The 56,983-nt window shown below is 69.9% G+C and carries 50 protein-coding genes and 5 tRNA genes (1 of these 55 running past the window's edge); 15 read left to right on the top strand and 40 right to left on the bottom strand.

All coding sequences use genetic code 11. The features are described from left to right. Positions 1 to 183: 183 nt before the first annotated feature. Positions 184 to 780: a hypothetical protein gene (locus tag KCH48_RS27220; protein WP_210577449.1), complete on the bottom strand. Its 597-nt coding sequence runs from the start codon at positions 778 to 780 to the stop codon at positions 184 to 186. A 251-nt stretch (positions 781 to 1,031) separates the two neighbouring features. Beyond that, entirely contained in the window at positions 1,032 to 2,447 is a 1,416-nt protein-coding gene (proS, locus tag KCH48_RS27215; RefSeq protein ID WP_210577447.1) for a proline--tRNA ligase, read from the bottom strand. Positions 2,448 to 2,647: 200 nt separating this feature from the next. Here proS and KCH48_RS27210 point away from each other — a divergent pair, with 200 nt between their 5' ends. After that, on the top strand, positions 2,648 to 3,505 hold the full coding sequence (locus KCH48_RS27210) for an SAM-dependent methyltransferase (RefSeq protein WP_210577446.1): 858 nt from the start codon (positions 2,648 to 2,650) through the stop codon (positions 3,503 to 3,505). On the opposite strand, the gene ftsH is transcribed toward KCH48_RS27210, so the two are convergent. From ftsH to KCH48_RS27185, 5 genes are all read right to left on the bottom strand, one after another. After that, positions 3,502 to 5,433: an ATP-dependent zinc metalloprotease FtsH gene (gene ftsH, locus KCH48_RS27205; RefSeq protein WP_210577444.1), complete on the bottom strand. Its 1,932-nt coding sequence runs from the start codon at positions 5,431 to 5,433 to the stop codon at positions 3,502 to 3,504. The two genes, KCH48_RS27210 and ftsH, sit on opposite strands and share 4 nt — an antisense overlap. 104 nt (positions 5,434 to 5,537) lie before the next feature. Further along, complete coding sequence (gene ffh / locus KCH48_RS27200; protein WP_210577442.1) at positions 5,538 to 7,088, bottom strand: signal recognition particle protein; 1,551 nt, start codon at positions 7,086 to 7,088, stop codon at positions 5,538 to 5,540. A gap of 219 nt (positions 7,089 to 7,307) precedes the next feature. Further along, the gene (locus tag KCH48_RS27195) at positions 7,308 to 9,758 is read right to left on the bottom strand and encodes a [protein-PII] uridylyltransferase (RefSeq protein ID WP_210577441.1); all 2,451 of its coding nucleotides are present in this window, start codon (positions 9,756 to 9,758) and stop codon (positions 7,308 to 7,310) included. A 24-nt stretch (positions 9,759 to 9,782) separates the two neighbouring features. After that, entirely contained in the window at positions 9,783 to 10,121 is a 339-nt protein-coding gene (locus tag KCH48_RS27190) for a P-II family nitrogen regulator (RefSeq protein WP_003997576.1), read from the bottom strand. Next, positions 10,118 to 11,392, bottom strand: a complete 1,275-nt coding sequence (locus KCH48_RS27185) for an ammonium transporter (RefSeq protein WP_246885956.1) — start codon at positions 11,390 to 11,392, stop codon at positions 10,118 to 10,120. The genes KCH48_RS27190 and KCH48_RS27185 overlap by 4 nt, the downstream gene beginning before the upstream one ends. Here KCH48_RS27185 and KCH48_RS42390 point away from each other — a divergent pair. Then, entirely contained in the window at positions 11,361 to 11,522 is a 162-nt protein-coding gene (locus KCH48_RS42390; RefSeq protein WP_246885969.1) for a hypothetical protein, read from the top strand. The two genes, KCH48_RS27185 and KCH48_RS42390, sit on opposite strands and share 32 nt — an antisense overlap. Before the next feature lie 242 nt (positions 11,523 to 11,764). Here KCH48_RS42390 and KCH48_RS27180 read toward each other — a convergent pair whose 3' ends face one another. Further along, a complete protein-coding gene (locus tag KCH48_RS27180; protein WP_210577437.1) occupies positions 11,765 to 13,240 on the bottom strand; it encodes a hypothetical protein in 1,476 nt (491 codons plus the stop codon). 436 nt (positions 13,241 to 13,676) lie between these two features. Here KCH48_RS27180 and KCH48_RS27175 point away from each other — a divergent pair, with 436 nt between their 5' ends. Beyond that, entirely contained in the window at positions 13,677 to 14,342 is a 666-nt protein-coding gene (locus KCH48_RS27175; protein WP_210577435.1) for a bifunctional DNA primase/polymerase, read from the top strand. A gap of 81 nt (positions 14,343 to 14,423) precedes the next feature. Here the strand turns inward: KCH48_RS27175 and ftsY are convergent, their stop codons facing one another. Next, positions 14,424 to 15,635, bottom strand: coding sequence for a signal recognition particle-docking protein FtsY (gene ftsY / locus KCH48_RS27170; protein ID WP_210577433.1), 1,212 nt, complete (start codon positions 15,633 to 15,635; stop codon positions 14,424 to 14,426). 173 nt (positions 15,636 to 15,808) lie between these two features. Here ftsY and KCH48_RS27165 point away from each other — a divergent pair, with 173 nt between their 5' ends. Then, on the top strand, positions 15,809 to 16,789 hold the full coding sequence (locus KCH48_RS27165) for an LLM class flavin-dependent oxidoreductase (protein WP_210577431.1): 981 nt from the start codon (positions 15,809 to 15,811) through the stop codon (positions 16,787 to 16,789). 27 nt (positions 16,790 to 16,816) lie between these two features. Here the strand turns inward: KCH48_RS27165 and KCH48_RS27160 are convergent, their stop codons facing one another. The 4 genes from KCH48_RS27160 to KCH48_RS27145 form a co-directional block, all read right to left on the bottom strand. Further along, positions 16,817 to 18,235: a sugar porter family MFS transporter gene (locus KCH48_RS27160; RefSeq protein ID WP_210577429.1), complete on the bottom strand. Its 1,419-nt coding sequence runs from the start codon at positions 18,233 to 18,235 to the stop codon at positions 16,817 to 16,819. Positions 18,236 to 18,461: 226 nt separating this feature from the next. After that, the gene (smc, locus tag KCH48_RS27155; protein WP_210577427.1) at positions 18,462 to 22,046 is read right to left on the bottom strand and encodes a chromosome segregation protein SMC; all 3,585 of its coding nucleotides are present in this window, start codon (positions 22,044 to 22,046) and stop codon (positions 18,462 to 18,464) included. A 229-nt stretch (positions 22,047 to 22,275) separates the two neighbouring features. Then, positions 22,276 to 22,509 carry a hypothetical protein gene (locus KCH48_RS27150; RefSeq protein ID WP_210577425.1) on the bottom strand — a complete coding sequence of 78 codons (234 nt, stop codon included), beginning with the start codon at positions 22,507 to 22,509 and terminating at the stop codon, positions 22,276 to 22,278. Positions 22,510 to 22,889: 380 nt separating this feature from the next. Next, a complete protein-coding gene (locus KCH48_RS27145) occupies positions 22,890 to 23,171 on the bottom strand; it encodes an acylphosphatase (protein ID WP_210577423.1) in 282 nt (93 codons plus the stop codon). A gap of 161 nt (positions 23,172 to 23,332) precedes the next feature. Between KCH48_RS27145 and KCH48_RS27140 the strand changes: the two genes are divergently transcribed. Together KCH48_RS27140 and KCH48_RS27135 are read left to right on the top strand one after the other, a co-directional pair. Continuing rightward, positions 23,333 to 24,457, top strand: coding sequence for a CAP domain-containing protein (locus KCH48_RS27140; protein WP_210577422.1), 1,125 nt, complete (start codon positions 23,333 to 23,335; stop codon positions 24,455 to 24,457). A gap of 49 nt (positions 24,458 to 24,506) precedes the next feature. Further along, positions 24,507 to 24,908, top strand: a complete 402-nt coding sequence (locus KCH48_RS27135; RefSeq protein ID WP_210577420.1) for a helix-turn-helix domain-containing protein — start codon at positions 24,507 to 24,509, stop codon at positions 24,906 to 24,908. Here KCH48_RS27135 and mutM read toward each other — a convergent pair. The 8 genes from mutM to recG all read right to left on the bottom strand — a co-directional run bounded on the left by mutM (position 24,881) and on the right by recG (position 32,266). After that, positions 24,881 to 25,741 carry a bifunctional DNA-formamidopyrimidine glycosylase/DNA-(apurinic or apyrimidinic site) lyase gene (gene mutM, locus KCH48_RS27130; protein WP_210577413.1) on the bottom strand — a complete coding sequence of 287 codons (861 nt, stop codon included), beginning with the start codon at positions 25,739 to 25,741 and terminating at the stop codon, positions 24,881 to 24,883. The genes KCH48_RS27135 and mutM overlap by 28 nt on opposite strands. A gap of 80 nt (positions 25,742 to 25,821) precedes the next feature. Then, a complete protein-coding gene (gene rnc, locus KCH48_RS27125; RefSeq protein WP_210577558.1) occupies positions 25,822 to 26,676 on the bottom strand; it encodes a ribonuclease III in 855 nt (284 codons plus the stop codon). Positions 26,677 to 26,695: 19 nt separating this feature from the next. Beyond that, positions 26,696 to 26,869, bottom strand: a complete 174-nt coding sequence (gene rpmF / locus KCH48_RS27120; RefSeq protein WP_073491177.1) for a 50S ribosomal protein L32 — start codon at positions 26,867 to 26,869, stop codon at positions 26,696 to 26,698. A gap of 2 nt (positions 26,870 to 26,871) precedes the next feature. After that, positions 26,872 to 27,519 carry a DUF177 domain-containing protein gene (locus tag KCH48_RS27115; protein WP_210577557.1) on the bottom strand — a complete coding sequence of 216 codons (648 nt, stop codon included), beginning with the start codon at positions 27,517 to 27,519 and terminating at the stop codon, positions 26,872 to 26,874. Positions 27,520 to 27,663: 144 nt separating this feature from the next. Beyond that, positions 27,664 to 28,737 (bottom strand): ATP synthase F0 subunit B, encoded by a 1,074-nt coding sequence (locus KCH48_RS27110; protein ID WP_210577411.1) that lies wholly within the window; start codon positions 28,735 to 28,737, stop codon positions 27,664 to 27,666. Positions 28,738 to 28,894: 157 nt separating this feature from the next. After that, positions 28,895 to 29,374 (bottom strand): pantetheine-phosphate adenylyltransferase, encoded by a 480-nt coding sequence (gene coaD, locus KCH48_RS27105; protein ID WP_307840961.1) that lies wholly within the window; start codon positions 29,372 to 29,374, stop codon positions 28,895 to 28,897. 26 nt (positions 29,375 to 29,400) lie between these two features. Further along, on the bottom strand, positions 29,401 to 29,988 hold the full coding sequence (gene rsmD, locus KCH48_RS27100; RefSeq protein WP_210577402.1) for a 16S rRNA (guanine(966)-N(2))-methyltransferase RsmD: 588 nt from the start codon (positions 29,986 to 29,988) through the stop codon (positions 29,401 to 29,403). Between the two features lie 79 nt (positions 29,989 to 30,067). Further along, positions 30,068 to 32,266 (bottom strand): ATP-dependent DNA helicase RecG, encoded by a 2,199-nt coding sequence (gene recG, locus KCH48_RS27095; protein WP_210577393.1) that lies wholly within the window; start codon positions 32,264 to 32,266, stop codon positions 30,068 to 30,070. A 167-nt stretch (positions 32,267 to 32,433) separates the two neighbouring features. Here recG and KCH48_RS27090 point away from each other — a divergent pair, with 167 nt between their 5' ends. After that, a complete protein-coding gene (locus KCH48_RS27090) occupies positions 32,434 to 34,263 on the top strand; it encodes an HSP90 family protein (protein ID WP_210577555.1) in 1,830 nt (609 codons plus the stop codon). Beyond that, positions 34,260 to 37,547, top strand: a complete 3,288-nt coding sequence (locus KCH48_RS27085) for a tetratricopeptide repeat protein (protein WP_210577391.1) — start codon at positions 34,260 to 34,262, stop codon at positions 37,545 to 37,547. The genes KCH48_RS27090 and KCH48_RS27085 overlap by 4 nt, the downstream gene beginning before the upstream one ends. A gap of 20 nt (positions 37,548 to 37,567) precedes the next feature. Here KCH48_RS27085 and KCH48_RS27080 read toward each other — a convergent pair whose 3' ends face one another. Then, positions 37,568 to 39,316 (bottom strand): DAK2 domain-containing protein, encoded by a 1,749-nt coding sequence (locus KCH48_RS27080; RefSeq protein WP_210577553.1) that lies wholly within the window; start codon positions 39,314 to 39,316, stop codon positions 37,568 to 37,570. A 254-nt stretch (positions 39,317 to 39,570) separates the two neighbouring features. Between KCH48_RS27080 and rpmB the strand changes: the two genes are divergently transcribed. Then, a complete protein-coding gene (rpmB, locus tag KCH48_RS27075; protein WP_003993230.1) occupies positions 39,571 to 39,756 on the top strand; it encodes a 50S ribosomal protein L28 in 186 nt (61 codons plus the stop codon). 94 nt (positions 39,757 to 39,850) lie between these two features. Here the strand turns inward: rpmB and thiD are convergent, their stop codons facing one another. Beyond that, complete coding sequence (gene thiD / locus KCH48_RS27070; protein WP_210577390.1) at positions 39,851 to 40,648, bottom strand: bifunctional hydroxymethylpyrimidine kinase/phosphomethylpyrimidine kinase; 798 nt, start codon at positions 40,646 to 40,648, stop codon at positions 39,851 to 39,853. Then, positions 40,645 to 41,610 (bottom strand): thiamine-phosphate kinase, encoded by a 966-nt coding sequence (locus KCH48_RS27065; protein WP_210577387.1) that lies wholly within the window; start codon positions 41,608 to 41,610, stop codon positions 40,645 to 40,647. The genes thiD and KCH48_RS27065 overlap by 4 nt, the downstream gene beginning before the upstream one ends. Before the next feature lie 206 nt (positions 41,611 to 41,816). Here KCH48_RS27065 and KCH48_RS27060 point away from each other — a divergent pair, with 206 nt between their 5' ends. Then, positions 41,817 to 42,050, top strand: a complete 234-nt coding sequence (locus KCH48_RS27060) for an Lrp/AsnC family transcriptional regulator (protein WP_003997603.1) — start codon at positions 41,817 to 41,819, stop codon at positions 42,048 to 42,050. A gap of 20 nt (positions 42,051 to 42,070) precedes the next feature. Next, entirely contained in the window at positions 42,071 to 42,553 is a 483-nt protein-coding gene (locus KCH48_RS27055; protein ID WP_210577385.1) for a DUF3515 domain-containing protein, read from the top strand. An 18-nt stretch (positions 42,554 to 42,571) separates the two neighbouring features. Here KCH48_RS27055 and KCH48_RS27050 read toward each other — a convergent pair whose 3' ends face one another. From KCH48_RS27050 to KCH48_RS27040, 3 genes are all read right to left on the bottom strand, one after another. Continuing rightward, positions 42,572 to 43,726 carry a D-alanine--D-alanine ligase family protein gene (locus KCH48_RS27050; RefSeq protein ID WP_210577384.1) on the bottom strand — a complete coding sequence of 385 codons (1,155 nt, stop codon included), beginning with the start codon at positions 43,724 to 43,726 and terminating at the stop codon, positions 42,572 to 42,574. A gap of 70 nt (positions 43,727 to 43,796) precedes the next feature. Continuing rightward, on the bottom strand, positions 43,797 to 44,807 hold the full coding sequence (locus KCH48_RS27045; RefSeq protein ID WP_210577382.1) for an NAD(P)H-dependent glycerol-3-phosphate dehydrogenase: 1,011 nt from the start codon (positions 44,805 to 44,807) through the stop codon (positions 43,797 to 43,799). Beyond that, positions 44,804 to 45,580, bottom strand: coding sequence for a 1-acyl-sn-glycerol-3-phosphate acyltransferase (locus KCH48_RS27040; RefSeq protein WP_210577371.1), 777 nt, complete (start codon positions 45,578 to 45,580; stop codon positions 44,804 to 44,806). Before KCH48_RS27040 ends, KCH48_RS27045 begins: the two co-directional genes overlap by 4 nt. 141 nt (positions 45,581 to 45,721) lie before the next feature. On the opposite strand from KCH48_RS27040, the gene cofC reads away from it, so the two are divergent. Together cofC and KCH48_RS27030 are read left to right on the top strand one after the other, a co-directional pair. Next, the gene (cofC, locus tag KCH48_RS27035; RefSeq protein WP_210577369.1) at positions 45,722 to 46,360 is read left to right on the top strand and encodes a 2-phospho-L-lactate guanylyltransferase; all 639 of its coding nucleotides are present in this window, start codon (positions 45,722 to 45,724) and stop codon (positions 46,358 to 46,360) included. A 91-nt stretch (positions 46,361 to 46,451) separates the two neighbouring features. Next, positions 46,452 to 46,655 (top strand): hypothetical protein, encoded by a 204-nt coding sequence (locus KCH48_RS27030; protein ID WP_210577364.1) that lies wholly within the window; start codon positions 46,452 to 46,454, stop codon positions 46,653 to 46,655. A gap of 89 nt (positions 46,656 to 46,744) precedes the next feature. Here KCH48_RS27030 and KCH48_RS27025 read toward each other — a convergent pair whose 3' ends face one another. The 4 genes from KCH48_RS27025 to leuC form a co-directional block, all read right to left on the bottom strand. Next, positions 46,745 to 47,383 carry an HU family DNA-binding protein gene (locus KCH48_RS27025; RefSeq protein ID WP_210577362.1) on the bottom strand — a complete coding sequence of 213 codons (639 nt, stop codon included), beginning with the start codon at positions 47,381 to 47,383 and terminating at the stop codon, positions 46,745 to 46,747. Between the two features lie 138 nt (positions 47,384 to 47,521). Next, a complete protein-coding gene (locus KCH48_RS27020; protein WP_210577360.1) occupies positions 47,522 to 47,752 on the bottom strand; it encodes a hypothetical protein in 231 nt (76 codons plus the stop codon). Positions 47,753 to 48,040: 288 nt separating this feature from the next. Beyond that, on the bottom strand, positions 48,041 to 48,634 hold the full coding sequence (gene leuD / locus KCH48_RS27015; RefSeq protein WP_210577551.1) for a 3-isopropylmalate dehydratase small subunit: 594 nt from the start codon (positions 48,632 to 48,634) through the stop codon (positions 48,041 to 48,043). A gap of 11 nt (positions 48,635 to 48,645) precedes the next feature. Next, the gene (gene leuC / locus KCH48_RS27010; protein WP_210577358.1) at positions 48,646 to 50,079 is read right to left on the bottom strand and encodes a 3-isopropylmalate dehydratase large subunit; all 1,434 of its coding nucleotides are present in this window, start codon (positions 50,077 to 50,079) and stop codon (positions 48,646 to 48,648) included. Between the two features lie 221 nt (positions 50,080 to 50,300). On the opposite strand from leuC, the gene ndgR reads away from it, so the two are divergent. After that, a complete protein-coding gene (gene ndgR, locus KCH48_RS27005; RefSeq protein ID WP_007384919.1) occupies positions 50,301 to 51,017 on the top strand; it encodes an IclR family transcriptional regulator NdgR in 717 nt (238 codons plus the stop codon). Positions 51,018 to 51,167: 150 nt separating this feature from the next. Here ndgR and KCH48_RS27000 read toward each other — a convergent pair. The 9 genes from KCH48_RS27000 to KCH48_RS26960 form a co-directional block, all read right to left on the bottom strand. Beyond that, positions 51,168 to 51,240, bottom strand: a tRNA-Glu gene (locus tag KCH48_RS27000). Positions 51,241 to 51,283: 43 nt separating this feature from the next. Then, a tRNA-Gln gene (locus tag KCH48_RS26995) sits at positions 51,284 to 51,355 on the bottom strand. A gap of 20 nt (positions 51,356 to 51,375) precedes the next feature. Continuing rightward, a tRNA-Glu gene (locus KCH48_RS26990) sits at positions 51,376 to 51,448 on the bottom strand. 29 nt (positions 51,449 to 51,477) lie between these two features. After that, a tRNA-Glu gene (locus tag KCH48_RS26985) sits at positions 51,478 to 51,550 on the bottom strand. Between the two features lie 21 nt (positions 51,551 to 51,571). Continuing rightward, positions 51,572 to 51,643, bottom strand: a tRNA-Gln gene (locus KCH48_RS26980). 91 nt (positions 51,644 to 51,734) lie between these two features. Further along, the gene (locus KCH48_RS26975) at positions 51,735 to 52,466 is read right to left on the bottom strand and encodes an HAD family hydrolase (RefSeq protein WP_210577356.1); all 732 of its coding nucleotides are present in this window, start codon (positions 52,464 to 52,466) and stop codon (positions 51,735 to 51,737) included. A gap of 207 nt (positions 52,467 to 52,673) precedes the next feature. Further along, positions 52,674 to 54,167 (bottom strand): glutamate--tRNA ligase, encoded by a 1,494-nt coding sequence (gltX, locus tag KCH48_RS26970; protein ID WP_210577354.1) that lies wholly within the window; start codon positions 54,165 to 54,167, stop codon positions 52,674 to 52,676. After that, positions 54,160 to 54,936: a fumarylacetoacetate hydrolase family protein gene (locus tag KCH48_RS26965; protein WP_210577348.1), complete on the bottom strand. Its 777-nt coding sequence runs from the start codon at positions 54,934 to 54,936 to the stop codon at positions 54,160 to 54,162. Before KCH48_RS26965 ends, gltX begins: the two co-directional genes overlap by 8 nt. A gap of 124 nt (positions 54,937 to 55,060) precedes the next feature. After that, positions 55,061 to 55,249: a hypothetical protein gene (locus KCH48_RS26960; protein ID WP_210577346.1), complete on the bottom strand. Its 189-nt coding sequence runs from the start codon at positions 55,247 to 55,249 to the stop codon at positions 55,061 to 55,063. A gap of 547 nt (positions 55,250 to 55,796) precedes the next feature. Here KCH48_RS26960 and KCH48_RS26955 point away from each other — a divergent pair. Further along, positions 55,797 to 56,983: the beginning of a nitrate- and nitrite sensing domain-containing protein gene (locus KCH48_RS26955; protein WP_210577344.1), read on the top strand. Its footprint extends 2,554 nt past the window's final position; the window shows 1,187 of its 3,741 coding nt (coding positions 1–1,187); its start codon is at positions 55,797 to 55,799; its stop codon lies off the right edge, out of view.

Genomic DNA, 56,983 nt, shown 5'->3' with positions numbered 1-56,983 from the left:
ATGCCTGAGGGGCACCCGGCGTCTGGGGTGCCCTTGGGGTGGGTCGCGCAGCCCGGCGCTTACGGGGTGCCGCCTGCGCCCACGCGTGCCGCCCCAGGCGGCACGCATGCCCGCAGACAAGTCACCCCGTCACCACGTGTTCCGACCGGCAGCCACGAGATGCCGGTGCTGGAGTCGTCGTGGTTACGCCACGCCCACGACCTCCGGGATGCGGAACGGCTTGCCGCAGCCGCCGCAGACGATCGGGGCCTGGGCCAGGACCGACGGGACGACGCGGACGTTGCGCCCGCAGTCACAGACGGCCTTGACGCGGACGCCGCCGCCGGAGGAGCCATGGCGGGCCGCCGGGCCGCGGAAGGTGCGGGATGTGTCGGCGGAGGTCGCCGCGGTGTGGGCCTTGAGGGCCCGCTGGAGCCGCTCCATGGTCGGGCGGTAGCGCCTCTTCGCCTCGGGGTTGAGCGTGACCAGCGAGAAGCCGCTGCTCGGATGCGGCTCCTCCGGGTGGTCCAGGCCCAGCTCCTCGGCGATCGCGAGGAATCTGCGGTTGTGGTAGCGGCCGGCGCGCGAGGTGTCGCGGATTCCTCGGGCGGCGGCGATGCCATGGACTGCCTCATGGAGCAGTCGCTCGAAGGAGAGCGCGTGCCCGCAGGCGGACGACGACTCCCCGATCAGTGACTCGGGCGCGGCAAGATCCGGCAGCTCGGGGTGGTACCGCTGAATGTCGGCCCACGCCTGCGCCAGCTCTGCGGCGAGAACAGGTGGTGTCTGTGTCGTGCTCACGTAATGACAACGAGCCAGGGTGCCGCTGTGTTCCTATTCCGGGGCATCCCAAATAATTTGCACGTACCCGTCAGTTGCCGCTGATGCGTCCGGACGAGGGCGGGTGCGCTGATCTGCGGAGAAGCCTCACAGCTCATACCAAGCCGGTACGTAGGCTGACGTACGACCCGGCGCGTAGCGCCCGTCCGCACGCCGGGGCACCTGCGTTCGCGCGATGCGCAAGAGGCGTTTCGGTCGGCTCCGCCCATGGCTCAGTAGGCTCGCGCGACGATCGCGACGTTACCGGGTGCGTCATCGGCGTCCGGCACCGACCCGTCCTCGGCGACCAGACACCGTACGGTCACCGCGTGCTCACCCAGCTTGGCCTCGCCTTCTTCGCCGAGGGCCGCCCACGGGACGCGGGCCCAGCCGCCGGCGGTCGTCGCGTCGACGGCCTCCTCGATGCTCGACACGTCGGACGTACGGGACTCACGGCGCTCGCGGGACTGGGTCAGCAACAGCGCCTGATCCTCTTCGAGGATCGTGGGGAGCAGTCGTACGAGCGAGTCGATCGCCACCGGCTCCTTGCCGCCGGGGATCCGGCGGGCCAGCATCGCGGTGCCGTTCTCCAGGTCACGGGGGCCGACCTCGATGCGGACCGGCACGCCCTTCAGCTCCCAGTCGACGGCCCGGCGCCCGAAGGGGGTGTCCGTGCGGTCGTCGACGTGGACGCGGATGCCCGCGGCCTTCAGCCGGTCCCCGATCTCGCGGACCTTGGCCAGAACCGCGTCATCGCCCTTGATCGCGAGGACGACGGCCTGCACCGAGGCGAGGCGCGGCGGGACCCGCAGGCCGTTGTCATCTCCGTGAGTCATCACCAGGGCGCCGATCATGCGGGTGGTGGACCCCCAGGACGTCTGCCAGACCAACTCCTGTCTGCCGTCCTTGGACAGGTACCGGGTGTTGAAGGCCTTGGCGAAGTTCTGGCCCAGCTCATGGCTGGTGGCCAGCTGGAGGGCCTTGCCGTCGCCCATCATCGCCTCGAGGGTGAGGGTGTTGAGGGCGCCCGCGAAGCGCTCCTTGACGGTCTTGCGGCCGGGGACGGAGTCCATGGCGAGGACGTTCACCATGAAGTCCTCGTAGACCTCGCGGTGGATGTGCGCGGCGAAGTCGCGGGCGTCCTCGTAGGTGGCGTGCGCGGTGTGGCCTTCCTGCCACAGGAATTCGGTCGTACGGAGGAAGAGGCGGGGCCGCAGTTCCCAACGGACCACGTTCGCCCACTGGTTGATCAGCAGCGGCAGGTCGCGGTAGCTCTGCACCCACTTCGAGAAGTAGTCGTTGATGATCATCTCGGAGGTGGGGCGGACCACGGCCGGCTCTTCGAGCTCCTTGCCGCCGCCGTGCGTGACCACGGCGAGTTCGGGCGCGAAGCCCTCGACGTGCTCGGCCTCCTTGGCGAAGTACGACTGCGGGATCAGCAGCGGGAAGTACGCGTTCTGGGTACCCGTCTCCTTGATGCGGGCGTCCATCTCAGCCTGCATCCGCTCCCACAGCCCGTACCCGTACGGTCGGATCACCATGGTGCCGCGCACCGGACCGTTGTCGGCCAGTTCGGCCTTGGTGATCAGATCCTGGTACCAGCGCGGGAAGTCGTCCGCCCGCGGGGTGAGTACGGGTGCCTTTGCCATGGCGAGATGGTACGGGCCCACGTTGCCGGAATGTGAAATCTCGCCACTCGTACAACGAACCCACAAGCCGGGCGGCACAACCCTCTGGACGAGGGCGCGGACGGGGAGTTTCCTGGCATACGGGGGGCGCAGCGAGCGCACGTCACGGGGTCTACGGAATCGGGCACAGCGGCAACTCTCGTCGGATTGGGGCGCTTTACATGACACCTACGCTCGTGCGGCAGCACCTGTCTCCTGCGGGCCACGGGCCACGCGTGGATCTGTGTGCACGCGCGCGTGACTGGTCCGAGATCCAGGAGCGGATGCTGGTCCCGCTCTTCGAGGCCGTCTACGAGCGACTGCAAGTCGGCGTCGGCACACGGCTCCTCGGCCTCGGCTGCGGATCCGGGCTGGCCCTGCTGATGGCAGCCTCCAGAGGCGCCGCCGTCACCGGTGTCGAACCCTCCTCCCCGCAGCGGCTCGCCCTCGCGCGGGAGCGGCTGCGGCCCGAGGCGTGGGGCACGCGCGCGCGTGCGAACACCCGGCTCGTCGACGGCTCACCGCGGGACGCGGCCGGCGCGGCGACACCCGCGTACAGCCTGGTGACCGCTTTCGAGCCCATCGGGTGTCTCGCGGGCGACTCGGAGGGACTCCGCGAGCTGCTCGAGGCAGCGGCACCGCTCGCCGAGCGGGGGGCGCCCGTGGTGCTGGCCGGCTGGGGTCCGCCGGAACGTTGCACCACGTCGTCCGTGCTGCGAGTGGCCGCCAAGCTGGCGGATCCGCTGCGCAGCGCGGGCAGTTGGCGCCCCGCCCTCCGCGACGACCTGGAGGAGGTCGCCCAGCGAGCCGGCCTCAAGCCCGACGGTTCGGGCCGGGTGGCGTGCCCCTTCGGCTACGCCGACATGGACAGCGCGCTGCGCGGACTGCTGTCCACGGGGCTCTTCGACGCGGCGATCACCGCGACGGACCAGGCCCAGGTCGACAAGGAGCTGACGGAAGCCCTGCATCCGTATCTGCGGCGGGACGGGACGGTATGGATGCCGAACGTGTTCCGCTACCTGATCGCCCGCACGCCCTAGGTATCCACGTCCTTCGCCAGGCGTGTGATCCCCGCGATCCGGTACGCGTCCGCCTCCTCCAGCGTCTCGTTCTCCAGGAGCGCCTGGGCGAGGGCGTCCAACTGGCCGCGGTGGTCCCGGAGTTTACGGAGGGCCTCCTCGTAGCACTCGTCGACGATGCGGCGCATCTCGTGGTCGATGACGTCGAGGGTGTGCGGGGCGGCCGCGAGCCCGTACGCCTGCTGGGCGTCGCTCGGCAGGGCGGAGAGCCGGCCGACGCGCTCGCTCATGCCCCAGCGGGCCACCATCGCGCGCGCGATGGTGGTGACCTGTTCGAGGTCGTTCTCCGCGCCCGTGGTGACGACGCCGTAGACCACCTCTTCCGCCACCATGCCGCCCAGTGCGCCGATGATGCGGCCGCGCAGGTACTCCTCGGAGTGCGCGTACCGCTCCACCTCGGGCGTGGACATCGTCACCCCGAGCGCCCGGCCACGCGGCACGATGGTGATCTTGCGGACGGGGTCGGCGCCGGGCTGCAGCATGCCGAGGAGTGCGTGCCCGCTCTCGTGATAGGCCGTGCGCCGGCGGTCCTCCTCGGGCATCACAAGGGTGCGCTCGGCGCCCAGTTGCACCTTCTCCAGGGCCTCGGACAGGTCCGAGGCGGTCACCTGCTCCTGCTTGCGCTTGACCGCGAGCAGAGCCGCCTCGTTGGCGAGGTTGGCCAGATCCGCACCCGTCATCCCCGGGGTCGTACGGGCGAGCCGGGTCAGATCCACGTCCTCCGCGAGCGGTATCCCGCGGGTGTGGATCCGCAGGATTGCCTCGCGTCCGCCGCGGTCCGGCGGGGAGACGTTGACCACCCGGTCGAAGCGGCCGGGCCGGGTGAGCGCCGGGTCCAGGATGTCGGCGCGGTTCGTCGCCGCTATGACGACCACACCCTCCGAGCCGGAGAAGCCGTCCATCTCCGTGAGGATCTGGTTCAGCGTCTGCTCGCGCTCGTCGTGACCACTCACCGACGCGCCGCCGCCGCGTACCCGTCCGATGGTGTCGATCTCGTCGATGAAGATGATCGACGGCGCCACCTTGCGCGCCTCGGCGAACAGTTCCCGGACTCGGGACGCGCCGACGCCGACGATCATCTCGATGAACTCGGACGCGGATGCGGAGAAGAAGGGCACCCCCGCCTCGCCCGCCACCGCCCGCGCCAGCAGGGTCTTGCCGGTGCCGGGGGACCCCGCGAGCAGCACGCCGCGCGGCATCTTCGCGCCCATCCTGCGATAGGCGTCGGGGTGCTCGAGGAAGTCGACGACATCGTCCAGCTCGCCCTTGACCTCGTCGATGCCGGCCACGTCGGCGAACGTCGTTCGCTGGGTCCCCGGTCGGAGCTCGACCGGCTTGGGCGGCGCCCTGCGGCCGAGCATGCGCCCCGCACCGCCCCCGGCCATCCTCCGGGCGACGAGGATCCACGCCACGACGAGGATCACGATCGGCACCAGGGAGATCAGCACGTTGGACAGGAGGCTGCGCTCCTGCACGACCGGCCGCGCGGTCACGGTGACGTCGTGACTGCTCAGGTTCTGCCAGAGGTCATCGTCCGCGAAGGCCGGGCGCTGTGTCCTGAACTTCGTGTAGTCGCCGCTGCCCTCGGGGTTGTCCCGGGCGTTCTTGAGCTGGCCCTGGATCGCGTCGCCCTTGGAGTAGATCTTGGAGACGTTGTCGCCGTCGACCTGCTTGCTGAACTCGGTGTACGAGATCGTCGGCTCGTCGCCCGCGCCGAGGTACGTCAGCCCCACGTAGGCCAGCAGGAACACGATCGCCGCGGTAAGGAGCAGACCCCACCAGCGCGGGCGTACGCGTCGGCCACCGGACCGTCCGGTCGGCTCGTCCGGCGTGCCCTCGGTGCGCCACGGCTGGTCAGGTGCCTTGCGTGGTGGCGCGGCATTGCTCATATCTGGACGTTAAATCACATGTCCAGCCATGGCACGCGCTGAGGGCACCTCCACGGAGAGAGGCGCCCCCAGCGTCGTACGAACCAATCCACACGGACCGATCGTCAGCCCATGAACTTCTTGAACTCGTCCGGCAGCTCGAAGTCCTGCGGGCCTTGCTGCGGCACGCCGAACGCGTTGCCGCCCTGAGCGGCGGCGGCGCGGCGGGCGGCCTCCTCCTGCTCCTGCTGCTTGCGCTTCATCGGGTTGCCCGAGCGCTGCTTGCCCTTGGCCTTCTTGGGCTGCTTCTTCGACCGGCCGGGGCCGCCGCCCATGCCCGGGACGCCCGGCATCCCGGGCATGCCGCCGCCCTGGGCCATGCGGGACATCATCTTGCGGGCCTCGAAGAACCGCTCGACCAGGCCCTTGACCGCGCTGACGTCGACGCCGGAACCCTTGGCGATACGGGCGCGCCGCGAGCCGTTGATGATCGTCGGCTCCTGGCGCTCGGCCGGGGTCATCGACTTGATGATCGCGGCCGTGCGGTCGACGTCCCGCTCGTCGAGGTTGTTGATCTGGTCCTTGATCTGGCCCATGCCGGGCAGCATGCCGAGCAGCTTGGAGATGGAGCCCATCTTCCTGACCTGCTCCATCTGGGCCAGGAAGTCGTCCAGGGTGAAGTCCTGGCCCTTCTTGGACGCCAGCTTGGAGGCCATTTTCTCGGCCTCTTCCTGGCTGAACGTCTTCTCCGCCTGCTCGATCAGGGTGAGCAGGTCACCCATGTCGAGGATGCGGGAGGCCATCCGGTCAGGGTGGAAGGCGTCGAAGTCGTCGAGCTTCTCGCCGTTCGACGCGAACATGATCGGCTTGCCGGTGACCTGGCGGATCGACAGGGCCGCACCACCGCGGGCGTCACCGTCGAGCTTGGAGAGCACCACGCCGTCGAAGCCGACGCCGTCGCGGAAGGCCTCGGCGGTGTTGACCGCGTCCTGGCCGATCATCGCGTCGACGACGAAGAGGATCTCGTCGGGCGAGACCGCGTCCCGGATGTCCGCGGCCTGCTGCATCATCTCCTGGTCGATGCCCAGGCGGCCGGCGGTGTCGACGATCACGATGTCGTGGACCCGGGTCTTCGCGAACTCGATGGAGTCCTTGGCGACCTTCACCGGGTCACCGACGCCGTTGCCCGGCTCCGGCGCGAAGACCGCGACGCCGGCGCGCTCGGCGACGACGCTGAGCTGGTTCACGGCGTTCGGGCGCTGGAGGTCGGCGGCGACGAGCAGCGGCGAGTGGCCCTGCTCCTTCAGCCAGTGACCGAGCTTGCCCGCGAGGGTCGTCTTACCGGCACCCTGCAGACCCGCCAGCATGATCACGGTGGGCGGCTGCTTGGCGAAGCGCAGACGACGGGTCTCGCCGCCGAGGATGGTGACCAGTTCCTCGTTGACGATCTTGAGGACCTGCTGGGCCGGGTTCAGCGCACGGGAGACATCGGCGCCGAGGGCACGCTCCTTGACGTTCTTGATGAACGTGCGTACGACGGGCAAGGCGACGTCCGCTTCGAGGAGCGCGATGCGGATCTCGCGGGCCGTGGCGTCGATGTCCGCCTCGGACAACCTGCCCTTGCCGCGGAGGTTCTTGAAAGTCGCGCTGAGGCGGTCGGAGAGGGTATCGAACACGGTGGCGTCGGTCCTCGGAGTCGGGAATGGAACGGGCTGCACTCCAGAGTATCCGGCCGTACAAGACACTCGTCCCCGCCAGCCGCATTCAGCGGGCGGGGACGAAACCCCCGCGTCGACGGGGAGCAGTTGGAAACCCTCTCCGATCGGCTTTCCGCGACCGGACCACCCCCGCGCAGCGGGGAACACATCCGCTCAACGCGTAACGCGACCGCGAGGTCACGCCCGCAGCGTCTCCTCCAGCTTCCGTGCCACCGCTCCCGCTTCCTCGGTCGGCAGCGGTGCGCCCTTCGCACCGGTGACGTAGAAGGCGTCCACCGCGTTCGCGCCCAGCGTCGACACATGCGCGCTGCGGACCCGTACGCCCGCGTCCTCCAGCGCGCGTCCGATCCGGTGCAGGAGTCCAGGCGCGTCGTGGGCGCGCACCTCGATGACCGTCGCGAGCCGCGATGCCGCCCCCGCTGCGACCGTCACCCGGGGTGGCGGTGCCACGACGCCCCGGCGCCGGGGATAGGCCGCGTCGCGCTCGGCTAGGCGGCCCGCGATGTCGAGGGAACCGTCCAGGGCGCGTACGAGATCGGCGCGCAGCCGGGCGGCCTGGGGCAGGGAGCCGTACTCGGCGGCGACCCGCCAGTCGAGGAGCAGGACGGACCCCTCGACGCCGTCCGGCAGGTCCAGGGCCCGCAGTTCCGCGGTCCGTACCGTCAGCCGGTGCATCGCCAGCACACCGGCCACGGCGGGCAGCACGCCCTTCTGGTCCGGTACGGCGATGAGGAGCTCGACGCCGAGCGGTTCGGGCTCGCCGGTCGGCTGGTCCTCCGTCGGCGGCTCGGTCTGCGCGCGCAGCGACAGCACGGGGCTGCCGGTCGCGACCGCCTCGATGGCGAGCCGTTCCTGCTCGGCGGTGGGCGCGGCGGCCTCCGGTTCCTCCGGCACGTCCCCGGCGAGCACCGCCGAGACCCGCTTCACCAGGTCGGCGACGAGGGATCCGCGCCAGGACGACCAGGCGGCCGGGCCGGTGGCCAGCGCGTCCGCCTCGGTCAGCGCGTGCAGCAGCTCCAGCGTGCCCTGCGTGCCGACCGCCTCGGCGACCGCGCGCACGGTGGCCGGGTCCTCCAGGTCACGCCGGGTGGCCGTCTCGACGAGCAGCAGGTGATGCCGTACGAGCGTGGCGAGCACGGCGACGTCCTCGCGGTCGAAGCCGATCCGGGCCGCCACGTCGCGGGCGATGATCTCGCCGGCCACCGAGTGGTCGCCGGGCCAGCCCTTGCCGATGTCGTGCAGCAGCGCGGAGACCAGGAGCAGGTCGGGGCGGCTGACCCGGCGGGCGAAGTCGGAGGCGCGGACGGCGGTCTCGATGAGATGCCGGTCGACGGTCCAGATGTGCACGGCGTTGCGCTGCGGGCGGCAGCGGACCCGCTCCCAGTCGGGGAGCATGCGGGTGATCAGGCCCTCGGCCTCCAGCGCCTCCCACACCTCGATAGTGGGACGGCCGGAGCCCAGCAGGGTGACCAGCTGCTCGCGTGCCTCGGCGGGCCAGGGCGTGGGCAGGGGGCGTGTGGTGGCCGCCATGCGCCGTACGGCGTGCAGGGAGAGCGGCAGGCCGGCTTCCGCAGCGGCGGCAGCGGCGCGCAGGGGCAGCACGGGGTCGCGTTCGGGGCGCGCGGCGCGGGCGAGCACCACCTCGCCGTCCTGTTCCACCACGCCCTCGGCCAGCGGGGACCGCTCGGCGACCGGCTTCCCGCCGCCCAGCATGGCGCGCAGCCGCGGCCGCACGGCTCGCGACCGCAGCACGCGCCCCACTTCACGCCAGGTGACATCGCTCGCATACGACACGACGCGCGCCGCCTCGTACACCTGCCGCAGCAGGGTGTCGGCGTCGAGGAGTCCCAGCTCGGCGGCGACCTGGTCCTGCTCCTGGAGGGACAGCCGGTCGGTGGCCCGGCCCGTCGCCAGATGCAGGGCGTCGCGTACGTCGAGCAGTCGGCGCCGGGCGTCGTCGAGGCCCTCGCGCGGGGCGTCGGCCAGCCAGGAAGCGGCGACGGCGCGCAGGGCGGTGGCGTCACGGAGGCCGCCGCGGGCCTCCTTCAGGTCCGGCTCCAGCAGGTACTGCAGCTCACCCTGGCGCTCGGCGCGCTCGGCGCACAGCTCCTGGAGCTCGGGGAGACGTTTCGGCGCCTGGTTGCGCCAGTCGGCGAGGACAGCCGTGCGCAGTCCCGCCGTCAGGCCGAGGTCGCCCGCGATGTGCCGGGCGTCCAGGAGACCGAGTTGGACTTTCAAATCCTCGGCGGCGGTCTTGCGGGCCTCGGCCGGTGTCCGCACCGAGTGGTCGAGGGCCAGGCCCAGGTCCCACACCGGATACCAGATGCGGTCGGCCAGCGCAGCGACCGCGTCCGAGTCGGTGCCGTCGTGCAGCAGGAGCAGATCGAGGTCGCTGCGCGGGGACAGCTCGCCGCGGCCGTAGCCGCCGACCGCGATCAGGGAGGCGCCCTTGAGCCCGTCGGCGCCCGCCCCGAACAGCCCCGACAGCCAGTCGTCGGTCAGTTCGGCGAGGGCTGTACGGCGCGGCGGCCCGGACCGCGCCCCCTCTTGGAGGAGGCGCAGCCGGGCCGCCGCGTAGCCGCTGGGTCCCGAGTCCTCTGCTTCCGTACGTACGCCCGTACTCGTCACCCAGCGACTCCTGTTCTTCTTCTCTTACAGCGCGTCGGGTCCGCGCTCGCCGGTCCGGACCCGTACGGCCGTCTCGACCGGGAGGGACCAGACCTTTCCGTCACCGATCTTGCCGGTACGGGCGGCCTTGACGATGACGTCGATCAGCTGCTCGGCGTCGTCGTCCTCGGCGAGGACCTCGATACGGATCTTGGGGACCAGGTCGACCGTGTACTCGGCGCCCCGGTAGACCTCGGTGTGGCCCCGCTGACGACCGTAGCCGCTCGCCTCGGTGACCGTCAGTCCGTGGACCCCGAAGGCCTGGAGGGCTTCCTTGATCTCGTCGAGCCGGTGTGGCTTGACGACGGCGGTGATGAGCTTCATGCGTCCACCTTCTTGGACTCAGACGCGGGCGGGGCCGGGACGGCACCGCGGTCGTAGCCACCGCCGGCGCCGCTGAAGTCGTATGCGGTCTCGGCGTGCTCGGCCTGGTCGATACCGGCGACCTCCACGTCCTCGGGAACCCGCATGCCGATGGTCTTGTCGAGGATGAAGGCGAGGACCGCGGAGACGATCAGGGAGTAGGCGAGGACGGCGAAGACACCGGCGCACTGCTTCCAGAACTGGTCCAGGCCGCCGCCGTAGAAGAGACCCTCGACCTCGGACTGGCCCTTGCCGCTGGCCAGCAGGCCGACGAGCAGGGAGCCGACGACACCGCCGACGAGGTGGACGCCGACGACGTCGAGCGAGTCGTCGTAACCGAGCTTGTACTTCAGGCCGACGGCCATGGCGCACAGCAGACCGGCGACGACACCGACGACGATCGCGCCGATCGGGGAGACCGCGCCACCGGACGGGGTGATCGCGACCAGACCGGCGACCGCGCCGGAGGCGGCGCCCAGCGTGGTGAACGCGCCGTGGCGGATCTTCTCGTAGACCAGCCAGGCCAGCATGGCGGCGGCGGTGGCGACCTGCGTGTTGACGAACATCAGCGCGCCGACGCCGTCGTCGTTGCCGAGCCACGAGCCGGCGTTGAAGCCGAACCAGCCGAACCACAGCAGACCGGCGCCGAGCATGACCAGCGGCAGGCTGTGCGGGCGCATCGGGTCCTTTTTGAAGCCGACGCGCTTGCCGATGACCAGGATCACGCCGAGCGCGGCGGCACCGGCGTTGATGTGGACCGCCGTACCACCGGCGAAGTCGATCACTCCGAGCTCGAAGGCCCAGCCGCCGGTGCCCCAGACCCAGTGGGCGACCGGGAAGTACACGATCGTGGCCCACAGGGCGACGAACAGCGCCCAGGCGGTGAACTTCACGCGGTCCGCGAGAGCACCGCTTATCAGGGCGGGCGTGATGATCGCGAACATCAGCTGGAAGACCATGAAGGCGAGGACCGGGATGGTGTAGCCGGACCACAGGTCACCGGTCTCGATGCCGCTGAGTCCGACGTAGTCCGAGGTCCAGCCGATGATGCTGCCGTTGTCAGACCCGAAGGCCATGGAGAAGCCGTACAACACCCACAGCATGGTGACGATGCCGATGCTGATGAAGCTCATCATCAACATGTTCAGGGTGCTCTTGACCCGGACCATGCCGCCGTAGAAGAAGGCGAGACCGGGGGTCATGAGCAACACCAGCGCCGAACAGATCAGCATGAACCCGGTGTTTGCGGCAGACAGCGTGGGAGCGTCTGCGGCTAGCGTGATGGCGGCTGATGCCATCGGCGTCTCCTCGTCGTTGGTACGGCCCCGTGCGGGCGAAGCCTTGAGCGGATTTGAGGCGTGAGCCGGTTTATGCGCCCTGAGATTGGCGCAGCGCCGTTTCGATGGAAGCCCCTCGTTGTTTCGCCGACGTGACGAAGGCGCCCTGCGTGTTACGCATCGATGAACTGCCGGATGTCGGGTCGCGCGATCGTTATCGTGGCGCAACCTTCCGGGTCCGGCCACGGCCGGCCTTCCGAATGACCTGGCATGGGGGAGCCGAGTCGGGCAGTCGGGAGGGCCGGCCGCGGCCGGGGTTCTGAGGTGTCAGACCGCTTCGGCGGTCTCGGGCAGCTCGATGGCGAGCCGGTCCGTGAGGTCCACGACCTCGGCGAGATCACCGAAGTCGCGTACGGCCGTGTCGACCGTCTTTCGGATACGAGTGTTCACCCGCTCGGAGCGGACCTTCTTGGCGATCTCCATGGCCTCGACGGCGAGGACGGAGGCCTGCTCGGGCTCCCGTCGCAGCAGATACACGGTGGCCATCCCGATCGCGTTCAGCGCATACGACCGCTGATGCTCGGTGTCCTTGGCGAAGAGGTCGACGGCCCGCTGCATCAGGGGCTCGGCGAGGGACGCGTAGGCGGGGCTGCGGCCCGCCACATAGGCGAGGTCGCGGAAGGAGTGGGAGTTCTCGCCGTACAGCTCGGCCTCGGAGAAGAAGCGGATCCAGTCGGGGTCGGGCTCGTCCCACTCGCCGGCCTCGCCGAAGGTGTCCTCGGCCATCCGCACCGCCCGCTTACACTTGCCGGGCTGGCCCATATTGGCGTAGGCCCGGGCCTCCATCGCATACAGCATCGACTGGGTGCGGGGGCTCGCGCAGTCCCGGCTGCCGTACTGCGCGAGGTGGATCAGCTCCAGCGCGTCATCGGGCCGCCCGAGGTGGATCATCTGGCGGCTCATGCTGGACAGGATGTACGAGCCGAGCGGCTTGTCGCCCGCTTCCTTCGCGGCATGCAGGGCGAGGACGAAGTACTTCTGCGCGGTGGGCTGGAGTCCGATGTCGTACGACATCCAGCCGGCCAGCTCGGCCAGCTCGGCGGCGACCTTGAACAGCGTGCGGGTGGTGGACTCGGGCTGGGGCTCCTGAAGGAGGTCGGTCACCTCGTGCAGCTGGCCGACGACGGCCTTGCGGCGCAGGCCGCCGCCGCACTGGGCGTCCCACTGGCGGAACATCACCGTCGTGGACTCGAGGAGCTCCAGCTCGGGCTTGGACAACCGGCCGCGCGCGCGTGAGGACGGGACGGACCCGGGCTCCGGCTGCGGGGCCTGCGGCGCCGGCACCAGCCAGCGCTGCATCGGCTCGATGAGGGACGGGCCCGCGGAGAGGGCCAGCGAGGTTCCGAGGAAGCCGCGCCGCGCCAGCATCAGGTCGCTGCGCGAGAACTCGCTGAGCAGGGCCACGGTCTGCGGGCCCGTCCAGGGGAGGTCGACTCCGGTCGCGGACGGTGACTGGCGGGCGGCGCGCAGTCCCAGGTCCTCGACGGAGACGACACATCCGAACCGCTCGGAGAACAGCTCGGACAGGATCCGGGGGATCGGCTCGCGCGGATTCTCGCCGTCCAGCCAGCGACGCACCCGCGAGGTGTCGGTGGAGATGTGGTTGGCCCCCAACTGGCGTGCCCTGCGGTTCACTTGCCGCGCGAGCTCGCCCTTGGACCAGCCGCTGCGCACGAACCACGAGCCGAGCAGCTCATTGGGGCGCTTGTCAGCGTTCGTCCCGCTTCCGCCGTTGCCGCCCACTGGAACGCCCCCATCCCTGAGACCACTTGTCGCCGAGTGCGCCAAGCCCTATCAGAATGCCGGTAAATAGGGCCGCCCGTCCGGTAGTTGTCACCCTTCGAACGGAAACCCGAGTTGCCTCCGGCATACCCACGAGTGCATGTGCCCCCAGGACTCGTGCACTCACAGTAATCCTACGATCACGCCTCCAGCCATGGCGATCCCGGAAACGCCACCATTCGCCACCCCTTCGAATGAACTCACGGTGGCTGGTACGCGATTCACTTGACATAGGACGGCCAGGAGTGGGCGGAACGGTGCACTCAGGGGCGCACGCAGCCGGGCGCACCACCCCGGGCCGCTCGAAGGCGCCGCTCGGCACGGAGGCGAGGACACGGTCAGTCACATTCCGGGTCGGTCTCGTAACCACCGGTGCGTCGGACCCGTTGGAGGGGGCATGGGCTTCACGATCGGCAGCAGTCGGGGCATCCGCGACATCCGGTCCGGCTCGCGCCGCCGCGGCCGCACATCGGAGTGCACCGCCGTGGCCGAGTTCACCGGGCTCTGGGGCTGGGACGTGGTGCCGGGCGCGCGGGCCGCGGCGGGCGCCTGCTCCTGCGGCCACTCCGACTGCCGCGCGCCGGGCGCACATCCGCTGGACTTCGCGCCGGAGCTACCCGCCGGCGCGACCCTCGACCAAGTGACCGAGTCCTGGGGCGAGTTCCCCGGCGCCTCGGCGATGCTGCCGGTCGGCCGGACGTTCGACGTCATCGAGGTCGCCGAGCCCGCCGGACGCCACGCCCTGGCCCGGCTGGAACGCATGGGCCTGCCCGTCGGCCCGGTCACCGCGACCCCCGAGGGCCGCGCCCACTTCTTCGTCGCCCCCGGCGCCGCCACCGAGCTCCCCGAGCTGCTCTACCGCATGGGCTGGGACGACCCGACCTCCCTCGACCTGCACGGCCTCGGCCCGGGTACGTACATCACCGCCCCGCCGTCCGACCGGGCCGGCCTGGGCCCGGTGCGCTGGCTGCGCTCCCCCGAGCTGGACTCGGCGACCCGCCCGCCGGAGGCCCGGCTGCTGCTGGGCACGCTGGCGTACGTGGCGCACAGGTCCCGGGCGTAGGCGTACACAGCGAAGCGCCCGACCCCCAACTGCACCTTGGGAGGCGGGCGCTTCTGCACATACCAACTTTGGTAGGTGGGGTCACTCTCCGATAAGGGCGTCAATGAACGCCTCCGGCTCGAACGGCGCCAGATCATCCGCACCCTCGCCGAGGCCGACCAGCTTGACCGGCACGCCCAGCTCGCGCTGCACGGCGATCACGATGCCACCCTTGGCCGTGCCGTCCAGCTTGGTCAGGACGATGCCGGTGATGTCGACGACCTCGGCGAAGACGCGGGCCTGCACCAGACCGTTCTGGCCGGTGGTGGCGTCCAGCACGAGCAGCACCTCGTCCAGCGGAGCGTGCTTCTCCACGACGCGCTTGACCTTGCCGAGCTCATCCATGAGGCCGGTCTTGGTGTGCAGGCGCCCGGCGGTGTCGATGAGGACGACGTCGGAGCCCATCTCCTTGCCCTCCTTGACCGCGTCGAAGGCGACGGAGGCGGGGTCGCCGCCCTCGGGCCCGCGGACGGTGTACGCGCCGACCCGCTCACCCCAGGTCTGCAGCTGATCGGCGGCGGCGGCACGGAAGGTGTCGGCGGCACCCAGGACGACGCTGTTGCCGTCGGCGACCAGTACCCGGGCGAGCTTGCCGGTGGTGGTGGTCTTGCCGGTGCCGTTGACGCCGACGACCATCACGATGCCGGGCTTGCGGTCCTCCGGCTCGGTCTTCACGACGCGGTCCAAGTCGGTGCCGACCAGCTTGAGCAGCTCCTCGCGCAGCAGGCCGCGCAGTTCCCCGGGCGTCCGGGTCCCGAGCACCTTGACGCGCTCACGCAGCGCGTCGACCAGCTCCTGGGTGGGCTGCACACCGACGTCGGCGGTGAGCAGGATGTCCTCGATCTCCTCCCAGGTGTCCTCGTCGAGGTGCTCGCGCGACAGCAGCGTGAGCAGCCCCTTGCCGAGGGCGTTCTGGGAGCGGGAGAGCCGGGCGCGCAGGCGCACCAGACGCCCCGCGGTGGGTTCCGGGACCTCGATCTCGGTCGGCGGAAGCTCTTCGACGACGGGCGGTTCCTGGACGGCGGCCGGGGCCGAGCCGTCGGGAAGGTCCACCTCCTCTATCGTGCGGCGCGGTTCCTCGCGCGGCGTTTCGGCCTCGTCGCCGACGTGCGGCTCGGCCGGAGGGGCGGTGATGTCGGGCGCGGCGGGGGGCGGCGGGGGCAGCGGCTTCTTGCGCCGGGTGCCGACGATGAGCCCACCGAGCGCAGCGAGCACGACCACGGCGATGACTACAGCAAGGATGACGGTTTCCATAACGCGTCCAGTATCAGCCATCGGGCTCCGCGGGACCCAGCTTGTAGTTTCCTCCAAGGAGCGGAGTCGCCCTCCTGCCGCTGCTCGCGGACCGGGGAACCCGCACCCCTGGATGTCTGACGCCCCGTCAGCTACCGTCCCCCTTCGCATCCACCGCCGAAGGGGGACTTCCCATGCCCGTCACGGTCGTACGTTTCAACCTCGTCGAGCCCGGCGCGACCCCCGCCTCGCTCAGCGCCCGCTACAAGGCGGCGCTGGAGATGGCCGCGTACGCCGACGATCACGGCATCACCACCGTGCAGACCGAGGAGCACCACGGCGCCGCGAACAACTGGCTGCCGTCGCCCTTCGCCTTCGCGGGAGCCGTCTTCGGCGCCACCCGGAAGATCGCGGTGACGGTCTCGGCGATCATCGGACCGCTGCACGACCCGCTGCGGCTGGCCGAGGACATCGCCGTACTGGATCTGCTGAGTGGCGGACGGCTGGTGACCGTCGCCGGGATCGGCTACCGGCCCGAGGAATACGCCCTGTTCGACGTGGAGTGGAAGCGGCGGGGGCGGCTCCAGGACGAACTCCTCGAGACCCTCCTCAAGGCCTGGACCGGCGAGGAGTTCGAGTACCGGGGCCGTACGGTACGGGTCACCCCGCGCCCGTTCACCGAGCCGCACCCCCTCCTCCTGGTCGGCGGCTCCTCGCAGGCCGCCGCCCGCCGGGCCGCCCGGCTCGGCCTGCCGTTCTTCCCCAGCGCCCATCTGCCGGAGCTGGAGACGTACTACAAGGAACGGCTCGTCGAGTACGGCACCGAGGGCTGGACCATGATGCCCGCGACCGAGCAGCCGCTGCTGCACATCGCCGAGGACCCGGACCGGGCATGGAGCGAGTACGGCGACCACTTCCTGCACGAGGCGCGGACGTACGCCTCCTGGCAGTCCGGCGGTATACGGTCCGCGGTCAAGTCGGGGGCCACCACCGTGGACGAATTGCGCGCCGAGGGCGTCTACCGGATCCTCACGCCGGACGAGTGCGTGGCGCAGGGGCTCGACAACTATGTGCTGCATCCGCTGTCGGGCGGGATGCCGGTGGAGGAGGGGTGGCGCAGCCTGCGGCTGTTCTGCGACAACGTACTGCCCCGGCTCAATGACCTCGAAGGCTGAGCCGGGGCGGTACGTCTCTTACGAGGCTCAGCCCATCTCCTCCAGTGCCTTGCCCTTCGTCTCCTTCACGTACTTGAGGACGAACGGGATGGAGAGCGCGGCGAAGGCCGTGTAGATCATGTAGGTGACGGAGAGGTTCCAGTCGGCCAGCGACGGGAAGCTCGCGGTGATGGCCCAGTTGGCGATCCACTGTGCGGCGGCGGCCACGCCCAGGGCGGCGGCGCGGATCTTGTTCGGGAACATCTCGCCGAGGAAGACCCAGACGACCACACCCCAGGACAGGGCGAAGAAGAGGACGAAGATGTGGGCGGCGATCAGGGCGATCCAGCCCTGCGTGGCCGGCAGCTTGCCGTCGACGAGGTGGAAGGAGAACGCCCAGGCCTCCAGCGCGAGGCCGATCACCATGCCGACGGAGCCGATGAGGGCCAGCGGCTTACGGCCGATGCGGTCCACCAGGAGCATCGCGATCACGGTGCCGACGATGTTGATGATCGACGTCGTGAAGGAGTAGAAGAACGAGTCCGTCGGGTCGACGCCGACCGACTGCCACAGGGTCGAGGAGTAGTAGAACGCGACGTTGATGCCGACGAACTGCTGGAAGACCGACAGGCCGATACCGATCCAGACGATCGGCTTGAAGAAGAAGGAGCCGCCGAGCAGGTCCTTGAAGCTCGACTTGTGCTCGCTGTTCATGCCGTGCTCGATCTCGGCGATCCGGGCGTCGAAGTCGACGTCCTTGCCCTCGACCTCGGCGAGGATCCCGCGGGCCTGCTCGTGCTTGCCGACGGAGATCAGATAACGCGGGGACTCGGGGATGGCGAAGGACAGCAGGCCGTAGATGACGGCCGGGATCACCATGACGCCGAGCATGACCTGCCAGGCCTCCAGGCCCAGGATCTTGCCGCGCTGGTCGCCGTCGGCTGCGTTGAGCAGAGCCCAGTTGACCAGCTGCGAGACGGCGATGCCGATGACGATCGCGGCCTGCTGGAAGGAGCCGAGCCGTCCGCGGTACTCGGCCGGGGCGACCTCGGCGATGTAGGCGGGGCCGATCACGGAGGCCATGCCGATGGCGAAGCCGCCGACGACCCGCCAGAAGGCGAGGTCGTACAGGGCGAAGGGCAGCGCCGAACCCACGGCGCTGACGGTGAACAGCACGGCGGAGATCTGCATGCACCGGATACGTCCGATGCGGTCGGCGATCCGGCCGGCGGTGGCGGCGCCGATGGCACAGCCGATCAGGGCGATGGCGATGACCTGCGCCAGCGCCGCGGAGCCGATGTCGTAGCGGTCGCGAATGGCCTCGACGGCGCCGTTGATCACGGAGCTGTCGTAGCCGAAGAGGAAGCCGCCCATCGCGGCCGCCGCGGCGATGAAGACGACGCGCCCGAGATGTTCGGGATGAGCCTTGGCGGCTCCTGACTTGGGTGCCTGCGCTGTGCTGGTCACGTGTACTCCTCGGGCCACCGGCAACGCTGCCGGTTGGGGTCAGCCCTTCGAGGTCCATCAGAAGGTACCTGAAGGTAAAAGCAACGTTGCTCAGGCTATGCCTTCAAGTTTCGAAGTCAATATGACCTTGTTAAGAGAATGCACCGCAGGTGTGAGGGGCTTGAGTTCAAGAGTTGAAGGGATGATCCCCAAATCGCTGGTCAGAACCGGTGTAGGCGGCACGTATTTAGCGCAGCCGCTGAGAGATGACCTTCGACACACCGTCGCCCTGCATGGAGACGCCGTACAGCGCGTCGGCGACCTCCATCGTCCGCTTCTGGTGGGTGATCACGATCAGCTGCGAGGCTTCCTGCAGCTCCTGCATGATGCGGATCAGCCGCTGCAGGTTGGTGTCATCGAGCGCGGCCTCGACCTCGTCCATCACATAGAACGGGCTGGGGCGGGCCTTGAAGATCGACACGAGCATCGCGACGGCGGTCAGTGAGCGCTCGCCACCGGAGAGCAGGCTGAGCCGCTTGACCTTCTTACCCGGAGGACGTGCCTCGACATCGACGCCCGTGGTGAGCATGTTGTCGGGATCGGTGAGGATCAGCCGCCCGTCGCCACCCGGGAAGAGCCGGCTGAAGACGCCCTCGAACTCGCGGGCCGTGTCCCGGAAGGCCTCGGTGAAGACCTGCTCGACGCGCTCGTCGACCTCCTTGACGACCTGGAGCAGGTCGGCACGGGTCTTCTTCAGGTCCTCCAGCTGCTCGCTGAGGAACTGGTGCCGCTCCTCCAGCGCCGCGAACTCCTCCAGCGCCAGCGGGTTGACCTTGCCGAGCTGCTGATAGGCCCGCTCGGCGGACTTGAGCCGCTTCTCCTGCTCGGCCCGGACGAACGGCTTGGGCTGGTTGCGGGGGTGCTCGGGGTCCTCCGGCAGCTGCTCCCCCTCCGCCGGGAGCGAGGGCGGGACGAGCTGATGCGGGCCGAACTCGTCGACGAGCCCGGCCGGCTCGACCCCCAGCTCCTCCAGCGCCTTGGTCTCCAGCTGCTCGATCCGCATCCGCTTCTCAGCGCCGAGCACTTCGCCGCGGTGGACGGAGTCGGTCAGCTTGTCCAGCTCGGACTTGAGGTCGCGCCCCGCGTTACGGGCGACGGTCAGCTCCTGCTCACGCCGCGCCTTGGCGGTCTCGGCGGCGGTGCGTTCCGCGTCGGCACGGGTGAGGGAGACCTCGACGTGCGCGAGCAGCTGCCGCGCACCGGAGGCGACGGCTTCCGCGACGGCCGCCTCGTGCCGCATCCGCGCCCGCCGCTGCTCGGCACGCGCGCGTGCGTCGCGCTCCGCCCGGGCGGCGCGGTCGAGGGAGTCGGCGCGGCCGGCCAGCCCCTTGACCCGCTCCTCGTGCGTACGGACCTGGAGGCGGGCCTCCATCTCGGTCTGGCGTGCGTTGGCGCCGTCGGCGGCGAGCCGATCCCGTACGGAGGTGTCGGGCTCCTCCTCGACCGGCATCTCCTCGGCGACGGCGAGCCGTTCGGCCAGCTCCTCGGCTTCTTCCACGGCCTTGTCGAGCGCCTCCTGCGCACGCGCCGCCGCCGCGGCGGACCGCTCGGCCTCCCCTGCGGCGCCGCGCGCCTGACCGGCGAGCCGTCCGAGCTGCTGCGCCACGGCCGACTTCTCCCGGTCGGCGGCCCTGCGCCGCTCCCCCACGGCTTCGACGAGTGCGGCGCACTCCTTACGGCGCTCGGTCGCCGCGTGCTGCGCCTCGGTGAGTTCCTCGCACCGCACGGCCAGCTCTTCCAGCTCGGCGGCGGCCTCGTCCACGGAGGCCTGCACTTCGAGGAGGCTGGGCGCTCCGGCGGAGCCGCCGTGCGCGAAGTGGGCGCCCAGGAGGTCGCCTTCGGCGGTTACGGCGGTGAGGTCGGGGTGGGCGTAGACGAGCTCTTCGGCGTCTTCGAGGGTGCTTACGACGACGATGCGGTGCAGTAGCCGTCTCACGGCCGGCATGAGGTCGGACGGGCCGCGGACCAGCTCGGCAGCGTGCTGTAGTCGGGCGTCTGCAGGCTCGTTGTGGCTGGTCGCGCCGTTCCCCGCGCCCCTTTGGGGCGCGTCTGGTTCACCGGCGAGCAGGAGCGCCGCCCTTCCGCCGTCCTGTTTGCGCAATAGGCGGATTGCGTCGGCCGCGGCGGACGGGGACGTCACCGCGATCGCGTCCGCCGCCGCTCCGAACGCGGCTGCCAGCGCGACCTCGTATCCCGGCGTCACCGTGAGCAGCTCCGCGGCCGGACCGAGCAGACCCGTGAGCCGGTCCTTCGCTCCCAGCAGCGCACCTGTTCCGTCCTTGCGTCGCAGGCCCATCGCCAGCGCCTCGTGGCGGGCCCGGGTGGCGGCGCGTTTGCGTTCCGCTGCTGTGGCCGCCTCGCGGGCCGCCGTCAGCGCGGCTTCCGCCTCGGTCAGTGCTGTCTTGGCCGCTTCGTGCTGCTCGCCGAGTTCCGCGTCGTCCGCGTCCAGGCCGTCGACCTCGGCCTTCAGGGTCTCGTACTCCTCCTGGGCGGCGACGGCGCGTTCCTGGGCCTCGTCGCGGGCGGCGGCGAGGCGGTCGATCTCGGCCTGGGCGGAGGCGGCACGCGAACGGGCCGCGTTGACCTGGCCGTTCAGCCGGGCGAGGCTCTCACGGCGGTCGGCGATGGAGCGGGCGACGTCCTTCAGCCGCCGTTCCTCCATGGCCAGCTCGCGCTCCAGGTCGGCGCGGTGCGCGACCGTGTCGTCCAGCGCCCGCTCGGCCGCCTCCAGGGCCGCTTCGAGCTCGGCCTCCTGCTCACGGATCCGGTTGGCCTCGCGCTCCATGTCCTCGGGGTCACGGCCCCGGCGCTCGTCCGGCGGCGCGGAAGTGGCGCTCTTCACCCGGGCGTCGGCCAGCGAGATCGTGCCGCGGACGCGTTCGGCGAGCTGGGAGAGTTCGTACCAAGTCTGCTGGGCGCGCTGGAGTCGCGGAGTGAGCTGCCGTACCTCGTCCTCCAGGAGCGCCTCCCGCTGGAGCGCCTTCTTCAGCTCCAGTTCGGCGGCTTCCTTACGTTCCTTCAGCGCGGCCTCGTCGGCGACCTCGGCGTTGAGCGCCTCTCGGAGTCGTACGAGATCGTCGGCGAGCAGGCGGAGGCGGGCGTCGCGGAGGTCGGCCTGGATGACGGCGGCCCTGCGCGCGACCGCCGCCTGGCGGCCCAGGGGCTTCAGCTGTCTGCGCAACTCGTCCGTCAGGTCCTGTACGCGCGCGAGGTTGGCCTGCATCGCGTCCAGCTTCCGGAGGGCCTTCTCCTTGCGCTTGCGGTGTTTCAGCACACCGGCGGCCTCTTCGATGAAGGCCCTGCGCCCCATCGGGTCCGCGTGCAGTACGGAGTCGAGCTGGCCCTGGCCGACGATGACGTGCATCTCGCGGCCGATGCCGGAGTCGGAGAGGAGTTCCTGGATGTCGAGCAGGCGGCAGGTGTCGCCGTTGATCTGGTACTCGCTGCCGCCGTTGCGGAACATGATCCGCGTGATGGTGACCTCGGCGTACTCGATGGGCAGCGCGCCGTCGGAGTTGTCGATGGTGAGGGACACCTCGGCGCGGCCGAGCGGCGGGCGGCCGGTGGTGCCGGCGAAGATGACGTCCTCCATCTTGCCGCCGCGCAGCGACTTGGCGCCCTGTTCACCCATGACCCAGCTGAGCGCGTCCACCACATTGGACTTGCCCGAGCCGTTCGGTCCTACGACACACGTGATCCCCGGCTCGAACCGGAGCGTGGTCGCCGAGGCGAACGACTTGAACCCACGGAGGGTCAGGGCCTTGAGGTGCACGCCGCTGGACTCTACCTCCCGCCGGTATCTCGGACCCCGAACCCTGGGGCACCCCCGCGGTTTCACCCATGAACGTGCAGGGCACACCAGACGTTAAAGAGGGTGAAAGGATGCGCGGGAGCAAGAAAGAAGGGACGCCGAAGCGTCCCTTGCAAACTCTGACAACTCAGCGGTTGATACGGGCAGCCCAACCACTGCTGTCGTTGTGTGGTGCTGTGTGATGCAGTGATCAGGTGAGCGCAGGCTCCGCCTGGTGTGCGTCAATGCTCTCCATGACCCTGTCGTGAGAGTCCATGCTCTCCATGATCCTGTCGTGAGAAGCGGCAGCCGTCAGCGAGTCGTTCTCCGCCTGGATTCGTCCGAGCTCGGATTCCAGGTCCTGGACACGCTGCTGGAGCCGTCGCATCTCGGCGAGGAGTCGAGGGTCGGAGCCGCCGACGTAACCGAGAAGCGCCTTTGCCATGATGGATGGTCCTCCACAATGAGTGACCGACCGATGCGGTGTGGGTCGTGAGGGATTCGCACCCGCGGTGCTTGGCACTGTTGAGTTGTGCTGCCGTTCTTCATGCCAAACAGCTAAGGTGCGCGGGGCTTTCAGCGTCTCACCAAAAAGTTTGACGGTCAACACGATCACGCCCTGCTTTGGCGGGCATCCCGGGGGCGCGCGGCCGTGAAATCGGCGGCGCTGCTGCTCCTGCGGGCCCCTCAGGGCGTGACGATCATCCTTGCGTGCGGAGCCTGCCATGGCAACCGGTTCTTGGCAACCACCAGGCTCTTTCTGCTCGGGGCAGCTGCCGGTGGCATGTACCTCCGCTTCCACCTGGGCCGCTTTACAGAAATCACTCAGCGGATCGAGAAGCCGTCGTAGCCGCCGCGGGGTGTGTCCCAGATCTCGGTGACTCCGTCGACGCGGCCGGGCGTGTCGGCGCCCCCGAGCCAGTCGAGGAGCCGTTGGCACGCTCCGCGCGGGCCCTCCGCGACCACCTGGACCCGTCCGTCCTCCAAATTGAGAGCAAAACCACTCAGGCCGCCGATCTCGAGCGCCTTGGCCCGGGTGAACCAGCGAAAACCCACACCTTGGACGCGTCCACGCACCCAGGCGACCAACCGCACATCCTCGCTCATGAGGGCAACCTAACGGGCCAATGTCTCTCACGACACTTCCTCACCCTGCGCCATGCGGTACCGTCCAGCCCCAATGAATCTCATATGAAACTCACTCGATCGAGTGAGGTTGCGTTGACCGCACGGGCGAGTCGACCGCACAGGACGAGGAAGGCAAGGACATGGGACGCCACCGACGCTCAGCCGCCGGCCGCGCCGCCACGGGCCGCGCCACGGGGGTCACAGAAACGTACCGTTCCCGCACAGGGAGCCACGGCCCGCAGGACTCGTACGACGCATACGACGCGTACGCGGCAGACCGTTCCACCCCGGGCAGGGCGCCCTACCTGAACACTGAGGCGCCCTACCTCGGCACCGAGGCGTATGCCGAGACCACCGCGCGCAGCGAGCGCTACCTCTTCGCCTCGGACGAGGACTACCGCGTCGTCTTCCCCGACGCCGCACCCGGCGGGGGTGGCCGGCGAGGCGCTGGGCACCGCCGCAAGAAGAAGTCGGTGCGTCCGGTGCGTGCCGGACTGCTCGGCGTCTCCGCCGCGGTCGCCATCGGCACGGTCGCGGTGGCCACGGGTGTGGTGCCCGGCGTGGAGAACTACCAGCTCGGTGGCGGCAGCGACAGCAGCGACAACGTGCAGGCCGTGGACACGCCCTCGAACAGCGCGACCGAGCAGGGCGGCACGTCCGGCGCCGCCGAGGGCCGCGAGACCGACGAGTCGGCGAGCCGGGACAACGAGCGTGCGGCCTCGCCGGCGCCCTCCGGCTCGGCGTCCACGGCGCCGACCGAGACTCCGTCCGAGAAGCCGAAGGCCCCGCCGGCCAAGACCAAGAAGCCGAAGCCCACCCCCACCCCCTCGCGCCCGGCCACCAAGGCGCCGGAGAAGGACACCGGCGCCCCGGTGACGGTGTCCGCCGAGGCCAGGGCCGAGGCCGAGGTGCTCAAGCTCGTGAACCAGGAGCGGGCGAAGGTGGGCTGCAGCCCGGTCTCCGCGAACAGCGCGCTGGCCCAGCTGGCCCGGGGCTTCAGCGACGCCATGGCCGACCTGGGCTTCTTCGACCACACCGACCCGGGCGGAGCCACTCCGTGGGACCGGGCCGAAGCAGCCGGGATAGCCGACCTCGGCGGCGAGAACATAGCCCGCGGCCAGGTGGACGCGGCCGCCGTCATGGAGGCCTGGATGAACAGCCCCGGTCACAAGGCCAACATCCTGAACTGCGACTTCAAGACGCTGGGCGTGGGTGTCCACCTCGGGTCCGGTGGGCCGTGGTGGACACAGAACTTCGGGTACTGAGACGTAGCACTAACTTCTGGTTAGCGCTGCACCCGAGTACGCTTGAGGCATGGACATCACGCAGGAGCGGACGGCCGAGCAGGAGCTGCCGTTCAACGTGTTCGCGAAGGCCTGCCCCTCGCGCGGCACGCTGGAGCACATCACGGGCCGCTGGGGCGGACTGACGCTCGGCGCGCTGTACGAGGGGTCGCTGCGCTTCAACGAGCTGCGCCGCCGCGTGGACGGTGTGAGCGAGAAGATGCTGTCCCAGACGCTGCACGCACTGGAGCGCGACGGCCTGGTGCACCGCGAGGCCCAGCCGACCAACCCGCCCCGCGTGGACTACGAACTGACCCCGCTCGGCCGCGAGGTCGCCGAGCGCCTGCTGGCCCTCATCCATTTCGTGGAGGGCCGCATGGACGACGTGCTCACCGCACGGACGCGCTACGACGAGACGCGCGGCGCCCGCTGACACGTCGGGCAGAAGTAGCTCGACCGGTTCATCCAGGCGCGGCGGCGCATCGGCGTACCGCACCTCTTGCAGGGCAGTCCCTCACGGCCGTACGCGTCGAGTGATCGGTCGAAGTAGCCCGACTCCCCGTTGACGTTGACGTAGAGGCTGTCGAAGCTGGTGCCGCCCACCGCCAGGGCCGCGTTCATCACGTCCCGTACGTGGCCCAGGAGTTCGGCGGTGCGCGGGCGGGTGAAGGTCGACGTGGGGCGCTCGTAGTGGAGGCGGGCGCGCCAAAGGGCCTCGTCCGCGTAGATGTTGCCGACGCCGCTGATCAACGACTGGTCGAGCAGGGCCCGTTTGATGGTGGTGCGCTTGCGGCGCAGCGCCTGGTGGAAGGCCTCGTCGTCGAAGAGGGGGTCGAGCGGGTCGCGGGCGATGTGCGCGATGACGTCGGGCAGGCCTGCGGGGGTGTTGTCGTGCAACGACAGCCCGCCGAAGGTGCGTTGGTCGACGAAGCGGAGTTCGGTGGCGAGGTCGTCGGCGAATCTCACCCGGATCCTGAGGTGCTTCTCGTCGGGTGCCGTCTGCGGCTGGACCAGCAGCTGGCCGCTCATGCCGAGGTGGGCCAGGATCGACTGGTCCGTGTCCTCAAGGGGCAGCCACAGGTACTTGCCGCGGCGGCTGGGGGTGCCGATGCGGTGGCCCTTGAGGCGGTGTACGAAGTCGTCGGCGCCGGCGAGATGGCGGCGAACCGCGCGTGGGTGGAGGACCTCGGCGTCGGTGACGGTGCGATGGGCGACCCACCGCGCAAGGCCCCGCCGTACGACCTCGACCTCGGGCAACTCGGGCATGGGGTCTCCCGTATCGAGCCGGTGTACGAGCCGAGCGCCCGCCCCGCGAGGCGGGGCGGGCGCTCGTCCTGCGCTGTTCGTCAGGCGGAGGCCTGCGCCTCGTCGGCGCCGCCGGTGGCTTCCGCCACCTCGGCCTCGGCCGCTTCGGCTTCCGCCACTGCGGCCTTGACCGCTTCGACTTCCGCCGCGGCGACCTTGGCAGCCTTGGCACGCTCGTCCGCGGCGGCCTTGATGGCCCGCCACGCGGACTCAGCTGCCTGCTGCTCCGCCTCCTTCTTGCTGCGGCCGGTGCCGGTGCCGTACGAGACGCCTCCGACGCGGGCGGCAGCAGTGAAGGTCTTCTCGTGATCGGGGCCGGTCTCCGTGACCAGGTACTCGGGTACGCCGAGCCCCTCGGTCGCGGTGAGCTCCTGGAGACTGGTCTTCCAGTCCAGGCCGGCTCCGAGATTCGATGACTTTTCGATCAGTGGGTCGAACAGTCGGTGGACCAGCTCTGACGCCGAGTCCAGACCCTGATCGAGATAGACCGCGCCGATCACCGCTTCCAGGGTGTCGGCGAGGATGGATGCCTTGTCCCGTCCGCCCGTGCCCTCTTCACCGCGGCCGAGCCGGATGAAGGAGCCCAGGTCGAGACCGCGGCCGACCTCCGCCAGCGCACGCGAGTTGACCACCGCGGCCCGCAACTTGGCCAGCTGGCCTTCGGGCAGGTCGGGGTGGGTGCGATACAGCGTGTCCGTGACGACGAGGCCGAGCACGGAGTCCCCAAGGAACTCCAGCCGCTCGTTCGTCGGCAGACCGCCGTTCTCGTATGCGTAGGACCGGTGGGTCAGCGCACGCACCAGAAGGGCGGACTCGAGCTTGTACCCGAGCCGCCCTTCCAACAGCGTGTGGGACGAGGCCGTGGTCTCCGCAGAGTTCTTCTTCGGCGTGGACACAGTGCCTCTCACCAGCCGCTCAGACCTCGAGGACCTGGCGCTTGTTGTATGTGCCGCAAGACGGGCACGCGATGTGCTGCAGCTTGGGCTCGTGGCAGCGCTCGCACGCAACCAGGTTGGGGACCGCAGCCTTCCACTGCGACCGGCGGTGGCGCGTGTTGCTGCGCGACATCTTCCGCTTCGGAACAGCCACGGCTACTTCTCCTGCTTCTCGTCGGCGCGTGCTGACTGAGTCGCGCCGCCGCTCATCTCGTCCTTCTCGCCGTCTCCGAGTGAACCGGCGAGTCCCTGCAGTGCCGCCCAACGAATGTCGACGGCGTCGTGATGGTGGTCCGGGTCGTCCGCAAGGCGTACGCCGCACTCGGCGCACAGACCTGGGCAGTCTTCCTGGCACACCGGCTGCATCGGCAGTGCGAGCACCACCGCATCGCGCAGCACGGGTTCGAGGTCGAACAGACCGTCCTCGATGAAGAGCCTGTCCTCGTCTTCCTCGGCGTCGTCGGCCGGCTCCGCTTTGACGCGGCCCCGGTCGTCGGCGTCAGGGTACGAGAACATCTCCTGGAAGTCCGCTTCGAGCGCCAGCTCGAGCGGCTCCAGACACCTTACGCACTCCCCCTCGGCCTGTGCACGGGCGGTGCCTGTGACAAGCACACCTTCCATGACCGACTCGAGCCGGAGCTCGAGCTCCACCGGTGCGCCTTCCGGCACTCCGATGACTCCCTGGATCCCGAGATCCTTGGGAGCTCCGATCTCGCGGGTCAGGCGCTGCAGCGCACCAGGCCGCCGACCCAGCTCGTGCGTGTCGAACACGAGAGGGTTGCGGTGGTCGAGGCGGGCTGTCACGCCGTTCCTGCTTTCGATCTTCGAGCTCAGAGGGACGCCGCCCTTGATGTCTCCCGGGCAGCATTGATCGCGGACGTACACGCGACCGAAGAGCCAGGATACTGGACCTTTCGCTCTCGTCCCAATCCGCTGGGCACCGGGGCCTCAGCCGTTGCCGCGCCCCTGCTCGTAGGCCCGCAGCTGCTCGGCACTGATCATGCCGGTGTCGAAGAGGCTGGTCTCGTCGAGGGCGTAGCCCTGCTGGGCCTGCTGGGGCTCTTGAGCCTGCTGTGGGACCTGGTTCGGGTCGTACGCCTGCTGCTGGGCGTCGTAGCCCTGGTAGGCGTACGGGTCGGCCTGCTGGTAGCCGTAGGCGTCCTGCTGGGCGTAGGCCTGCTGCTGGTAGCCGCCGCCGTACGGGTCCTGCTGCGCGGTCTGCTGGTAGCCGTACGCCGGCTGCGGCTGGCCGTAGTCCGGCTGCTGGGGCTGTTCGGGCTGGTGCGGGGCCTGGGCGTCCTGCTCGGCGAGGGCCGCGAGGCCGGTGAGGTAGTCGGCGTCGCTGGAGTGCTGGACGGTGCTGATGTCGTCGGCGAGGGCGCCGAGGTCGTCCGAGGCGATACGGCCGTGCAGCTTCTGCCGGCCGCGGCCGACGGCTTCCAGGGTCTTGGCGAGGACCGCCTCGAAGGCGCCCAGCTTGACGCCCACGTACTCGTCGGCGGTGCGGCGCAGCGTCTCGGGGTCGTGGCTGCGCTCGGGGGCGTCCTCGTCCTCGTAGCCCTGCTCGTCGAGGCCGGGTCCGGTGCCGAGGAGCTTCTCACGGCCGCGGCCGACCGAGCCGAGGGTCTTGGTGAGGACGACCTCGAAGTTGGCGAGCTTGGAGTCGACGTACTCGTCGGCCTCGGCGCGGATCTCCTCGGCCTCCTTGCGGGCTTCGGCGAGGATGCGGTCGGCCTCGCTCTGGGAGCGGCGGGCGACCTCGGTGTCGGAGATCAGCGAGCCGCGCTCGGCGTGCGCGGTCTGGATGATCCGCTCGGCCTCCTGGCGGGCCTGCTCGACCATCTGCTCACGGCCGCCGATCAGCTCCTGGGCCTGCGCGAGGGAGCCGGGCAGCGCCTCGCGCACCTCTTCGAGCAGCGCGAGCAGGTCGGCGCGGTTGACCACGCACGAGGCCGACATGGGCATCGACCGGGCACTGGAGACCGCGGCGACGATCTCGTCGAGCTTCTTCTGCACGTCCACCGTGTGCTCGCCACTCTCTACAGCTGTGATGGAGACGGACGGGTCGACTGTACGGCCATGGGGTGCCCGCCGGACAGCGGGTGACGGATTGTCAGCTTCCGGGGGATTTTCCGGGGGTTTCCCCAGTCGTTTTCCGGGCGCCCGTGATACGGCCCGCTCAGTCCTTCTTCAGGCGCTCGGCAAGGGCCTCGAAGACCACCGGCGGGACCAGGTGGGAGACGTCTCCGCCCCAGGTCGCGACCTCCTTGACCAGGGAGGACGACAGGAAGCTGTAGGTGGGGTTGGTCGGCACGAAGAGCGTCTCGACGCCGGAGAGGCCGTTGTTCATCTGGGCCATCTGCAGCTCGTAGTCGAAGTCGCTGACCGCGCGCAGGCCCTTCACGATGGCGGGGATGTCGCGTTCCTTGCAGAAGTCGACGAGCAGGCCGTGGAAGGCCTCGATCCGGACGTTCTCGAATTCGGCGGTGACCTGGCGGATCAGGTCGATCCGCTCGTCGATCTCGAACAGGCCCTTCTTGGACTTGTTGATCATCACCGCGACGTAGACCTCGTCATACAGCCTGGAGGCACGGCCAATGATGTCGAGGTGTCCGTTGGTGATCGGGTCGAACGACCCGGGACAGACGGCGCGGCGCACTTGAGATCCCTCGCTCTCCGGTCCGGTCATCGTGCGTCTTCGCACGTAGAGGCGGCGCGACCGTACCAAAACGTCCCCTCGCCGTAGCGACGGGCCCGGATCGCGTCGAAACCGGGCGGCCAGCCGAACTCGCCGCCTCTGGTACTGCGCTCCACGGTGACGAGGGCCTCCGGCGCTAGCCAGCCCTCGGTGCGGAGTGTGAGCAGGATCTCCCGAAGATCGTGATCTGAGACTCGGTACGGCGGATCGAGGAAGACGATGTCGTACGGCTGTTCAGGCGGCGTTGTGCGGATGATCTGTTCTGCTTTACCTGCCCGGACTTCGGCGCCTGGGAGGCCGAGGTTCTTCACGTTCTCCCGGACGACACGGGCGGCGCGGGCGTCCGCCTCGACGAGGAGGACATGGCCCGCGCCTCGGGACAGGGCTTCCAGGCCCACGGCGCCGGATCCCGCGTACAGGTCGAGGACCCGCTCGCCGGCCAGGGGGCCGCCGAGGAGGGACTGCCAGGTGGAGAAGAGACCTTCGCGTGCGCGGTCGGAGGTGGGGCGCGTGCCGGTTCCCGGGGGGACGGCTAGGCGACGTCCGCCGGCTGCGCCGGCGATCACGCGGGTCATCTTGGGTCCTTCATCGTGGGCGGCTTTACGTTCAGTGTGGCTGGTCGCGCAGTTCCCCGCGCCCCTGAGGTCAGACCGCTCATCCCTTTTCCAAGTACTGCTCTCTCTCCTCGTCCAAGAGGGCTTCCAGGGCTGTTCGTAGGCCGGGAAGTGTTGTCAGCTCGGGGTCTGCCGCTACCACCGCCGCCGCTTCGTCCCTCGCCTCCGCGATGATCTCCTCGTCCTCTATGACGGCGAGCATGCGCAGGCTGGTGCGGGCGCCGGACTGGGCCTGGCCTAGGACGTCGCCCTCGCGGCGTTGTTCGAGGTCGATGCGGGAGAGTTCGAAGCCGTCGAGGGTGGCGGCTACGGCGTTGAGGCGCTGGCGGGCGGGGCTGGCTTCCGGCATCTCGGTGACCAGGAGGCAGAGCCCCGGCGCGGAGCCTCGGCCCACTCGGCCGCGCAGCTGGTGGAGCTGGGAGACGCCGAAGCGGTCGGCGTCCATGATCACCATGGCGGTGGCGTTGGGGACGTTCACGCCGACCTCGATGACCGTGGTGGCGACCAGGACGTGGGTCTCGCCGGCGGCGAAGCGGCGCATGACCGCGTCCTTGTCGTCGGGGTGCATACGGCCGTGCAGGACCTCGACCCCGAGGCCTTGCAGGGGGCCTTTGGCGAGTTGGTCGGCCATGTCCAGGACGGCGAGCGGCGGGCGCTTCTCGGCCTCGTCCTCGGGGGACTTCTTCTTTTTCGGGTCCTCCTCCTCGTCGCCGATCCGCGGGCACACGACGTACGCCTGATGCCCCTTGCCGACCTCCTCGCGCACCCGCTCCCAGGCCCTGGCGAGGAAGTGCGGCTTGTCGGCGGCCGGGACGACATGGCTGGCGATCGGTGAGCGCCCGGCGGGGAGCTGGTCGAGGACGGAGGTCTCCAGGTCGCCGAAGACGGTCATGGCGACGGTGCGCGGGATGGGCGTGGCGGTCATGACGAGGAGGTGGGGCGGCTGCTTGCCCTTGCCGCGCAAGGCGTCGCGCTGCTCGACGCCGAAGCGGTGCTGTTCGTCGACGACGACCAGGCCGAGGTCGTGGAACCGCACCTTGTCCTCGATCAGCGCATGCGTGCCGATCACGATCCCGGCCTCGCCGGTGACCAGGTCGAGCAGCGCTTGGCGGCGGGCGGCGGCGCCCATCGAGCCGGTGAGCAGGACGACCTTGGTCCCCTGGTCGGCACCGCCCAGCATTCCGCCCTCGGCCAGCTCGCCCATCATCTCGACGACCGAGCGGTGGTGCTGCTGGGCGAGCACTTCGGTGGGGGCGAGCATCGCGGCCTGACCGCCCGCGTCGACGACGGCGAGCATGGCACGGAGGGCGACCAGGGTCTTTCCGGATCCGACCTCCCCTTGGAGCAGCCGGTGCATCGGGTGCTCGGTCGCGAGGTCGCCGAAGATCTCCTTGGAGACCTTCTGCTGGCCTTCGGTGAGGGTGAAGGGGAGGCGGTCGTCGAAGGACGTGAGGAGGCCGTCCGGCTTGGGTTTGCGGGCTACCGCCGGGAGTTGGGCGTCGGCGTGGCGGCGGCGGGCGAGGGCGACCTGGAGGACGAAGGCCTCGTCCCACTTGAGGCGGGAGCGGGCGTCGGCGATGTCCGCCTTGGTGTGGGGGCGGTGGATCTTGAGCAGGGCCTCGGGGAGGGGGACCAGGCCGCGGCCTTCGCGGAGGGTGTCCGGGAGGGGGTCGAGAGCCTCCTGGGCGCTGGGCAGGACCGTCTGGATCGCCTTGCCGATCTTCCAGGACTCCAGTTTGGCGGTGGCGGGGTAGATGGGGATGAGGGCGCCGGCCCACGTCTCGACGGTTTCCTCCGCGTCGCCGAGCAGCAACTCGTACGCCGGGTGGGCCAGTTGGAGGCGGCGGTTGAAGACGGAGACCTTGCCCGCGAACATCGCGCGTGTGCCCGGCAGCAGTTCCTTGTGGGGCTTGTGAACGCCGTGACCGAAGAAGACCAGTTGGAGTCGGCCGCTGCCGTCGGTGATGGTGACTTCGAGGCGCTGGCCCTTGCCCCGGGGAGCCTTGGACGAGGCGAAGGTGTGCAGCCGGGCGTCGGCGACCATGGCGACCACCGTCACGTGCTCGTCCATGGGGAGGTCGGCCAGGTGTGTGAGCTGGCCCCGCTCCTCATATCTGCGCGGGTAGTGGTGCAGAAGGTCGCCGACAGTGTGCAGGCCGAGATGCTCGGCCATCACCTTCGCGGTGGCGGGGCCGAGCACCTTTTTCAGTGGTTCTTCCAGTGCGGGCACGAGATCCATTGCACACCACACCACTGACAATGCCGTAGATGTCTCCGGAAACCCCTGGTCAGGCGGCTCGTTCCGGCCATAGGATGACGCGCTCCGGCCATCCTTTCCGCGGTCACCGCCTCAACGGGACCGCCCGACCCCGCGCCGTCGCCCTTCCCCCCACCGGCGCCGTGACGATGGACTCCCAGACCTCACAGTCATCCCAGGCACCCCAGTCACCTCATACGTTCCAGGTCGACCTGCGCGGTCTGGTGGACCTGCTCTCCCATCACCTCTACTCCAGTCCCAAGGTCTATCTGCGGGAACTGCTGCAGAACGCCGTCGACGCCATCACCGCGAGACGTGCCGAACAGCCCGACTCCCCGGCCCGCGTGCGGCTGTACGCGGACGGCGGGACCCTGCGCGTGGAGGACTCCGGGATCGGGCTCACCGAAACGGACGTGCACAACCTCCTCGCCACGATCGGCCGCAGCTCGAAGCGGGCGGAGGGGCTGCAGGAGGCCCGGTCCGAGTTCCTCGGCCAGTTCGGCATAGGCCTGTTGGCCTGTTTCGTCGTCGCCGAGCGGATCCGGGTCGTCAGTCTGAGCGCCCGTACGCCCGGTGCGGCGCCCGTGGAGTGGACCGCGGCGGACGACGGCTCGTACACCGTACGGAGCCTGCCGCCGGACGCCCGCACCGAACCGGGCACCACCGTGCACCTGGTGGCGCGGCCCGGCGCCGGGGAGTGGCTGACCGAGGAGCGGGTGCTCGCGCTGGCCCGGGACTTCGGGTCCCTGCTGCCGTACGACGTCCGGGTCGGCGACGAGGCGATCACGGACCTGCCCGCGCCCTGGGACCGTACGTACCCCTCCCCCGCCACCCGAAGGGTGGCCCTGGCCCGGCACTGCCACGAGCTGTTCGGCTTCACCCCGCTGGACGCGATCGAGCTGAACGTGCCGCTCGCCGGTGTCCGGGGGGTGGCGTACGTGCTGCCGTCCGCGGTCAGCCCGGCGCAGCGGGCGAGTCATCGCGTCCACCTCAAGGGCATGTTGCTGACCGAGCGGGCCGAACAGCTGCTGCCCGACTGGGCGTTCTTCGTGCGCTGTGTGCTCGACACCGACAGCCTGCGGCCCACCGCCTCACGCGAGTCGCTGTACGAGGACGAGACCCTCGCCGCCGTGCGGGACGCCCTCGGGGAACGGATTCGCTCGTGGCTCACGGGACTTGCTGCCGGTGATCCGGAGCGGCTGGCCGCCTTCCTGTCGGTGCACTACCTGGGCGTGAAGTCCCTTGCGCGGCACGACAAGGAGATGCTGCGCACGATGCTGCCGTGGCTGCCCTTCGAGACGACCGACGGGCGGCTGTCCCTGGAGGAGTTCGCGCAGCGGCACCCGGTGGTGCACTTCACGCGGACCGTCGAGGAGTACCGGCAGGTCGCGCCGATCGCGTCCGCGCAGGGCGTCGGGGTGATCAACGGCGGTTACACGTACGACAGTGAGCTGGTCGAGGCGCTGCCGTCGGTGCGGCCGGGGACGGTGGTCGCCGAGCTGGACGCCGACACGGTGACCGCCCATCTGGACGCGGTCGATCCGGCGGAGGAGCTGGCGTTGGCGGGGTTCCTGGCGGCGGCGCGGGCGAAGCTCGACCCGCTGGGCTGTGATGTCGTCCTGCGCGCCTTCCATCCGCTGTCCGTGCCCGCGCTGCACCTCGACGACCGGGCGGCCCGGCACGAGCAGGCCCGCGCGGAGGCCGAGGAGCAGGCGGACGATCTCTGGGCGGGCATCCTCGGTTCGCTGCGCGGCAGCGCCCCGCGCGCGCGTCTGGTGCTCAACCATCTCAGCCCGCTGATCCGCCGGATCAGTTCCCTGCGGGACCCCGAACTGATCGGCACCGCCACGGAGTCGCTGTACGGGCAGGCCCTGCTGATGGCTCAGCGGCCACTCAGGCCCGCCGACTCGGCGTTGCTGAACCGGGCGTTCATCGGCCTCCTGGAGTGGGCCACGCACAGCGAGGACGGTCAGCGATGACTGAGATCACGGACTTCGACTCCCTGCGCCGGGCGATGGCGGAGAACGGCGAGCAGCCGGAGGGCCCGGCCCGCAACGCGCGCGCGGAGCAGCTGCTCGCCGAGGCCGAGAAGCTGAACATCCCCCTTGCGGTGATCGAGGCGCTCGGGCACCAGCTGAAGGTCTACAACTACAGCTCCGAGAAGGACAAGATGTTCGTCCCCTTCGCGCGCCTGCTGCGCATGTGGGACGAACACCCCGAGGACTTCGACGAGTACGAGACCCATTCGCTGCACTGGGTCTTCAAGTGGATGTCGTCCGGCATGCTCGACCAGCCGCACATCCCGCTCGCGTCCGTCGAGAAGTGGCTCGGCGAGATGGAACACCGCTACCGGCTGGCCGGGCACTCCGAACGGGCCGTGCGCAGCGCCGAGTTCAGTGTGGCCGCGCACATCGGGGACGTCGACCGGGCCGAGCGGGCGTATGCCGCGTGGCTGGCCGCCGACCGCGACAGCATGGCCGACTGCCACGCGTGCGAGCTGCACGGGCAGGGGTGGTGGCAGGCGGAGCGGGGGCGGGACGCGGCGGCGCTGGAGCTGTGGGCGCCGGTTCTGGAGGGCGAGTTCACCTGCGCCCACGAGCCGCACTCGGTGCTGGCGTCGTCCCTGGTGCCGCTGCTGCGGCTGGGCCGCCTGGACGAGGCGCGGGCCAACCATCTGCGGGGCTTCCGGCTCGTCCGGGCCATGGAGAGCATGCGCGGCGCGTACGCGGACCATGTGGAGTTCTGCGCGCTGACCGGCAACGAGGCGCGCGGCCTGGAAATGCTCGCGGAACGGCCGGCGTACTTCACCGACACCGGGCATCCGCGCAGCAGGCTGGACTTCATGAGTGTCGTGGCCCTGCTCATGGACCGGCTGACCGAGCTGGGGCTGGGCGGCCGGCGGGTGCCGGGGCCGGCCGGGCGGGAGTGGACGGCGGGCGAACTCGCCGCCCACGCGCGCGTGGAGGCCCTCGCGCTGGCCGGGCGGTTCGACCAGCGCAACGGCACGGCGCATGTGAGCGAGCGGGCACGCGCGCGTATGGAGCGGCGGCCACTGGTGGAGCGGCTGCCGCTCGGGGTGCGCTCGGCACGTCCCGCGACGGTTCCGGTCCCGCCGGTTCCGGCGCACGATGAGTCCGTGGAGCCCGATCTGCCCGCGCTGCTGGCCGAGGCCCGGCGGCTGTCGGACACCCTGCAGCCGAACGCGATCGAGGCATGGGCGGCGGTCGCCCGGGCCGCCGAGGGTGTCGAACTGGCGCCCCGGGACCGCGCCGAGATCGCCGACCACCGCGCGATGGACCTGGGGCCCGAGGGCATAGACCTCTTCGAGCACGCCGCCGAGCTGTACGCGGAGGCGGGCGACCCCGGTGAGGCCCTCGCGGCACGCACGCGTGCGGCATACATGCGCGCCCTCGCGGGCGACACGGCCGGCGCGCTCACCGCCGTAGCGGACCCCTACGACGAGGTCCTGGCCCTCTACGCCGAGGGCGGCACCGGCCTCCCGCAGACAGCGTCGGTACTGATGGGCAAGGCCCGGATCCTGATGCGACGAGTGCACGAGGCAGACCATTCGCCGGGCGCCACAGCCCCGGACGACGACGCGCCGCCGAATACGACCGACGGCTTCCCGAACGGCGAACCAACGGGCTACGACGCACCGCAGGACGACGCAGGCTTCGTACCGGACGCGGCCGGAAGCGACGGCTTTCCGGACGGCGAGCCCCTGACCCACGGCACCCCACACGACCCAGGCCCCCTACCGGACGCAGCCAAGAATCACGCCTCCCCGGGCCGCGAAGCACCGGCCCACGGCTCCCTGCCGGACGCGGCCGGGGACGACGGCTTTCCGGACGGCGAGGTCCCGGACCACCGTTCCGCGCGGGATGGGTCCGTCGGGCGCTTCTCGGCGGATGGGCTCGGTGGTTCGTCGGCCGGGCGGGTCTTCGTCGATGCCGAAGCCGCCGCACGGGAGGTGCTGGCGCTGGTCGAAGGGCGTGCCGGGGACGATGTGCGGCTTGCGTCGCGGGCCGCGGAGGCGCAGGCGATGCTCGCGGAGCTGGCCGCGCATGCCGGGGACGTGGCGGGGGCGGCAGAGCTGTTCGCGCGGGCCGCGGCGGCATTCGTCGGGGCGGGGCTGCCCTGGTTCGCGGTGGAGTACGAGGCCCGGCTGGCGGGGCTCGCGCACCACCTGGGCGACACGGCGGAGGCCGAGCGGGCACTGCGGGCGGCGCTGGAGCACGGCGGACCGCACCTGGAGCCGGTCGGCCGGGCCCAGCTGCACCTACAGCTCGCCGAGGTGCTGGGCGGCCGGGGCCACTCCGCGGAGGCCGCCGAACATGCCCTGGACGCGGCGCACTGGGCCGACGAGGCGGGCGAGGGCCAGACGCTCGGCGCCTGGGCCCGGCATCAGCTCGGCGGGTTCCTGCTGCGCCAGGGACGGTGGGCGGAGGCCGCGGAGGTACTGGAGTCCGCGCTGCCCGACCTGACCGCCGAAACGCACGGCGACGGCGCGGTCGTACAGACGCAGTGGTGGCTCGGCGACTGCCTGAGCGAGCTCGGCGAGCACCGCGCGGCGGCCGAACGGCGGTTGCAGGCCGCCGAGATCGCCCGGCACTGGCCCGAGCAGCACGACCACGCCACGCTCGCCCATCTCGCCGCGGAGTCCCTGGGGCACGCGGGGCTGCACGACGAGGCCGACCGGGCCTACGCGCGCGCGGGCGACCTGTGGCGCGAACTCGGCAACGTGCACGGACTGGTGCGTTCCCTGCGCGCCCGCGCCTGGCTCGCGCTGCGCACGCAGGACGGGCCGGACGGGGCACGGGAGCTGATGGCGGGCGCGGTCCGCGACTGCGCGACGGCACGGGACGCGACCGCCGACGAGGAGTCACGGCAACGCCTCACCGCCGAACTCGGCCACACCCACCGGCAGTTCGGCGACCTGCTCGCCCGCTCCGCCACCGAGGACGCCGAGGACGACTCGATCAGGGCCACCCTCGAAGAAGCCCTGTGCCAGATGCTGGACGCGGTCACGGTGTTCGCCGCCGCCGGTGACGACGCCCTGCACGCCCGCACCGGCGCCGAACTCGCCGCCGGCTGGCTGGAGGCAGACCTGAGCCGCCCCGCCCAGGCCGCCGCACGCGCGCGTGCCGTGCTGGTCGCGTACGACAGTGCCGACGACGGCGACGAGACGGTACAGGCCCGGCGGGCGGAAGCGGACCAGATGCTCCAACTGATGCAGGAACAGACGGATCAGACGGAGGAATAGCGCCTTTAAAGCAATCCGGCCTACTCGACGCCGATGAGCAGCAGCGACCCCTGCCGCCCACCCCGGTACACCACCGTGTCGACGGCGAGATACACCTCCCGCACACGCGCTTCGACGCGCTCGGCGATGGCGTCGGGTGCCTCGTCACCGAGGACGAGGGTGACCATCTCGCCGCCCGCCTGGAGCATGCGGTCGATGACGGTCTCGGCGGTGGCGGTGACGTCCGAGCCGATCACGGCCACGTCGCCGTCGATGAGGCCGAGGACGTCACCGGCCTGGCAGATCCCGGCCGTGGTCCAGGACTGGCGTTCGGCGACGGTCACCTCGGCGTAGCGGGTCGCACCGGCCGCCGAGGTCATCTGGACGACGTCCTCGTCGAACCGGCGGTCCGGCTCGTGCACGGCCAGCGCCGCGATCCCCTGCACCGCCGAGCGCGTCGGGATGAGCGCCACCCGGATGCCCTCCGTGCGCGCCTGCTCGGCCGCCGCGGCGGCGGTGTGACGCAGGTCGGCGTCGTTGGGCAGCAGGACGACCTCGAGCGCGTGGGCCCGTCGTACGGCGTCGACGAGCTCCCCGCTCGCGGGCGGCTCCCCGGGGCGCGCGAGCACCGTGGTCGCGCCCGCTTCGTTGTACAGCCCGGCCAGCCCCTCGCCGGGCACCACGGCCACGACGGCACGCTGGACGCGCTCCCGGGGCGGGCGTCCGCCGCCGGTGGTGTGCACGTCGCCGACGGCGAAGTGCGTGATCCTGATCCGGTACGGCCGCCCGGCCTCCACGCCCGCTTCCACGGCGGCGCCCGCGTCGTCGACGTGCACATGGACGTTCCACAGCCCGTCGCCGCCGACCACCACGAGCGAGTCCCCGAGCGCGTCGAGCCGCTCCCGCAACCGGGTCACGGCCGCGTCCTCGGCCTCCAGCAGGTAGATCACCTCGAAGGCGGGCCCGCCCTCCTCCAGGACGGCAGCCCCGTCCAGGCAGTCAGCGGGGCTTTCGGCGGGCACGCGCGCGTGCCCGCCGTCCACCGGCGACACCACGGCCACTGACACGGGCGACGCCACGGCCACCGCCGCCGGCCGCTCCCCCGTGAACGTCTCCACCAGCGCCCCCAGCACCGCCACCAACCCCCGCCCGCCCGCGTCCACGACGCCCGCGCGCTCCAGGACGGCCAGTTGGCCCGGTGTCGCGGCGAGGGCCGCCCGCGCGCCTTCGTAGGCCGCCCGCGCGACCGTCCCGCAGTCCCCCTCGGCTCCGGTGGCGGCGTCCGCGGCGGCCGAGGCGACCGTGAGAACTGTGCCCTCCACGGGGTGGGCCACGGCCTGCCGGGCGGAGTCGGCCGCGTGCCGCAGCGCGATCCGCAGCCCCCGGGCATCACCGTGAGGGGTCTCACCAGAGGCTTCACCAAGAGAAGAGGCACCACCGTCTCCAGCGGCGGCGAGCACCTGCGCCATCCCCCGCAGCAGCTGCGCCAGAATCGTCCCGGAGTTCCCACGCGCCCCGAGCAGCGCGCCGTGCGCCATGGCCTGCACGGTGTCGGCCAGCGACGGCGCCCCCGCACCGCCCCCGACCTCGTGCCCGGTGAAGACCGCCTCGACCGCGGCGAGCGCCGACTCCACCGTCAGATACAGGTTCGTGCCGGTGTCCCCGTCGGCCACCGGGTAGACGTTGATCGCGTCGATCTCCTCACGCGACCGCCCCAGCGCCTCCAGCGCGAGACCGCACCAGGTGCGCACCGCGAGAGCATCGAAGAATGTCTGCGGCACCTGCGCCACCTGCGCCTCCTTGAGTGCTGGACGTGGCACGCAGCGTAGACCCCGGGCCGGTGGCCACCGGAAGTGGGCTGGAGCGGGGCCCTGAGCAGCCATGGTAGTTTCGTTGTACTGGCGCAGTCGTTGTATGCTGCTCCGGTTGCCCGATGCAGATCGGGCCATTTCCCTGGCAACGCCACTCAGATCTCTTTCCTGCGATCCTGATCCCGGCCTGCCGGGTTCAACCGTAAGTGCATCTGAAGTCTTTGGAGTGACCCGTGGCTGCCAACTGCGACGTCTGCGGCAAGGGGCCGGGCTTCGGCAACAACATCTCGCACTCGCACCGCCGTACGTCCCGTCGCTGGAACCCGAACATCCAGCGCGTCCGTACCGTGGTCGGCGGGACGCCGAAGCGCGTGAACGCCTGCACCTCGTGCATCAAGGCCGGCAAGGTCTCGCGCTGACGCTACGCGGTAGCGCGCGGCCACTGCTGGTTCGCTGCAGAAGCCGGTCCACCTCTGGTGGACCGGCTTTTTGCTGTACCCGCTGTACCCGCACCTAGACGTCCGCCCTGAACCGCCACCCATGATCCACCGGCCCGATCCCCCCACCGAGCGCGAACCCCGCCTCGATCGCCCCGGTGACGTACTCCTTCGCCGCTGCCACCGCCTCCGGCACCGGCAGCCCCTTCGCCAGCCCTGAAGCGATCGCCGAGGCGAGCGTGCAGCCCGTGCCGTGCGTGTGCCGGTTGTCGTGCCGGGGCGCCCGCAGCCAGTGCTCCTCCGCCCCGTCGGTGAGAAGATCCACGGCGTCCCCGGGCAGATGCCCGCCCTTGATCAGCACCCAGCGCGGCCCGTAGGCGAGAACGGCCGCCGCGGCCCCTCGCAGCTGCTCCTCCGACTCGACGCGCACGCCCGTGAGTTGGGCCACCTCGTCGAGGTTCGGCGTCGCCACCGTGGCGACCGGCAGCAGCTTCGTCCGTACGGAATCCAGCGCGGACGAGGCCAGCAGCGAGTCCCCGTGCTTGGAGACACCCACGGGGTCGATCACGGCCGGAGCGTCCGTACCGGCGATCAACTCGGCCACGGCCTCGACGAGTTCTGCGGACGCGAGCATCCCCGTCTTCACGGCCTGTACGCCGATGTCGTCGACGACGCTCCGGTACTGGGCCCGCACCGCCTCCACGGGCAGCGGCCAAGCCCCCTGCACGCCGAGGGAGTTCTGCGCGGTCACCGCGGTGACGACGCTCATGCCGTGCACGCCGAGCGCCAGCATCGTCTTCAAGTCGGCCTGGATTCCGGCGCCTCCGCCCGAGTCGGAGCCCGCGACCGTCAGCACCCTCGGCGGCGCGCTCACGACTCGATGTCCCCGAAGTGGTCCCAGCCGCCCTTGCTGGTCCACGGCGCCCCGTCGACCGTCACCTGGGGCAGCGCCGAGGGGTTGAGCACCTCGCCGATGACCTTCCAGCGGGCGGGCAGCTTCACGTCTGGCGGGAAGGTGGCCACGATCGCGTGGTCCTCTCCCCCAGTGAGCACCCACTGCATGGGGTCGACGCCGACGGCCTGCCCGATGTCGTTCATCTGGGACGGGATGTCGATCGCGCCGGAGCGGATGTCGATACGGACCTTGCTGGCCTCCGCGATATGCCCGAGGTCGGCGATCAGCCCGTCGCTCACGTCGCACATCGCGGTCGCGCCGAGCCCGGCCGCCGCGGGCCCCGCGTGATACGGCGGCTCCGGGCGCCGGTGCGCCTCCACGAAGGCCCGCGGCGAACGGAACCCGCGCGACAGCACCGCGTACCCGGCCGCCGACCAGCCCAGCCAGCCCGTCACGGCGACGATGTCCCCGGGCTGCGCACCGCCCCGTGTCACGGGCTCCTGGTTGCGCAGATCGCCGAGCGCGGTGATCGACACCACGATCATGTCGCCTCGTACGACATCCCCGCCGACCACCGACGCCCCCGCGACCTGGCACTCGTCGCGCAGCCCGTCCATCATCTCGGTCGGCCAGGCGACCGGGAGTTCGGCCGGGACGACCAGGCCGAGCAGCAGCGCGGTCGGTACGGCACCCATGGCCGCGATGTCCGCGAGGTTCTGCGCGGCGGCCTTGCGGCCCACGTCGTAGGCCGTGGACCAGTCGCGGCGGAAGTGCCGCCCCTCGACGAGGATGTCGGTGCTCGCCACGACCCTGCGGTCGGGCGCGGCGACCACCGCGGCGTCGTCGCCGGGGCCGACCCGGACCGCCGGGGTGGTGGTGAGACGGGAGGTGAGCTCCCTGATGAGCCCGAACTCCCCCAGCTCACCAACAGTGCCCTTCATTGTCCTTTCGCCCCTTCTGTGCCTGTCCGTGCCCAGTCGCGCGTCACCAGTGTCCTCGATACGGTCGAGTCGACCGTCAACTTCTGTCGTGCCTGCACCCCGGCGCGCAAGCCCCGGTCCCCGCAGGTCTCCCCGCGGCGAGCGGCGACGCGATACCGTGGCGTTCCTTTTCCCCACATGATCCTCGTGGCCGCCCTGGAGGTTCCGTGGTACAGGCGTACATCCTGATCCAGACGGAGGTCGGCAAAGCGTCGACCGTCGCCGAAACGATCAGCAAGATTCCTGGGGTTATCCAGGCCGAGGACGTGACAGGACCTTATGACGTGATCGTGCGTGCGCAAGCGGACACCGTGGACGACCTCGGCCGCATGGTGGTCGCCAAGGTCCAGCAAGTGGACGGCATCACACGAACCCTGACCTGCCCGGTCGTTCATCTGTAGCCCCCCTCTACCCTTGGCCGGTGACCTTCTTTTCCCACCGGTTCGTCGGACTGCCCACCGTCGCTGTGTTGATCACCGTCGCGGGCTGCTCCTCAGCAGACGACAGTGCCCGGGCCGCGGTTCCCGGTCCGGGCACCAAGGTCACGAAGCTGTGCCGAAACCTGGACACGGTGTTGCCGTCCAAGGTCGACGGTCTGGATCGCCGGGATCCCGAACCTGCCTCCGCGTTGACCGCGGGGTGGGGGGACCCGGCGATCATACTGCGGTGCGGTGTTGAGCGGCCTGAGGAGATGAACGACTCCGAGTCCGACGGGGTCGATGTGAACGGCGTCGGGTGGTTGCTGCAGGAGCAGGACAGCGGGGACTTCCTGTTCATCACGACGTTGCGCAAGGCATACGTGGAGGTGACCATCCCCAAGGACCGCACAGGTGACGGCATGGCGCCACTGGTCGATCTGGCGCCTGCCATCAAGAAGGCGGTGCCGGAGGGCATCGCCGACTGAGCGCAGGGGGGACCTCGGTCACCGCAAGCCCGTCGACCTGCGCAGTGCCGCCTGGATCAGCCTGTCCACCAGCTCCGGATAGCTGACTCCGCTCGCCTGCCACATCTGGGGGTACATCGAGATCGGGGTCATGCCGGGCATGGTGTTGATCTCGTTGATGACGAAGCCCTGGTCCGTGAGGAAGAAGTCGGCGCGGACGAGGCCTTCGCAGGAGGCTGCCTCGAAGGCGTCGACGGCGAGCTTCTGGACCTCGGCCGTCTCCTGAGGCGTGAGCGGCGCGGGGACGATGCCCGGGGTGGAGTCGATGTACTTGGCCTCGAAGTCGTAGTAGGCGTGGCTCTCGGGCGAGGGGATCTCGGAGGGCACCGAGGCCCGCGGGCCGTCCTCGAAGTCCAGCACCCCGCACTCGATCTCACGGCCGCGCAGCGCGGCCTCGACGAGGATCTTGGGGTCGTGGCGCTGGGCCTCGGCGATCGCGTCGTCGAGCCCGGCCAGGCCGTCGACCTTGGTGATGCCGATCGACGAACCCGCGCGCGCGGGCTTCACGAAGAGCGGCCAGCCGTGCTCGCCGGCGAAGTCGACGATCTTCTTGCGGGCGCCGGACTCGTCCTGCTCCCACTCACGGGGCCGGATCACCACGTACGGGCCGACCGCCAGCCCGAACGACGTGAACACCCGCTTCATGTACTCCTTGTCCTGGCCGACGGCCGAGGCGAGCACACCCGAGCCCACGTACGGCACTCCGGACAGCTCCAGAAGGCCCTGGAGGGTGCCGTCCTCGCCGTACGGGCCGTGCAGGACGGGGAAGACGACGTCGACCTCACCGAGCGCCTTGGGCACCGATCCGGGCTCGCTGTAGACGACTTCGCGGTTTCCCGGGTCGACGGGGAGCACCACACCGCCCTCGCTCGACTCGGCGAGCTCCGCGACGTTGGGCGTACGGCGCTCGGTGATCGCCATGCGTTCCGGTTCGTCGGCGGTGAGCGCCCAGCGGCCGTCCTGGGTGATGCCGATCGGCAGGACGTCGTACTTGGTCCGGTCGATGGCGCTGAGGACGGCGCCGGCCGTGACCACGGAGATCCCGTGTTCGGAGCTGCGTCCGCCGAACACGACGGCCACGCGCGGCTTGCGAGGCGGCTGCTGGGGGCTCTGGGGGAGGTTCTCGGTGCTCATATCGCGTTGAGGGTACCCGTTGGTAGCGCCCGGACACAGCGTCCGTATCCCGGTGTTGCCCGGGCGTCGCTCAGCGTCGTTCGGGCTTCGCGCTGCGCGACATCAGCTCCTTGAGGGCGACCACCGGAGGCTTGCCCTCGTGCACGATGCCGACGACCGTCTCCGTGATCGGCATGTCGACGCCGTGCCTGCGGGCCAGATCCAGCACGGACTCACAGGACTTGACGCCCTCGGCGGTCTGCTTGGTGACCGCGATGGTCTCCTGAAGGGTCATGCCCTTGCCGAGGTTGGTGCCGAAGGTGTGGTTGCGGGACAGCGGCGAGGAGCAGGTCGCCACCAGGTCGCCCAGGCCCGCGAGTCCGGAGAACGTCAGCGGGTCGGCGCCCATCGCGAGTCCCAGCCGGGTGGTCTCGGCGAGACCGCGCGTGATCAAGGACCCCTTCGCGTTGTCACCGAGCCCCATGCCGTCCGCGATACCGACGGCGAGGCCGATGACGTTCTTCACGGCACCGCCCAACTCGCAGCCCACCACGTCGGTGTTCGTGTACGGGCGGAAGTACGGCGTGTGGCAGGCGGCCTGGAGCCGCTGGGCCATGGCCTCGTCGGTGCAGGCGACCACGGAGGCGGCCGGCATCCGGGCGGCGATCTCCCGCGCGAGGTTGGGTCCGGTGACGACGGCGATACGGTCCTGGCCCACCTTGGCGACGTCCTCGATGACCTCGCTCATCCGCATGGCGGTGCCGAGTTCGACACCCTTCATGAGGGAGACGAGGATCGTGCCCGGTGCGAGCAGCGGCACCCACTCGGCGAGATTGCCGCGCAGGGTCTGCGAGGGGACGGACAGCACCGTGAAGTCGGCGCCGGCCGCGGCCTCGGCGGGGTCGGTGGTGGCCCGCAGGTTCTCCGGGAGCTCGATGCCGGGGAAGTACTCGGGGTTCATCCGGCTGGAGTTGATGGCGTCGGCGACCTCCGGCCGACGCGCCCAGAGGGTGACCTCGCAGCCCGCGTCGGCGAGCACCATGCCGAAGGCGGTACCCCACGAACCGGCGCTGAAGACAGCCGCCTTGACCGGCTTGCTCACGTGCCCTGCCCCTCTTCCTGTACGGCCTTGCCCTCCGTCTGGACCCTGCTCCTGCGCCGCTGCTCGATCCGTTCCTGGCGCGGGTCGTACGGCGTCTCGGGCGCCTTCTCACCGCGGATGTCCTCCAGCTGGCGAGTGATGGCGGCCATGATGACCTCGGTCGCCTCCTTCAGCAGCTCCGGGGTCATCTCCTCGTCGTAGAAGCGCGTCAGGTCGACGGGCGGGCCCGCGAGCACGTGGTGGGTCTTGCGCGGAAGGACGTTGAGCTTCTTGGCGTACGGCGGCAGCAGTTCGTTGGCGCCCCACTGGGCGACGGGAATCACCGGGCACTTGGTCTGCAGGGCAACGCGCGCGGCACCGGTCTTGGCGGTCATGGGCCACTGATCCGGGTCGCGAGTGATCGTTCCCTCCGGGTAGAACACCACGCACTCGCCGCGCTCCACGGCGGCGATCGCGGCCCGGAACGCGCTGAGCGCGTCCGTGGTTTCCCGGTAGACGGGGATCTGCCTGGTGCCGCGCATCGCGGCGCCGACGAACCCCTTCCTGAAAAGGCTGCTCTTCGCGAGGAATCGCGGAACACGGCCGGAGTTGTACTGAAAGTGCCCGTAGCCGAAGGGGTCGATGTGCGAATTGTGGTTCACCGCGGTGATAAATCCGCCCTCGGCCGGAATGTGCTCCATTCCACGCCAGTCCCGCTTGATCAGAACCACCAGCGGCGGTTTGCAGAGGACCGCTGCGAAGCGGTACCAGAAGCCGATTCTGCGGCGGGGCACGCGGACACCTTCCTCTAGGGCCTGGGGGGCCGCACAAGTGTCGCCCCAGGCCGCCGGTCTGTCGAGAACACCGTACGCCCCGGGCACCGGCCCGCCAGATGGCAGGTGACAATGGCCGCGACAAGAGAGGGACGAACGCTGGTGCAGTGGACCTTGGTAATACCCCTGAAGCCTTTGGCGCACGCCAAGAGCAGGCTCTCGGACACCGCCGCCGACGGGCTGCGCCCGGGCCTCGCCCTCGCCTTCGCCCAGGACACCGTGGCGGCCGCGCTGGCCTGCCCGGCGGTCCGTGATGTGGCGGTCGTCACGGGCGACGCCCTGGCCGGCCGTGAGCTGGCCGCACTGGGCGCCCTTATCGTCCCCGACGAACCAGCGGGCGGCCTGAACACGGCTCTGACGCACGCCGCGACGGTCGTACGGGCATGGCTCCCCCAAACTCCCCTGGCCGCACTCAACGCCGATCTTCCCGCCCTGCGCCCAGCGGAATTGGCCCGAGTCCTGAACGCGGCCGCGGAATTCCCCCGCGCTTTTCTCCCGGACGCGGCCGCAATCGGCACAACTCTGCTGGCTGCCACACCGGGCTATGAATTGCACCCACAATTCGGCACAGATTCCCGAGCCCGCCACCACTCCTCCGGCGCGGTGGAACTGACCCTGAACGCGGTGGATTCCGTACGCCAGGACGTGGACACCGGCGAGGACCTGCGCACGGCACTGGCACTGGGAGTAGGCCCAAGAACAGCGAAGGCAACGGCCCGCCTCTTGATCACAGGGTTGTAGCAGCGCCCCAAAGGGGCGCGGGGAACTGCGCGATCAGCCCCCACGGCGCCGCAGTCAACAAACAACCCCAGGCAGCCCATACTCTGTCCGCATGCAGGCCACCGCATACACCTACGACGCAACCACCCGCACCGGCAGCGTGCTGCTGGACGACGGCACCCCCCTCACCTTCGACGCCCCCGCCTTCGACGCCGGCGGCCTCCGCCTGCTCCGCCCCGGCCAGCGCGTACGCATCGAGGTCGAGGGCCCGAAGGACGCCCCGCGCATCACGCTGGTGACACTGCAAACCCTGTGACCGCGGAGCAAAACGCGGAGCAAAACACCGCGGGCCGGACTCCATGAGGGAGTCCGGCCCGGCACGTGAGTACCCCTGTGCCCCGCTTACTAGCGAGCGGTGGCCCTCTTGGCGGTGGTCTTGCGCGCGGACGACTTCTTGGCGGGGGCCTTCTTGGCCGTCGCCTTCTTCGCCGGGGCCTTCTTGGCCGTCGCCTTCTTGGCGGTGGTCTTCTTGGCCGCGGTCTTCTTGGCGGTCGCGGTGGTCTTCTTCGCGGTCGTCTTCTTGGCCGTGGTCTTCTTGGCGGCCGGCGTGGTCTTCTTCGCCGCCGCCTTCCTCGCCGTGGTCTTCTTCGCGGCGGCCGCCTTGGTGGTCTTCTTGGCCGCGGCCTTCTTGACCGTGGCCGAGGCACCGCCGGTCAGGCTGCCCTTGGGCGCCTTCTTGACGGCGACCTCGCCACCGCGCGGGAGCTTCTTCGAGCCGCTCACCAGGTCCTTGAAGCCCTGGCCCGCGCGGAAGCGCGGCACGGAGGTCTTCTTGACCCGAACCCGCTCGCCGGTCTGAGGGTTGCGGGCGTAACGGGCGGGACGGTCGACCTTCTCGAACGAACCGAAGCCGGTGACCGACACCCGCTCACCCGAGACGACCGCGCGGACGATCGCGTCCAGTACGTGGTCGACAGCATCGGCGGCCTGCTGGCGGCCGCCCATCTTGTCGGCAATCGCTTCTACGAGCTGCGCCTTGTTCACGTCTTCCCCTTCGGAGACATCGCCAGAACGAAAGTGTTCAAGCTTTTTCGCACGTTAGGCAGATATATACCGCAAATCAAACACGAAACGGGCTTATCACCCTTGTGCCGCAGCGGACTCGACGGCCTTAAGGGCTGTTCAGCGTTCCTCTTCGGGGAATCGACCCTCGTCGAGGTCGGCAGTGAACCGCTCCAGACGCCTTGTCGCATCGGCGAGATCGTGCTTGGCCGCGGCCGTAATGACCAGCAGCTTCCGGGTCAGCGCCATCCGTACGCCCTCCGGGACTTGCAGTGCGCGCACCCTTGCGTGCGCTTCCTTCAGTTGGCCCGCGACTGCCGCATAGAGCTCGAGTTGGCCGTCGTGTTCCATGCACAGATTGTGCCATCTGGGGCGAGTTGTCGCCTGCCCAGGGTGCAACTGCCGCCTCAAACGGCCTTCCGGGCACGCGCGAAAGCCGCGGCTACAAGACTCGCGTACCCCGGCAACAACCGCTCTAACGTGGGAAGTTGAAAGCACCCGCCGATCCACGCAGGGCCGTTCGGGTGCAGACAAAGCTGTACCCCCGATCGAGCTGATCGGGGGTACAGCGGGGGTGTTGTGGTGGCCGAAACTCGACTTGCGCCGAGCCTTCGGCTCAGTACATCGGGCGCTCTCGGCTCAGACCTTCAGCGTCCACGGCTTGTGCGACGGACGCTTGGCTTCGTACGCCGCGATGTCGGGCTCGTTCTGGAGCGTGATGGAGATGTCGTCCAGCCCGTTCAACAGCCGCCAGCGGGCGTTCTCGTCCAGCTCGAAGGCGGCGGTGATGCCCTCGGCACGCACCTCACGAGCCTCGAGGTCAACAGTGACCTCAGCAGTCGCGTCCTTCTCGGTGAGTTCCCACAGCGCGTCCACGATCTTCTGCTCCAGAACCACCGTGAGCAGGCCGTTCTTGAGCGAGTTACCGCGGAAGATGTCGGCGAAGCGGGACGAGATCACCGTCTTGAAGCCGTAGTTCTGCAGCGCCCAGACGGCGTGCTCGCGCGAGGAACCGGTGCCGAAGTCGGGGCCGGCGACCAGGACGCTCGCGCCCTGCCGCTCGGGCCGGTTGAGGATGAAGTTCTCGTCCTTGCGCCAGGCCTCGAACAGCCCGTCCTCGAAACCGTCCCGCGTGACCTTCTTGAGCCAGTGAGCAGGGATGATCTGGTCGGTGTCGACGTTGCTGCGACGCAGCGGGACGGCCCGGCCGGTGTGGGTGGTGAATGCTTCCATGGCCATGGTTCTCAGACTCCAGCGGGCGTACGGACGGCAGACTGGTCGTTCAGGTCGGCGGGGGACGCCAGGTGGCCGAGCACGGCGGTCGCGGCGGCGACCTGCGGCGACACCAGGTGCGTACGACCGCCCTTGCCCTGCCTGCCCTCGAAGTTGCGGTTGGAGGTGGACGCGGAGCGCTCACCGGGCGCCAGCTGGTCGGGGTTCATGCCCAGACACATCGAGCAGCCCGCGTGCCGCCATTCGGCGCCGGCCTCCTTGAAGACGAGGTCCAGTCCCTCGGAGACGGCCTGCAGACCGACCCGCGCGGAGCCCGGCACGACCAGCATCCGTACGCCGTCGGCGACTTTGCGGTCTTTCATGATCTCGGCGGCCGCACGCAGGTCCTCGATACGGCCGTTGGTGCACGAGCCTACGAAGACGGTGTCCACCTTGATGGAGCCCAGCGGCTGCCCGGCCTCCAACCCCATGTATTCCAGGGCCTTTTCGGCGGCGTGGCGCTCCGAAGCGTCTTCGTACGAAGCAGGGTCGGGGACCGCGCTCGAAAGCGGCGCGCCCTGGCCGGGGTTGGTGCCCCAGGTGACGAACGGGGACAGCTCGTCGGCGTTGATGAGGACCTCGGCGTCGAAGACGGCGTCCTCGTCGGTGCGCAGCGTCTTCCAGTACTCCACCGCCGCGTCCCAGTCGGCGCCCTCGGGCGCGTGCGGGCGGCCCTTGAGGTAGTCGAAGGTGGTCTCGTCGGGGGCGATCATGCCAGCGCGGGCGCCGGCCTCGATCGACATGTTGCAGATGGTCATCCGGGCCTCCATCGAGAGCTTCTCGATGGCGGGGCCGCGGTACTCCAGGATGTAGCCCTGGCCGCCGCCCGTACCGATCTTGGCGATGATCGCCAGGATCAGGTCCTTGGCCGTGACGCCGTCGGGCAGTTCGCCCTCGACGGTGATGGCCATGGTCTTGGGGCGGGCCAGCGGCAGCGTCTGGGTGGCCAGGACGTGCTCGACCTGGGAGGTGCCGATGCCGAACGCCAGCGCGCCGAAGGCGCCGTGCGTAGAGGTGTGGGAGTCACCGCACACGACGGTCGTGCCGGGCTGGGTGAGGCCCAGCTGCGGTCCGACGACATGGACGACGCCCTGCTCGACGTCGCCCAGCGGGTGCAGACGTACGCCGAAGTCAGCGCAGTTCTTGCGCAGCGTCTCCAGCTGGATCCGGGAGACCGGGTCGGCGATGGGCTTGTCGATGTCGAGGGTCGGGGTGTTGTGGTCCTCGGTTGCGATGGTCAGGTCGAGCCGGCGCACCTGGCGACCGCTCTTGCGCAGACCGTCGAAGGCCTGCGGGCTGGTCACTTCGTGCAGCAGGTGCAGATCGATGAAGAGGAGGTCGGGCTCGCCCTCTGCGCGCCGGACGACATGGTCGTCCCAGACCTTCTCCGCGAGTGTCCTACCCATCGCTTTCCCTCCGGCCGGCCAGAGTTGCGCCGACCCAACTAGAGATCTTGAGGAGGCGGCGACGCCCCAGATGAGGCGGCTCGCCCTGACGCCCCTGTTCGCGGACGCCCACCGCCGGGCCCGTTGGTCCGCGGGCCGCTGTGCCTTCGTGTCTTCCAGAGTGGCGTGTTCCATGGAAAATTGAACTTGCGTTTCACAGAGTGAGACGCGAGTATCGTTTCATGGACAACAGTAGCGGCGTCGGCGTTCTGGACAAGGCAGCCCTTGTCCTGAGCGCCCTGGAGTCCGGTCCGGCCACCCTCGCGGGTCTGGTCGCGGCGACCGGGCTGGCACGACCCACGGCGCACCGCCTGGCCGTGGCTCTGGAACACCACCGTATGGTGGCGCGCGACATGCAGGGCCGTTTCATTCTCGGCCCGCGCCTGGCAGAACTGGCCGCGGCCGCCGGCGAGGACCGTCTCCTCGCCACCGCGGGCCCGGTGCTCACCCACCTCCGGGACATCACGGGCGAGAGCGCGCAGCTCTACCGCCGCCAGGGCGACATGCGCATCTGCGTCGCCGCGGCGGAGCGCCTGTCCGGCCTCCGGGACACGGTCCCGGTCGGCTCGACGCTCACCATGAAAGCGGGCTCCTCCGCCCAGATCCTCATGGCCTGGGAGGAGCCGGAGCGCCTGCACCGCGGCCTCCAGGGCGCCCGCTTCACCGCCACCGCGCTCTCGGGAGTACGACGCCGGGGCTGGGCCCAGTCCATCGGTGAGCGCGAGCCGGGCGTCGCGTCCGTCTCCGCGCCCGTACGTGGCCCGTCGAACCGCGTGGTGGCCGCCGTATCGGTCTCCGGCCCCATCGAGCGCCTCACCCGCCACCCGGGCCGTATGCACGCCCAGGCGGTCATCGACGCCGCGGCCCGCCTCTCCGAGGCCCTGCGCCGCACCGGCTGACGTTTCGGGGACACCCCCGGGGAGGGCCGCCTCAACGCCGCGGCAGCCCCTCCCGGATCCCTCCTGGGACATCGAACTGACGCTGCCGTACGCCCGGTTGACGCATGACGACGAAGGCCCCCCACCGAAGTGGAGGGCCTTCACTGTGTGTACCCCCGACCGGATTCGAACCGGCGCTACCGCCTTGAGAGGGCGGCGTGCTAGGCCGCTACACAACGGGGGCGAGGATCTTGCGAGCGTTTGATGTGCACCGCCGCAGATCCGAGCTGGTCTACCAGGACTCGAACCTAGACTAACTGAACCAGAATCAGTCGTGCTGCCAATTACACCATAGACCAATGTGGTTTAGACCAGTTTGTACCCCCGACCGGATTCGAACCGGCGCTACCGCCTTGAGAGGGCGGCGTGCTAGGCCGCTACACAACGGGGGCCCTAGCGATCATCTCGGCGGAGATCGCCGTACCCCCGACCGGATTCGAACCGGCGCTACTGCCTTGAGAGGGCAGCGTGCTAGGCCGCTACACAACGGGGGCTTTGCAGATGAGCTCTGCGAGCTGGCCTACCTGGACTCGAACCAAGACTAACTGAACCAGAATCAGTCGTGCTGCCAATTACACCATAGGCCACTGGAACGCAAGCCCCTCAGGGGATCTCGTTCTAGCTTGCGCCTCCGGTTTCCGGCCTCTCGGCCCGCTCTCCGGCGGCGCAGGAAGAACATTACCCGAAGGTGGACGGGGCTCCAAAACGGGTATCCGCGCCGAGCAGCGCGGGGAGTTCGGCGAGCGAGGCGATCCGGTGCGGGCCTGCGAGGGCGTCAGCCCCGGTGCACACGCCGTCACGGTCGATCCACACCGAGAGCAGTCCGGCCTCCGCGGCACCCTGCCCGTCGATCTCCGGGTGATCGCCCACGTACGCCACGTGCCGCGGGGCGAGGTCCAGGGCTTCGCAGGCCGCGTGGAAGGCGCCGGCCTCCGGCTTGGAGACACCGAGTTCCGCGGCGCACAGGATGCTCTCGAAGCGGTCGTGCACGCCGAGAACGCGCAGCTTGCGGTCCTGGACATGGATGCTGGAGTTGGACAGCACCGCGTGCCGGTGGCTGGCGGCGAGGGCGTCCAGGGCGGGCAGTACGTCCGGGAAGAGCGCCCAGGCGGCCTCGTAGTGCGCGATGTACCGCAGAAACCAGGCGTCGGCCTCGGCGTCGGTCAGCTCCTCGCCCAGGAACACCCGCACCCGGTCCCGGCGCTGCCCCTCGAACGACGCCTCCCCCGCGGCGAACCGCGCCCACTGCCGGTCCGTGACCTCTCGCCAACGCACCAGGGCCTGCTCCACGGACTCGTCTCCGCCGAGCAGGCCCTCAGCCACCAGGTGCGCGCGCATTCCGGCACGGTCGGCCGTGGTGTAGTCGAAGAGCGTGTCGTCCACGTCCCACACCACGGCCCGAATGCTCATGATCCGACGGTAACCCGGTGCCGGGCGGCTCGTCCGGGGAACGCGTCAGCTGTGCGCGCCCCACCAGCTCGGTGGTGCGGAGCATGGGCCCGAGCCAGTTCGTGAGCCTGTTGTCGGCCGACACCGTGGACAAGGACCCCGCGACAGCCAGCAGCAAGGCGCTGAGGGCGGGGGCCGAAGCCTCCGCCCCGCACAGCTGTCGGAGCTCTACGCCGCCAGCCTCGCCAGGGCCGCGTCGATGCGGGCCAGGGTCTTCTCCTTGCCCAGGATCTCCAGGGATTCGAAGAGCGGGAGACCGACCGTGCGGCCGGTGACGGCGACGCGGACCGGGGCCTGGGCCTTGCCGAGCTTGAGGCCGTGGGTCTCGCCGGCGGCCAGGACGGCCTCCTTCAACGACTCCGCCGAGGTCCAGTCCGCGGACTCCAGCTTCTCGCGGGCCGTACGCAGAAGGGCGTCACTGCCCTCCTTCATCGCCTTCGTCCAGGACGGCTCGTCGAAGACCGGCTCGGAGAGGAACAGGAAGTCGACGTTGTCCGTGATTTCGGAGAGGACCTTGAGGCGGGTCTGTGCGTGCGGGGCGATCTCGTGCCACTTCGCCTCGTCGAAGGCCTCCGGGGCCCACGGTGCGAAGGGGGCCCGCAGCCATGGCGCGCAGCGTTCCGTGAAGTCCTTCACATCCAGCAGGCGGATGTGGTCGCCGTTGATCGCCTCGCACTTCTTCAGGTCGAAGCGGGCCGGGTTGGGGTTCACGTCCGCGATGTCGAAGGCCGCGACCATCTCGTCCATCGTGAAGATGTCCTGGTCGGCGGAGAGTGACCAGCCAAGGAGGGAGAGGTAGTTGAGCAGGCCCTCGGGGAGGAAGCCGCGCTCGCGGTAGAGGTTGAGCGAGGACTGCGGGTCACGCTTGGAGAGCTTCTTGTTTCCCTCGCCCATCACATACGGCAGGTGACCGAAGGACGGGATCTCCTTCGCGATGCCGAGCTCGATCAGCGCCTTGTACAGGGCGATCTGCCGCGGTGTGGAGGAGAGCAGGTCCTCGCCGCGCAGGACGTGGGTGATCTCCATCAGCGCGTCGTCGACCGGGTTCACCAGCGTGTACAGGGGCGCGCCATTGGCTCGTACGATCCCGTAGTCCGGGACGTTCTCCGGGGTGAACGTCAGCTCGCCGCGGACCAGGTCCGTGAAGGTGATCGTCTCGTCTGGCATCCGGAAGCGGACGATGGGCGTGCGGCCCTGTGCCTGGAACTCGGCGACCTGCTGTGCGGTCAGCTCGCGGCAGTGGCCGTCGTAGCCGGACGGCTTGCCGGCGGCGCGGGCGGCCTCGCGGCGGGTGTCCAGCTCCTCCTGGGAGCAGTAGCAGTAGTAGGCGTGGCCGGCCTCGATGAGCTTCTGCGCGACGTCCTTGTAGAGGTCCATGCGCTGCGACTGGCGGTACGGCGCGTGCGGGCCGCCGACCTCGGGGCCCTCGTCCCAGTCGAAGCCGAGCCAGCGCATCGAGTCGAGCAGCTGGGTGTACGACTCCTCGGAGTCGCGGGCCGCGTCGGTGTCCTCGATACGGAATACGAATTGAGCACCGCTGCCGCCGTGGTGGCGGGCGAACGCCCAGTTGAACAGGGCGGTGCGGACCAGGCCCACGTGCGGGTTACCGGTGGGCGAGGGGCAGAAACGGACGCGTACGGGGGAGCCGGGTGCGCTAGCCACGCTTGACAACCTTGTTGGTGAGAGTGCCGATGCCTTCGATGGTGACGGCGACCTCGTCGCCGACGCTGAGGGGGCCGACCCCTGCCGGGGTGCCCGTGAGGATCACGTCGCCGGGGAGCAGCGTCATGGCCTCGGAGATGTTGACGATCAGCTCCTCGATCGAGTGGATCATCTCGGTGGTGCGGCCCAGTTGGCGCTGTTGGCCGTTGACCGTGAGCTGGATGGTGAGGTCGCTGGGGTCGAGGTCGGTCTCCACCCAGGGGCCGAGCGGGCAGGCGGTGTCGAAGCCCTTGGCCCGGGCCCACTGCTTCTCGCGTTTCTGCACGTCGCGGGCGGTGATGTCGTTGGCGCAGGTGTAGCCGAGGATGACGTCCTTGACGCGCTCGCGGGGGACCTCGCGGCACATGCGGCCGATGACGACGGCCAGTTCGGCCTCGTGGTGGAGGTCCTCGGAGAAGGACGGGTACTGGATCTCGTCGCCGGGGCCGATCACCGAGGTGGACGGCTTGAAGAAGGCGAAGGGGGCGTCGGGCACCTCGTTGCCCAGCTCCCGCGCGTGCTCGGCGTAGTTGCGGCCGAAGGCCACGACCTTGTTGGGGAGTACCGGCGGCAGGAGCCTGACCTTGCTCAGCGGGACCTTCGTACCGGAGAGCTCGAAGTCCGCGAACGGGATGCCCTTGATGATGTCCAGGACGAGCTCGTCCGGCTTGTCACCCTCGACCACGCCGAAGGCGACGTTCCCGTCGATGGAGAATCTGGCGATGCGCACGGGATGCTTGGCCCCTTGACTGAACCGACTGAAGTCTGACGCTCCAGGCTAGCGCGGCGGGGCGGACCCGAGGGGCGGGCGCCTCGCGCATGGTCGCGGGCGCCCTGGGCGTCGTACGGAGCGGTTACCGCGCGGCGGTGGCCTGGGCCGGGATGTCCATGAGGACGGTGCGGCGGGGGTTGGCCGTGTGGGCCGGGAGTTCGACGGAGTGCTCCGGGTGGTCCGGGGTGTGCAGGTCGTCGGCGTCCTCGAGGTGCGCCAGCGTCGTGCGCCGCGGGTTGGCTATCGTGCGGAACATCATCGTCGTCTTCACGGGTGTCAGGTGCCTTCACAGTTGGGCTGCTGTTGTAAAGCGTCAGGCTAAACATGCAATTCCCTTCTGAAGACATCCAGACTCAATGATCGCCGTGTGAGTTTGCTCACGGATCAATGGGCAAACCGGTCAATTCAGGCCCGCAGTCGACCCCCATGAAACGGACATTGGCTGCCTGAAGCCCGCATTCCGCTCCCGATCATGGCGACTGGGACTCCCCCGCTGACCGGTGACTCGATGCGGTAAGTCCGTTTTGCGGCGGATCACTTTCTACGTCCGGTGACGCAGCCCTCACGTGGTGTCACGGAGGTCACAGCCTGACCCACGGGCCTTGTTGGAGATCCTGCACTGTGCTGGAATTCCACGGACCGCCGCAGGATCGAGCCGGCGCACAGGGGGCGCGACGAGCGCCGAGCGGCGGTGAGAAGGGGGAGCCAGCGCCGGTCACTCACGACCACCGGGGGGCGCAAATTCAGGGCGCCCCCTACGACGCCGACACCGTCCTTCCGTTCACGGAGGGGCGCCTGGTCCAGAGGTTGCGACGCTAGTGCAGGGACGTTTCAAGAGGGATGGCAGTGCTTCGGCGGAGCCGGAGCCGCACGGCGGGACTGGCCCCAATGCCGGCAGTTCCTCGCCCCAGCACGCCCAGAACCCGGGCCTGGCGTCCGGCGACGGCGGGCGTGGTGGCGCGTCCGCAGCTTCCGGCGCCACGGCATCCACCGGAGCCACGGGCTCCCCGGGCACCGGGGACTCCACGGCACCGACCGTGAAGCCGCCGAAGGGCGCCTCCGGCCCCGGATCGCGAATAGCCCTGCGCAACTGGCGCATCTCCACGCGTCTGGTGTCGCTGCTCGCGCTCCCGGTGGTCGCGGCCACCTCGCTGGGCGCACTGCGCATCAGCGACAACATGAACGACATCCAGCAGCTCGACAACATGAAGCTGCTGACGGACATGACCAAGCAGGCCACCGAACTGGCCGCCGCGCTCCAGGAGGAGCGCGACCAGTCCGCGGGCCCGCTGGCGCACGGCGCCAACGCGACCACCGACGTCGGGGTCAAGGGCCTGCGGGTCAAGACCGACCGCTCCATGGACAACTTCCGCGACGCCGCGGAACTGGTCGACGCGTCCAGCAAGGACGGTGACCTCCAGGGCGTCCGCGACAGCCTCGTCGGCCTGGTCGGCGACTTGAGCAACCTGGCGAAGATCCGTGAGAGCGCGTACGAGGCCGAGCGCAACTCCACCCAGACGGTCGAGGCCTACCACCGTCTGATCACCCACCTGCTCGACCTCTCGCAGGACATGGCGGAGGCCACCAGCAACCCCGAGATGATCCAGCGCACCCGTGCGCTGGCCTCGTTCTCCTCCGCCAAGGAGTACGCCTCCGTCCAGCGCGCGGTCATCGCCGCGGCACTGCCGCAGGACCCCAAGAGCTCGAACAGCAACCTCTCGGAGAACGACCGGCTGTACGCCGAGTCGGCGCTGGAGAGCGAGAAGTCCGAGCTGCTGAGCTTCCGGAGCATCTACGGCGCGGACAGCGCCGCCTCGCTGCTCGAGCCGATCGAAGACGGCAACCCGACGATCGAGTCCGCCGACACCTACGCCGACCGTGCGCTCAGCCAGGCGAACGGTCTGGCCGACCTGGAGAAGCGTTCCTACCTGGACTGGGTCGACGCCAGCTCGTCCAAGATCGACCAGATGGACCTCATCGAGACCACGCTGCTCGGGCAGATGGA

Source organism: Streptomyces sp. GESEQ-4, assembly GCF_017948455.1.
Classification (GTDB): Bacteria; Actinomycetota; Actinomycetes; order Streptomycetales; family Streptomycetaceae; genus Streptomyces.
This window is presented reverse-complemented; position numbering and strand designations above follow the sequence as displayed.

Coding starts and splice junctions, on each gene's coding strand:
- proS (WP_210577447.1), bottom strand. CDS start 2,447: ATGGCAAAGGCACCCGTACTCACCCCGCGGGCGGACGACTTCCCGCGC.
- KCH48_RS27210 (WP_210577446.1), top strand. CDS start 2,648: ATGACACCTACGCTCGTGCGGCAGCACCTGTCTCCTGCGGGCCACGGG.
- ftsH (WP_210577444.1), bottom strand. CDS start 5,433: ATGAGCAATGCCGCGCCACCACGCAAGGCACCTGACCAGCCGTGGCGC.
- KCH48_RS27190 (WP_003997576.1), bottom strand. CDS start 10,121: ATGAAGCTCATCACCGCCGTCGTCAAGCCACACCGGCTCGACGAGATC.
- KCH48_RS42390 (WP_246885969.1), top strand. CDS start 11,361: ATGAGCAACACCAGCGCCGAACAGATCAGCATGAACCCGGTGTTTGCG.
- KCH48_RS27185 (WP_246885956.1), bottom strand. CDS start 11,392: ATGCTGATCTGTTCGGCGCTGGTGTTGCTCATGACCCCCGGTCTCGCC.
- KCH48_RS27175 (WP_210577435.1), top strand. CDS start 13,677: ATGGGCTTCACGATCGGCAGCAGTCGGGGCATCCGCGACATCCGGTCC.
- ftsY (WP_210577433.1), bottom strand. CDS start 15,635: ATGGAAACCGTCATCCTTGCTGTAGTCATCGCCGTGGTCGTGCTCGCT.
- KCH48_RS27165 (WP_210577431.1), top strand. CDS start 15,809: ATGCCCGTCACGGTCGTACGTTTCAACCTCGTCGAGCCCGGCGCGACC.
- KCH48_RS27150 (WP_210577425.1), bottom strand. CDS start 22,509: ATGGCAAAGGCGCTTCTCGGTTACGTCGGCGGCTCCGACCCTCGACTC.
- KCH48_RS27145 (WP_210577423.1), bottom strand. CDS start 23,171: ATGAGCGAGGATGTGCGGTTGGTCGCCTGGGTGCGTGGACGCGTCCAA.
- KCH48_RS27140 (WP_210577422.1), top strand. CDS start 23,333: ATGGGACGCCACCGACGCTCAGCCGCCGGCCGCGCCGCCACGGGCCGC.
- KCH48_RS27135 (WP_210577420.1), top strand. CDS start 24,507: ATGGACATCACGCAGGAGCGGACGGCCGAGCAGGAGCTGCCGTTCAAC.
- mutM (WP_210577413.1), bottom strand. CDS start 25,741: ATGCCCGAGTTGCCCGAGGTCGAGGTCGTACGGCGGGGCCTTGCGCGG.
- rsmD (WP_210577402.1), bottom strand. CDS start 29,988: ATGACCCGCGTGATCGCCGGCGCAGCCGGCGGACGTCGCCTAGCCGTC.
- recG (WP_210577393.1), bottom strand. CDS start 32,266: ATGGATCTCGTGCCCGCACTGGAAGAACCACTGAAAAAGGTGCTCGGC.
- KCH48_RS27090 (WP_210577555.1), top strand. CDS start 32,434: ATGGACTCCCAGACCTCACAGTCATCCCAGGCACCCCAGTCACCTCAT.
- KCH48_RS27085 (WP_210577391.1), top strand. CDS start 34,260: ATGACTGAGATCACGGACTTCGACTCCCTGCGCCGGGCGATGGCGGAG.
- KCH48_RS27065 (WP_210577387.1), bottom strand. CDS start 41,610: ATGAAGGGCACTGTTGGTGAGCTGGGGGAGTTCGGGCTCATCAGGGAG.
- KCH48_RS27050 (WP_210577384.1), bottom strand. CDS start 43,726: ATGAGCACCGAGAACCTCCCCCAGAGCCCCCAGCAGCCGCCTCGCAAG.
- KCH48_RS27030 (WP_210577364.1), top strand. CDS start 46,452: ATGCAGGCCACCGCATACACCTACGACGCAACCACCCGCACCGGCAGC.
- KCH48_RS27020 (WP_210577360.1), bottom strand. CDS start 47,752: ATGGAACACGACGGCCAACTCGAGCTCTATGCGGCAGTCGCGGGCCAA.
- leuD (WP_210577551.1), bottom strand. CDS start 48,634: ATGGAAGCATTCACCACCCACACCGGCCGGGCCGTCCCGCTGCGTCGC.
- leuC (WP_210577358.1), bottom strand. CDS start 50,079: ATGGGTAGGACACTCGCGGAGAAGGTCTGGGACGACCATGTCGTCCGG.
- ndgR (WP_007384919.1), top strand. CDS start 50,301: ATGGACAACAGTAGCGGCGTCGGCGTTCTGGACAAGGCAGCCCTTGTC.
- KCH48_RS26975 (WP_210577356.1), bottom strand. CDS start 52,466: ATGAGCATTCGGGCCGTGGTGTGGGACGTGGACGACACGCTCTTCGAC.